This is a genomic window from Limosilactobacillus agrestis, assembly GCF_014145585.1.
Classification (GTDB): domain Bacteria; phylum Bacillota; class Bacilli; order Lactobacillales; family Lactobacillaceae; genus Limosilactobacillus; species Limosilactobacillus agrestis.
The window spans coordinates 1-57,671 of sequence record NZ_JACIVF010000060.1 but is presented as its reverse complement, the minus strand read 5'-3'; the positions used below and the strand labels follow the sequence as shown (position 1 = coordinate 57,671).

The following is a 57,671-nucleotide window of genomic DNA, read 5'->3' as shown; positions in this document are numbered from 1 at the left end:
AAATAATTACTCCGCTGCCGGAAATCAATATTCGACGGGAGTGTACGCAGTTGTTATGAACCCTAATACTGGTGCAATCTATGCGATGGCCGGAATTGATCGTGATCCAGAAACCGGTAAAGAAACCCCAGATGAAATTGGGGCTATTAACCACCCGATTACGATGGGGTCTGTTGTAAAGCCGGCAATGGTCATGGGGGCATTAATGGATGGTGTAATTACGCCAACAAATAATACCTTAACCGATATGCCAATTAAGCTTGCTGGAACTTCATCTAAGGGATCATGGTTTAACCATGGTGGCTCAGCCAATATGGCAATTAATGCAGCAACGGCGCTCGAAGTTTCTTCCAACTCTTACATGATGCAACTACTCATGAAAGAAGCAGGAATGAAGTATTCACCAGACGAGCAAATTACAATGAAACCAAGTATTTTTGCTAAAGCACGGGGGTATTTCAACATGTTTGGCCTCGGTGTCAAAACTGGAATCGACTTACCTGGAGAAACAAGCGGTTATACTGGACCGGCTGACCAAAAGCATATTGGTTCAGCGCTAGATTTGTCATATGGTAACTATGATGGTTATACCTTGATTCAATTGGCTCAATACATGTCAACGATTGCTAACGGTGGTAACCGGATGCGACCATATGTTGTTAAAGAAATTCGTGGTACAAAGTCTAATGGTGAATTAGGACCAGTTGAATATACGACTAAACCACAAGTCCAGTTAACAATTCCTGCATCTAAAGCCGACTTTGACGTTGTTAAACAAGGACTTTATCAAGTGGTTCATGGTTCTAACCGTTATGTTACTGGTAAAGCGTTAGCATCTGTTAAGCCATCCGTATCTGGTAAGACAGGAACTGCGGAAACCTACTACAAGTCTCACTCGACAACTACTTTAAGTTTTGCTGGATATGCTCCATCTGATAACCCACAAGTTGTAGTTGCTTTGGCTATTCCGGGAGCTTCAAATTCCGATGGTGAAGCTAACCTTACAATGGCTAAACAAATTTTTGAAGCTTACTGGAAGACCGTTCAGAGTCCAAAGGGTTTTGGTGATTAACTAAACTGTCAAGGAAATTTCCTTAACAAACTTTGATAAATTACTAGCCAAATAGAAAAATAAATGATATAGTTGTACGAGTTAGGGTTACGATAAATAACCACGTTAAATAAAAGAAATAGTTTGGAGGTCAAAATAATGCGTGTCAACATTACACTTGAATGTACTTCATGCCACGAACGGACTTACTTAACTAGCAAGAACCGTCGTCACAACCCAGATCGTCTTGAATTAAACAAGTACTGTCCACGGGAACAAAAGGTTACATTACATCGGGAAACCAAGTAATGACCAAATAAGGGAGCTGGGAGACCGGCTCTTTTTATTTATTTTTATAAAAAAACGCTTGCATAAATTCCCTCAAGCGGTGATAATAAAACCTGATACCGTTTGTTACTTCACTATAAAGGAGCGGTCATAGCATAATGACTTATTCAAAGAAAGAGTTACGACAAGCATATATTGCGCGCCTTCAACAATTAGATTTAAATACTCGTCTTTACGAAGAGCGAAAATTAGCATCATTGCTATACGATCAACCCGAATGGACAGGTGCTGAGACAATTGCTATTACTTTAAGTCAATCTTTTGAAATTGATACTGCGCCTATTATTCTTCATGCGCGTCATAAGGGTCAACAGATTGTTGTTCCACGTACGTTACCACATCGGCAAATGGAATTTGTTGAATTAAATGAGGATACTGATTTTGATGAGTCATCTTTTGGCATCTTGGAACCTCATGATGGTAAAGTTTATTCTCCAGATGAAATCGATTTGATGGTTGTTCCTGGAGTGGCCTTTACCGCATCGGGTAATAGGTTGGGCTTTGGTGGCGGTTACTATGATCGTTACTTAAAAAACTATAAGGGACCTAAAATTTCAATGGCATTGACAACGCAACTGGCTGAAGAAAACGAATGGGAACCAGAAGCATTTGATCAGCGGATAGATAAAGTGTTGTATTTACCGGAGATCTAAAAGGTGCGGACACAGGGGCTAAAATTAGCGCCCGTGACCTCATCTTAATAATTTTTTAGGTACTAGTTTATGCAGGTAGCTCAACTTTGTTATTGGTGCCCCAATGTTGGAAAACGTTGACTACCTGAAATGTTTTAAGTGGAGCTGTCTTAACGGTAAGTTTGGTAATTTTAACTCTAGAATTGAAGTGATAATTTATGGCAATCGCCTCAAGAAACTACCGCACATTATACGATGTTCAGCAATTATTAAAAGAATTCAATGTGTTTGTATATGTTGGTAAGCGACTTTATGATATTGAGTTAATGGCAATTGAACTTGATAACCTCTATCAATCAGGAGTTGTAGATAATTTAACTTATGCAAAAGCAAAGATTGTTTTGCGTAAAGAGCATCGTGAAGAACAAACGAGAATTAAAAGGGGTAAACTCTATTAACCTTACCCAGGAAAGGAATCATTATGGCTAAGAAATTAATTGGTGTTGACCTTGGTGGTACTACTATCAAGTTTGCAATTTTAACGGAGAACGGTGAGATTCAACAAAAGTGGTCTTTACGAACTAACATTTTGGATGATGGTTCACACATTGTGCCCGACATCATTAACTCAATTAATCACCACCTTGATTTATACAAAATGTCTCGAGACCAGTTTATTGGAATTGGAATGGGAACTCCCGGAACAATTGACCGTGAAAAGGGAACTGTTATTGGTGCCTACAACTTAAACTGGAAGACAACTCAAAACGTTAAAGAAGAGATTGAACAAGGTACTGGGATGCAATTTGCTCTTGATAACGATGCTAATGTTGCCGCACTTGGTGAACGTTGGAAGGGTGCTGGGAATGAAGGTGACGATGTTGCATTTATTACTTTAGGTACCGGTGTTGGTGGTGGACTTATCTCCAATGGTAAGCTTATCCATGGTATTGTTGGTGCCGGTGGTGAAGTTGGTCACATGATTGTTAAGCCTGATGGATACCTTTGTACTTGTGGAAATCATGGATGTTTAGAACAATATGCATCTGCTACAGGAATTGTTCATATCGCTCAAGATAAGGCTGAAGAATATGAAGGTAATAGTCGTTTGAAGGCGATGATCGATAACGGTGACGAAATCACAGCTAAAATTGTCTTTGACCTTGCTAAGGAAAACGACTTTCTTGCTAATACTGTTGTTGATGAGGTTTGTTTCTACCTTGGTTTAGCAACTGCCAACTTAAGTAACGCATTAAACCCTGAATATCTTGTTATTGGTGGTGGAGTTTCTGCAGCTGGTGAATTCCTTTTGAAGCGTGTAAAGCAAAACTTCGAAAAATTTGCCTTCCCAACAGTTCGGACTTCAACTCAATTGAAGTTAGCTGAATTGGGTAATGATGCTGGTGTTATCGGTGCTGCGTCATTAGCTCGGCAGTTTGTAAATGAAGATTAATTTATAAGGGGAAATGATCGTGGTACTTGGAGTTAGCTCTGGCTTGATGATTCTTAATGCTGTCATTATAATCATCTTGTTAGTATGGATTTTTAGCTGGGCATTTCAGACTTACCGTCGAAAGAGATATGCAACTGTCCTTAGTCAAGATGACTTTAAGCAAGGAATGCGAAAAGCACAGGTAATTGACTTGCGACAAGAAAATGACTTTAAACAGGGGCATATTCTTGGTGCACGTAACTTGCCTTACCCATACCTTCGTCAACAATATGGCGAATTGCGAAAGGACATGCCAGTTTACTTATATGATGAAGGAATGACATTAAGTACTCAGGCCGCTGCATTTTTAGGTAAGCATGCGTATAATCACCTTTATATCTTAAAAGACGGTTATCGTGCGTGGGACGGTAAGACTAAAAAGTCCAAGTATTAAGAAAAATATCTTACATGCTTTTTGTCAGGATGGTTGAGAGCTCTAAACAATCATTTGTTAATGTTTGGAATTTAGCCTCTTGTAAAATTTAACCAATAAAAAAAGAGGCTGGGAGAAAAATTCTCTCAGCCTTATTTTTGGATCTTAAATAAAATTAAAGTTGGTGTGCTGAGCGGCCCTTACGGATAGCAGCTCGACGGTTTTGGTCAAACTTTTCTTCTTCTTCTTCCGCTGGCTTAATGACAGTTTTATGGAAAGTAAGAACCCCGCTAGCAATAGCAGCAACTGTTGCCAAGCTACCAACTAAAATACCTTTTGCTAATTGTTTCATAACATAAAACCTCCTCGAATTCTAGGTTACTTCCATTATGCAAGAATTAATGGCGTTTTACCAGTAAGAAGGACAAGTTTTAGCATAAAATTTATAAAAATTGGAGAATTTAGATGAATAAAGTAATTGCAATTGTTGGCCCAACTGCTGTAGGCAAGACCGCGTTGTCAATAAAACTGGCACGTGAATTTGATGGTGAAGTGATTTCTGGTGATTCCATGCAAGTTTATCGTCACCTTGATGTTGGGACGGCAAAGGTTACTCCCAAAGAAATGGGGGAAGTACCACACCATCTCATTGACATTTGTAATATTGAGGAACGCTTTTCCGCGGCCCGTTTTAAGGAACTCGCTGACCGAAAAATAGAGGAAATAGCTCAACGTAATCATTTACCGATTATTGCGGGGGGAACGGGTTTTTATCTTCAAACTCTAACAGATAATCTGGCATTGGGAAGTGATCACTTTGACCAACAAACGCTTGAAATTCGTAACCATTGGAAAAAAGTGGCGGAAGAAAAAGGGGCCAAGTATGTCTGGGAGCAATTAAATGCCCTTGATCCGGTAGCTAGTGCTCAGATCCCAGTATCTAATACTCGCCGGGTAATCCGTGCTTTAGAGGTAATTAAAAAAACAGGCCAACTATTTTCTAATCAGCCACAATTCAAGGCAATTAATGATTTCTTTGTAATTGGCTTAACTACTGATCGTCCGGTTTTATATGAACGAATTAACCAACGAGTCGATTTGATGATTCAAAATGGCTTATTAAAAGAAGCTAAGTGGTTGTTTGACCAAGGAGGAGAAGGTCTTCCCGCGGGAAAGGGAATTGGTTACCATGAGCTATTTCCTTATTTTCGCGGTGAGATTAGTCTTGACGAGGCAGTCGCAAAGATTAAACAGGATTCTCGCCATTATGCTAAGCGCCAGTTAACGTGGTTTAGAAACAAGGCTGATACTCACTGGTTTGATATTTTGCGTCATCCTGATGACATTAATCAAATTAAGCAATTTATAAATGACTGGTTAAAAAAATAAAGCGCAGTGGGGAACATTTTTTTAATTAATATAAAGCACCTAAATAGAATTGACTTATGGGCTGTCTATTGTTATTCTAAGTCACAGTGTTAAGGAGAGAAACAGATGTTAGATGGATTGGTATAGTCATCTATTTCTGTGGATATTGTATGAAAGGGAATGAAATTTTATGGGTAAACACGTATTTACAAAAGATGAAGTTCGCCAAATGGTAAAGGATGAAGATATTCATTTCTTAAGAGTTATGTTTACTGATTTATTGGGAACGATTAAGAGTGTTGATTTACCAGTCAGTCAGCTAGATAAACTAATGGATAACAAAATTATGTTTGATGGTTCTTCAATTGATGGATTTGTTCGAATTGAAGAAAGTGACATGTATCTTTACCCAGACATGTCCACTTGGCTTGCATTCCCTTGGGGTGCTGAACACGGTAAGGTTGCGCGGGTAATCTGCAGTGTTCATAATATTGATGGTACCCCATTTGAAGGTGATCCACGTAATAACTTAAAGCGGGTTCTTGAAGGTATGCGGAAGATGGGCTTTAAAGACTTTAACATTGGTCCTGAACCAGAATTCTTCCTCTTTAAGACTGATGAAAAGGGAAATCCAACTACCAATCTTAATGACAAAGAAAATTACTTTGATATGGAACCATCCGATCCTGGCGAGGATTGTCGTCGTGATATCGTCTTAGCTCTTGAAAAGATGGGCTTTGATGTTGAAGCGGCTCACCATGAAGTTGCTCCTGGTCAGCATGAAGTTGACTTCAAATATTCAGATGCTTTAGAAGCGGCCGATAACATTCAAACATTTAAGTTCGTTGTTAAAACAATTGCTAAAAAGTATGGTTTCCATGCAACCTTTATGCCGAAGCCACTTTCTGGGATTAATGGTTCTGGAATGCACCTCAATATGTCCTTGTTTAATCAAAATGGTAGCAATGCCTTTTATGATGAAAATGATAAAGATAAGCTTTCAGCAACAGCCTACCATTTCTTAGGTGGTTTAATGAAGCACGCTCGGAGCTATACTGCAATTTGTAACCCAATCGTTAATTCATATAAGCGTTTAGTTCCAGGCTTTGAAGCACCCGTTTATGTTGCTTGGTCAACCTCTAACCGTTCACCACTTGTCCGGATTCCAAGTGATCGTGGAATGGGAACACGGCTTGAGTTGCGGTCGGCTGATCCATCAGCTAACCCATACCTTGCAATCGCTGCTGTTCTTGAAGCTGGTTTAGATGGTTTACGTAATAATTTACCACCAATTCATAATGTTGACGAAAATATTTATACTATGACTGAGGCAGAACGAGCTGAAAAAGATATTCATGACTTGCCAGACACTCTACATAATGCATTAAAGTCCTTGGCTAACGATGAGGTTGTCAAAAATTCAATGGGTGAACACCTCTATAATAGCTTTATGGAAGCTAAAACCCGTGAATATGCTTCATATCGTCAACATGTTTCTGACTGGGAACGGCAACACTATATGGAACAATATTAAATTAATAAGTAATGAAAAACACTTGTGCAGGGATTACTTGCTAAGTGTTTTTCATGTGAAATTAACTAGTCAATTGACAAATATGTTGTTTAATATACAATTATATTTGTTGTAATAAAAGCGTATTGTTATAATATAAGGCAGTACGTTTTTAAGGACTGCTAGTTGATCTAGCAATCAATTTTAAATCGAAATATATATTTCGATTAGTTACTAAAGGAGAGTCTTAGATAATGGATCAAAAGGTCAGAGTTCGATATGCACCAAGCCCAACAGGTTTTTTACATATTGGAAATGCTCAATCAGCATTATTTAATTATTTATTTGCACGTCACTTCGACGGAACAATGGTATTACGGATTGAAGATACTGATACCAAGCGGAACGTTGAAGATGGTGAAGCAAGCCAACGTGAAAATCTTCACTGGTTAGGAATTGACTGGGATGAAGGTCCAAATAAGCCAAATCCAAAGTATGCTCCGTACCGTCAAAGTGAACGGAATAAAGAAGGTATTTACCACAAATACATTCAAGAATTGTTGGACAAGGGTATTGCATACAAGGATTACTCAACAGAAGAAGAATTAGCTGAGATGCGTGAACGGCAAAAGGCTAATAATGAACCACCTCATTATGATGGTCGTTGGTATGGTAAAAGTGAAGAAGAACAAAAGGCGGCCGAGGCAAAGGGCTTAAAGCCAACGATTCGTTTCCACTTCCCTAAGGATCATGATTACGAATGGGATGATATTGCCCGTGGTCATGTTTCGTTTAACTCTGATAATCTTGGTGGCGACTTCATCATTGAAAAGAGTGATGGAATGCCAACATATAACTTTGCTGTAGTTGTTGATGATCACACCATGGACATTACTCATGTTTTACGGGGTGCTGATCACATTTCAAACACACCCAAGCAAATTGCCATTTATGAAGCATTAGGCTGGGATCATCCAACTTTCTGTCACATTCCATTGATCTTTAATCCAAAGACTCGTAAAAAGTTAAGTAAGCGTGATAAAGACACCCTTCAATTCATTAGTGAATACAAGAAGCACGGTTACCTTCACGAAGCAATCTTTAACTTTATCGCATTCTTGGGCTGGTCTCCAGTTGGTGAACGTGAAATCTATTCTAAAGAAGAATTAATTAAGGTTTACGATCCAAAGCGGATGTCAAAGGCACCAGCATACTTCGATCAAAAGAAACTTGATTGGATGAATGCTCAATATATTAAGAGTATGTCGGTCGATGAATTAACTGATCGGACAATGGAGTTAATTAAGGAAGGCGAAACTGAAGAAGCTAAGCGCCTTCAAAGTATTCCAGAAGATCAGTTGACTGAATTGCTTAAGAAGACAATTAAAGTTCACCAACGAGATGTTAATAAGCTTCTTGAAGTTATTCAATATGCATGGTCATACTATACAGTTCTTGACCAATCATTCAACTATGATTTGCTTAAGGATAATGAAGACTTCGCTAATGAAGACGTTTTGGCTGTTCTCAAGGGCTTAAAGGCTAAACTTGAAAACGGTGGCGATGACCTTGATTATAGTCAAGCTATTAAGGAAGTAGGTAAGGACACTGGCATTAAGGGTCGCGGTTTATACTTCCCATTAAACCTTGCCTTTACTGGTTCAACTTCTGCACCACAAATCTATGAGATCATGGATATCTATTCTCGTGATACAGATATTGAATTGCTTGATCGGATGATTAAAGCATTCGAAAACTAATTTTATAAAGTTGAGCATAGGACAACAGTTAATCGATGTTGTTCTATGCTTTTTCTTTTAAACTGTCATATAATAAAATATGTAGTTAGTAAAAAAGGGGATCTTAAGTAAAATGGTTGAAATGAGTGAACATATGCGGAAGATCTTAAATGATGTTCCAACGTTGAAAGTATTTGATTTTTCCCAATACGTTTCAAAAATTCCAGGAATTATTAAGTTTACAATTGGTGAACCGGATTTTGATACCCCAGCATATATAAAAAAAGCTGGAATTGAGAGTATTGAAAACAATCGGACTCACTATGCTCCTCAACGTGGAACGGAGGGATTGCGTCAGGCAATTGCTAATACATTAGCTAATAAATATAGTCTTCAGTATGATCCTACAACAGAGATTCTTGTTACCAATGGTGTAACCGAAGGGATCTCAGTTGCAATTACTGCAATTACTAATCCTGGTGATGTAATCCTGGTTCCAACACCTACTTTTTCAATCTACACGCCTGATGTAATGATTGCTGGAGGGACGCCAGTAGAAGTAGATACATCGAAGACTGGTTTTAAACTAACGCCCGCCCTTCTTAAATATTATCTAGATAAATATGGTGATCGAGTAAAGGGAGTTGTTTTCGTTAATCCTTCTAACCCGACTGGAATTGCCTATACTCAAGCGGAAATGAATGAGTTGGCAGCCTTAATTAAGGACAAGCCGATCTTTGCAATCTGTGATGAAATTTATAGTGAACTAAACTATGACGGTGAATACTCAAGCATGGCTAAAATCATGCCAGATCAGACAATCTTAGCAAATGGATTTTCGAAGTCCTATGCAATGACTGGTTGGCGAATTGGTTACCTTTGTGCACCAGCTAAAGTGACCGATCTGCTGTTCAAGGTGCATGCATTTGCCGTAACGGATATCGCGACATTTGTTCAGGACGCTGCAGAGGCCGCTCTAAAGGCTGGGGATGAAGCAACAAAGAAAATGGACGCCCAATATATCAAACGGCGTAACTATATGTATAAGCGGCTTACAGAGATGGGTTTTGAATGCAGTCAGCCAATGGGGGCATTTTATATTTTTGCCAAGATTCCGCCATTCCTCGATCAGGATGACAATAAGCTAATTTATCAACTTGCCAATGAGGCCAAAGTTGCTGTAACGGCTGGATCAAATTTTGGTAAGGGTGGTGAAGGATACTTACGTTTTAGTTATGCAACTGAGATGGACCAAATTAAAGTAGGAATGGATCGCCTCGCAAAATTCTGTAAGCAAGCCCCAAATAATGCATAAAAGAAAAGAGACAGGGATGTTAACAACATCCTGTCTCTTTAAATATATAAGTGAATTGCTTCAAAAGAGTTATTCGCTCAGTTTCTTGGCGTCAGCATCAAGCTTTGCAAAACCAGAACCATCTGGCTTCTTGCTGCTACGCTTTTCCATAGCTTTACGAGCCATTTCCTTACGTTCTTGCTTACTAAGTGCCATAATAACTTCGCCTCTTTTTCTGAAACGCTTCAACAATAACAGTTATCAACATAAGTAAAATAACTGTTACTAATATTATAGTTCAGTCTATCAAAAATGCAATTATCATAATTGTGTCTTATAAAAAGGGAGAATAAGTTGACTTTTGTCTTGAATTTCATTATAATGATTAAAAATAAATTAGAATATTGTTAGAAAAGATGAGTAGTTATATTACGTCCAATACAGAGAGCCATAGGAGCTGAGAGATGGTAGGAAACGAAGTAACGAAGATGGTCTTTAGTTAATTGAGGGAATGAGCCTAATTTAAGAGTAAATTCTCTACGGGGCAGCAGCCGTTATCCATGCTTCTAATTTCAAGCCGAGATTGGAGTTAAGGGTACTTTTTGTACTGAAGACAGGGTGGTAACACGTTATTAACGTCCCTAGGAGCACGATGTTTGTGTTCCTAGGGACGTTTTTGTTTTTCTTTTCTGGCACAAAGGAGGATAAATAAAATGCGACGAAAGGGAAGAACTGGGTTAATTATTTCAATTATTTTAGCAATTATTGTGGTAGTTGGGATTAGTGGTATGGTTCATCAGCGCTTTGGTAAAACTTCAACCGCGACGGTTCGTTTAGGCTTAGTGGGAACGGATTCAGAACCGGTTTGGGATAATGTTCGCAAAAGGTTGAAAAAACAGGGAATTAATATTGAGTATGTGGTTTTCAATGATTATGTTCAACCAGACGTTGCTTTAAAGGAAGGTAAAATCGATATGCACGCATGTCTGACGCGTTATTATTTTGAATCATATAATAAAGAACAAAATGCGCATTTAACTTCAATTGGAAATACTGTAATTTCTCCATTAGGGATCTATTCCAAAAAGTATCAAAAAATTCAGGATCTTCCTGACGGGGCCACCATCGCAATTCCTAATGAACCAACAACACTTGGGCGAGGATTAAATGTCTTACAGGAAGCGGGCTTGATTAAAGTAAAAAAGGGTAGTGGAATTAAGCCATCCTTAAAAGATATTGTAAGTAATCCGAAAAATTTGCAATTTAAGGAAGTTGATCCTGCAACCGCTGCACGAGCATTAAATTCAGTTGATGCCTCAATTATAAATGGAAATTATGCAGTAGCAGCTAAGTTAAATCCAAAGAAGGATTCGATCTATCTTGAACCGATTAATAAAGCTGCCAAACCCTATGTCAATATTATTGCGGTTCAAGAGAAGAACAAGGATAATAAAGTATATAAGAAGATTGTAGCAGCATATCAGACGGAACAAACTGCGGAAGTTATTAACAAGACCTATAAAGGTGCGCAAGAAGCAGCATGGCCAATCTATGGTCGTAATTAAGAAAGGATGGGATTAATATGAGTTTAGACACAGCGATTTTTGCCGGCGGGTGTTTTTGGTGCATGGTTCAGCCGTTTGATACTTATCCGGGAATTGAAAAAGTTGAATCAGGTTACACCGGTGGCAATGTTGTAAACCCAACTTATGAGCAGGTATGTTCTGGGACAACAGGTCATACAGAAGCAGTAAAGATTACATTTGACCCTGATAAAATTTCTTATAAAGACTTGGTAGAGATTTATTGGCACCAAACTGATCCGACTGATGCAAGTGGTCAATTCCAAGATCGAGGAGATAATTATCGTCCTGTAATTTTTGTAAAAAATGATGAGCAACGCAAAACTGCAGCAGAATCGAAAAAGGCTTTACAGGAAAGTGGCCGTTTTGGTGATGCAAAGATTGTAACAACGATTGAGGATGCGCAACCTTTCTATCCAGCAGAAGACTATCATCAGGATTTTTATAAAAAAGATCCACAACGTTTTGCCTTAGAAGAGGCTGGTGGCCGGCAACAATTTGTTAATAAGTATTGGAAAAATAATTAATTACTGATGATATTGTCCAGCGATTAGCGGCAGTCACTAATCCTGAACTTCATATTGATGTTGTTAGATTGGGCTTTGTTCATACAATTGACCGCTAGAGTCGTTTTGCTAAATTATCACTCAGGGCCTTTTAATCTTTGAATGTTATAGGTAAGCCTTTCGATTTTGAAAGGCTTTTTTCTTTTAAGTGAGAAAAGATATCTTAAATGTATAAAATTTTTAAAAAAGTTTAAAAATAGTGGAAAAAGAGTAGTGAAATTATTTATTATAATAGGTAGTTATTTAGACAAGGAGCATACTTATGGCGAGTGTAGAAACTAATAGTGATGCGCTTGATGTTACTCAAGCCATCAATCAACAAATTATTACAAAGATAAAGTATTTACGACGCTTTAACGACGCAATTTCAAATCATCATGATCGTGAAATCTATCAATTATTAGATAATCAACGCTATGCTAAAGAAATTGAACATCGTGAACAGCAGCCAAATGATAAAGGCGTCATGAACTTAGTGGATGACTTAGCTGATCAATTAAGTAATTATCTCAGTGAAAACCTCATTAAGTATCTTGGTAAGACCTATCCATTCTTCTATTATGAAGAATATCAAACCGGTCATTACCGGATTTATTTTGGTAACTGGTGGGATCGCCGCCAATTTGGAGAATTAGATGTTTTGAATGTTCGTTTTTCTTTTGACCAAACTGAATATGATAAATTACGGACAGCCTTTGAGTTGGCACGTGACAACAAACGTTACAATAGTGAGCGCATTAGTAAAATTTCGAGTGAAAATGACCATTTACAAGAGTTGATCGATCATCAACGAGAACGTGAAGAACGAAAGGAAGCTCTTCAAGAACAATTGAAAGAAATTAGTTCACGGTCTGGAATTTGGGAATCAAGCCGTAACAAGGAGAGTCGCCAGGAACTAGTTGAACAATTACAAAAGTTAGAGGACCAAGAAGAAGAGTCTCGCAATGCGGCCCAAACTATTAAGGATAACGAGCGGGTTGTGTTATCCTTATCAAAAGAAAATACAATTTTGAGCTATGAGCAAAAGAGCATTATTGATACTTTTGGTAGTTTTGAGGACTTCGAATTAGCTAATCGTAATTTATATGCTAATTATTTGGCTAGTTTAAATGCATCTGAAGGAAAGCAGGTGGACGACGATGAGCAATAATCGAATCGTGACTTCTCCTAGTGAACGTGTCCAAGCCCTTTCTGATTCGTTTAAGGATGTCTTAAACCTTGGACAAAAGTATGTGGAGCTTTTAGACCGCTTAGCTCAGACTAAGGATGCTAAGAATTTGTTATCAGCCACTAATAAACTAGCAAAAATGGACTTGGCGAATGCATTTATTGATTTCCCACCACATTATAAGGCGGCTGATTATTATCTGATTTTTATGGATCGCTTATTAAAAATGCATGGTGATACGGCAGTTAATGTTGTAGAAAATGAATTAAATCATGAATTTGAAGCGACAGTTGCTGCTATTGGTAATGAAGCGGTTTTTAAATTTGAAGTTGATAGTCGAGGAGAAGCCGCCTTTACCGAGCAAGATCAACATGAGCCGCTTTTTCACCTTAGTTTAGAAGATAAATTAATGCAATTTAATAATCGTGCATTGGTTAATTACTTTATTGTTTATGCCCTTAAACAACATACTGACCTTGAGCTACGTGATGCGGTTAAGCCTTTGATTGATTTTGCTAAATACTTACAAAAAGATCTTGATTTTACGATTGATCTAGGCATTCTAGCAACTGCTAATGATCGTCGCTTTATGTTGGATAAGCCTGAACTCCCATTAACAGTAATTGACCGATTATTTGTTGCTACTGCCGATAAAGATTACATGTTGATGAACTTGCCACAGAACAATGGGGCTGAGTTACTATTAGATCAGGGGACAAAACTCGATATTGCCTTTGATCCAGATGATTATAGTCAGGAATGGTTCTTCTTAGTCAAGGATTCTGATGAGCAAATTTCGTTCTTTGATGTATTGCTTCATTACGACCTAGTTCGTGATTGGTATTTATCAAACCGTTCCTCACTAGCAGTACGAACAGACCACATGGAGATTGCTGATGAACAATCACAAGTAACGACAGTTGTAGTAGAAGATGAACCTTTAGATGAGGGAGGATCTTCTGAAACAGCTTCAGAGGAGCCAGCTCCTGCTGATGAAAGATAAGTAAGAGCAAATTTTATTGTGGAGGCGCATAGGATGTTAGATATTACTAAAATGCTTCACCAAATTATTGATTTAGAGTTAAAGGTTGATGATGAAAAGGAACTGATGATTGGGCCGGAAACCAGAAAGCAAACAATTTTTGTTGACCTTGATATTTCTTTGTCAAATATGGCTGAAGCAGCAGGGTGGTATAAGGTAGTTGATCCTCATGAAGTAGACAAAGAAAATTTGCTAAAATCGTATGTTGAATCAGTAGCGCTACTCTTATTATATAGTGCAAAGGTGCAATGGACGCACCTAGTTGTACTTGATGATCAAGCTTGGCAACGGATTACGGATGCCAAAAGATCTACAAAGTTAGCAGACCTTAATAAATCATATTTAGCAATTAAACACTTTTTGGGTGATGCCTACTTTAATCATCAACAAGAAAGCTTTCGGCATGCTTGGCATCTTTTGTTAAAAATGGGAATTAGCGATTGGCAATTGACACCTGAGCAGATTTCTAGTGCTTACCAAGCAATGATTGATCAATATTAGAATAAAAAAGCGAGGGGGATGTGGCATAAGTCGGGTTCCTTTCATAAAAGACAAATAGCGCAGTACAACAATAGGCCTCCAACGCTCGGTAAAACCGAACATTGGAGGCCTATTGTTGCTTGTGGGGGCTCCCAGAGGCTAGCTTCGCGTCGAAAAACGAAGCCACGAATGATTTCTGTCTCGCTCCCTTTCGTGTTGAACGGAATATAAGATTAAGCTTTTCGATCTCGTAAGCGATTGGTAGTTGCACTATGTTTTCCAGTTTCTTGGTTACTAAGACTGCCAAACATAAATTCACCAATTACCGACGCAACCAAAATTAAAACAATAATAAGAAATGGTAGCATAATAATCACCTCAAAAAGCAATCTCTACATTCATTATTATTAAAAATGTTTATTTTTGCAACGAAAGTGTAATATATAAGGGCGTGTTTAAGAAATACTTAAAAAATAAAAGCAAAATATTAGAAAATTATCCGTAAGTTTGGATTGGAGTAACAGAAAAAGGGGATATGAAACAAAAATGTTTCTCTATCCCCTTTTTTGTAAACGACGTTTACTTTATATGGAGCGAGCGAGACTTGAACTCGCAACCCTCGGTTTAGAAGACCGATGCTCTATCCAGTTGAGCTACCGCTCCAAACAGATTTAAGTATATAATTTTTAATACAAAGTTGTCAATGGTAATAATCTAATATAATTATTTTATTAAGATAAAGCCTGCACTTTCGTTGACAAACCGCTTTCATAACAACTATACTATTACAATAGTAGAAATACGAAAGTAGAAAGGCCTTAAGCTGTATGCGTATGATGGAAGGATGATGATTAAATGGCTGCTAATAAGACAGACCCACGTGTAATTAAAACACGTAATAGTCTGCGTAAAGCTCTTGTATATCTGATGAGGCGTGAAAAGCTTAAAGATATTAGCGTCCAAAAGATTACTGAAACTGCCAACATCACCCGGGGAACTTTCTATCTTCACTATAAGGATAAACAAGATTTTATTCAGTCAGCAATTCAAGAGATTATTGACGATTTCTTCAACCAAGTAATGATCGATAGTAATTTTTCGAAAGAACTGACGGTAAAGGTATTTTCACTTCGTAAAGCGTTTCAGTATGTCGAAAATAATGCCGATATTTTTGATGTCCTATTAAATAATGAAAAGAATAACTTCTTTTATGGACAACTTTACAATCGGTTAGCAAATGAGATGACATACTTTAATGAGCAAGTAAACAAGAACCAACAGTTAAAGGTTCCACTTAATTTGCAGATTTCCTTTATTGATTCGGCATTTCTTGGTTTAGTAAGTCGATGGCTAGAGGATGGCATGATTTATACTCCACGTTACATGACACAAAGCATGGCAAAAATGTTGGACCAGTTTAATCGTGAGAATGTTTCTTTGATTAATTTTTTTGATAATGAATTAGAAGAAAATTTAGAAAAGATTTAATAGCTACTATAAGGTAAAGAGGAGAATAGAAAATAACCTCCTCTTTTTTTATGGTAAAAGTGAGGATTACAGTTGACGAAGAGAATAATATTTGATATTATACAAACGTTGTATTTGTGAACCAACAACTACAACCGCACGTTATTAAGTCTAAAGCTTATTTAGCTGCTTAGTACGGCGAGTCTGAGATATTAAGGAGGTGCACAAAGTATGTACGCAATTATCGTTACTGGTGGTAAGCAATACAAGGTAGAAGAAGGCGCTTCTATCTATGTTGAAAAGCTTGATGCTAAAGAAGGTGACAAGGTAACTTTCGATCAAGTTATCTTTGTTGGTGGAGACGACACTAAGATCGGTACTCCTGTAGTTGACGGTGCTTCTGTTGAAGGTACTGTTGATAAGCAAGGTAAGGAAAAGAAGGTTGTTACCTTTAAGTACAAGCCTAAGAAACACACTCACACTAAGCAAGGTCACCGTCAACCTTACACTAAGGTTACTATCAACAAGATCAATGCCTAATGTGGAGGTGAGATCATGATTCGAGCACAGTTTACTTTAGATTCGAATCAGCGGATCACTTCTTTTAAAATGACTGGACATGCTGATTCTGGTCCATACGGGCAGGATATTGTGTGTGCCGCAGTTTCTGCATTATCTATTTCAATGGTGAATGGGCTTGAACAAGTTGTTCACGCAAAGCCGCACCTTAAACAAGATAATGATAATGGTGGCTTTCTAGAAGTTACAGGATTAGACCTCGGTCATGATAGTCAGATTCTTCTTAAAACTTTGTTAAATGGATTATGTGATATCCAGGAAAGCTATCCACAAAACATTGAAGTAAAAATGTTTGATTAAAGTTCATTGCTGGAGGTGAACAACTATGATTATGGATTTACAATTCTTCTCCCACCACAAGGGGGGTGGTTCCACTGCTAACGGTCGGAACTCAGCTGGTCGTCGTCTTGGTACTAAGGCTGCTGATGGTTCAATCGTAACTGCTGGATCAATCATCTACCGTCAACGTGGTACTCACATCAACCCAGGCGAAAACGTGGGTCGTGGTGGAGACGATACATTATATGCTAAGGTAGCTGGTGTTGTTAAATTTGAACGCATGGGCCGTAGCAAGCGTAAGGTATCTGTTTACCCAATCGCTGAATAATTATAAAAAATTGCAGGTGCTGTTATAGCAGTATTTGTAGCCAATTGATGCCCCTTCTCGTATTGAAAAGGGGCATCAAAGGGAAAAATTTATAACTTATCTAAGTTAGAGTCGAGCAATTACTCGGCTTTTTTATTTTTAAATAATTTTCCCTGACTTTATTGTAAGTTAGTCTATAATATAAGAATATAATTAACTCACCATTGAAGGGAGCATAATATTTAATGATGATTATTGATAAAGCTAAAGAAGTCCAAGAAAAAATTATTGCTGCATGTAAGCGAAGTGGTCGAGATCCCCAAGATGTTCAATTGTTACCAGTTAGTAAAAATCATCCAGCAGAAGACATTGCAAAGCTTTGCAAAGCGGGATGGAATGATTTTGGTGAGAATTATGTTCAAGAATTAGACAAAAAGCATGGTGAATTACCGACAGACATTAATTGGCATATGATCGGCCATCTTCAACGGAATAAGGTTAAATACATTGCTAGTTACGTTACAATGATCCAATCTGTTGACTCCCTTAAGCTAATGAATACGATCGAAAAAGAGGGAAGAAAAAATGATCGGATAATTCCAATTTTAATTGAGGTTAATGTTGGAGAAGAAGAGAGTAAATTTGGGGTTAAGCCAACTTTGCAGGATTGCATGGAATTGGCTAAGAAGAGTCTTCAATTACCACACGTAAAGTTACGAGGATTAATGACAAGTGCTCCTTATTATGATGATCAGGAAAAAACACGGCCGATTTTTCGCCGATTGCGAGAATTGCGTGATGAGATGAATAAACAGAATGATCAATTAAAGTTAGATGTTCTTAGTATGGGGATGACCCATGATTATGAAATCGCGGTAGAAGAAGGTTCAACCTGTGTGCGGGTTGGGACAGCTATCTTTGGCCCTCGTAATTACTCTAACCGTCAATATTAAAGGAATAGTGCCATGTCTAGAATTAAACGTCTACAGAAAAAATTTGCAAAATTATATATCGATGCGTTTTTGGTAACGGATGAAAAAAATATTTATTACCTTACAGGCTTCAATCTGATGGAAGGTGATGGATGTCTCTTAATAACAAAAGATAATGCTATTATGATTACTGATGACCGTTACCAACTGGCATTAGAAGAATTTGAAAACGATGAGGTTGTGGGAATGATTACCCGTGACTATTACGGTTCACTTAATAAAATATGTCAGGGGATGAAAGTGACTGTTCTTGGATATGAAGATACGGTTATTTATGCCCTATTTGATATGCTTGATGAACAGATGACAACAGACCTTGTTCCCTTTCACCAACAAATTGAACAAATGCGAATGATTAAGGATAGTAATGAAGTAAGTTGCTTACGTGCTTCCGCGGATTTGCATTCAGCAGGATACCAGTATCTTTTGGAAAATGTTCATGCTGGGATGACAGAGCGCCATGTTGCAAACTTACTTGATTTTTGGATGAAGGAGCATGGGGCAAGTAGGGCCTCTTTTCCTCCAATTATTGCTAGTGGTAAAAATGCTGCCAAGCCGCATGCTACAGCTTCTGAAAAAGTAATTGCAGACGGCGAGATTGTTACCGTTGATTTTGGCTACTATTTTAATGGGTATACGGCCGATATGACGAGAACCTTTGCCGTTGGTTCAATTGATCCAGAACTACGGGATGTTTATCAAATTGTCAATGAGGCCCGGGCAGCGGTAATTCAAGCCGCCTATGTTGGTCAACGAGGAGACCAACTTGATTTAGCTGGACGACAATTAATCGAGATGGCAGGTTACGGGGATGAATTCAACCATGGAATGGGACATGGGATAGGTCTATCAGTTCATGAATTACCTGCTAGCTATGGCCCTGGTGCGCAAAATGTTAAATTGAAGAATAATGAAGTTATTACTGTTGAGCCGGGGATTTATATTCCCCAAATTGGCGGTGTCCGAATAGAGGATGATATTTTGATTACTCATGGAGGTGTCGAAGTACTGACGAAGGCGCCAACCGACTTAGTAATTGTGGGAGAATAGCATGTAACTAACGGCTTTGTATAATAATGTTAATCAACAAGGAATAGCAACAATTAGAAATCATCATGAACAGATAGATAATTATTTGCATAATCCGGATAAGGATAAGCAGCGAGGACTGACGCGTATTGCTTCCCTTCCTGCTCATGTTAGTCGTAATATTATGTTTTGCCTGCATGAGTTGGCCGCAATTAACCAATCCTTTTATCCTGCATATTACTATTATTGACCTTATTGCTAAAAGAACGATACTCGACAATGTCAGGACATGTGACGGTTGTGCGGTATACTAATCCGATTTAACAAGCAGAACGTTTTTTAATAATGTTAGAAAAATTTAAATCAATTAATTTCGGACAAATTACCACAACTAGCCTCGATTTAGTTATTAATGATTGGTATAATCATAATTCACAGTTGATTTCTAAGTTGCCACTACGCTTCTAATTAACCAAGTTGTTGCAATTTATTCGAACATAGTGCAGAATAGAAATGATTACTATAATAAGAGAAAAAATAAATTGGAGGGCTAACGATGGCTGAAGAATCAAAGATTGTTTTAAGTAGTGAAGATAAGTCACTCGGGACAATTCAAATTTCGCCACGAGTTTTAGAAATTATTGCGGGGATTGCCGCAAGTGAAATCGATGGTGTTTCAAAGATGTATGGTTCATTTGCGAATAGTGTAAGTGAACTTTTGGGACGCTCAGATCGTCGGCGTGGGGTAAAGCTTTCCAGCAATGATGAAAAATTATCACTTGATGTGGATGTTTATGTTGAATATGGTGTCTCTGTTCCTAAAGTAGCGGCAATGATTCAAGATAAGGTTAAACAACAAATCACGTTAATGACGGACCTAAAAGTAAAAGAAGTTAATGTTCATGTTAAGGGGATCGTAACATCTAAAGAAGACCAACAAGTAGATCCTAATGACTTGTTTGGCGAACATCTTAATGACGAGGCTGGTGAATAGAATGAGTTTGAACCGACACATGATTCGTGAGGAGGCTTTCCAAGTTCTCTTTGCTTTGCAATCAGATCCTGAGGCTGATATCCAGACTGTGTATGAGGCCATTCCTCATCATGATGAAAAGCAAATTCCCCCTTATTTGCTGACACTGGTAAATGGGGTGCGGGAACAGCAAGACCAGCTTGATGAACAAATTAATGACTTGCTGGCAAGCGGATGGACAATTAATCGGTTAGCAAAGGCAGATTTGGTGATTTTGCGGCTTGCGTTATTTGAAATTCAATACGCTGAAAATGTTCCAACGGTGGTCGCAATTAATGAAGCATTAGAGCTGGCAAAAACATTCAGTAGTGATAAGTCACGTAAATTTATCAACGGAGCCCTTGGTAAATTTGAAAAACAAGTAAACGAGAACAACTAATATTACTGTTAAAAATAATTATGGGGTGGAAAGATGAAGCGATAAACTTCTGATTCCACTCCTTTTTTGCTTAAGCTTGATATTATTATGGTAGAATATAGAATGAAAATTTAACGAGGAGGAATCACTGTGACGACAATTATTGATGGCAAGGCCCTTGCAAAAAAAATTAATGCCCAGACCCAAGAATTGGTGGCTCAGTTAAAAGAAAAACAAAATATAATCCCGGGAATTGCGGTCGTGATTGCTGGTGATGATGCAGCGAGCTTGATTTATACTCGCAATAAGCATAAAAAGGCTACTAAATTAGGAATCAATTCAATTTTAAAAAAGTTTCCTGCTGATGTTAGTCAAGATGAACTTCTTGCCGAAATTGAAAATCTAAATAACGATGACACAATTGATGCCATCCTTGTTCAACAACCTCTTCCTCCTCAATTGGATCCAGAAGTAATTACTAATGCTATCGTACCAGCGAAGGATGTTGATGGTCTTAATCCCTTAAACTTAGGAAAATTATTTGCTAATCAGCATGGTAATTATCCAGTGGCTTGTACACCTCGCGGAATCATGCGGATGTTAGCAGAATATAATATTGATTTACAAGGGAAAAATGCGGTCATTGTCGGTCGGAGTATTTTAGTTGGCAAGCCTCTTTTAGCTCTTTTAAATAATGCTAACGCAACTGTGACGATGGCTGGCAGAAATACTCGTGATCTTTCTGCTTTAACGAAAACAGCAGATATTTTAATTGTGGCTACTGGTGTACCTCACCTTATCAAGGCAGCAGATGTAAAATCTGGCGCAGTAGTAATCGATGTGGGGATTAATCGTTTAAGTGATGGTAAATTGACGGGGGATGTTGACTTTGAAGCGGTAAAGGCAAAAGCTCAGGCAATCACTCCTGTTCCAGGTGGCGTAGGACCGATGACAATTGCAACGTTGATGGAGCAAACAGTTGATTTAGCGCAGTGGAGGCATCATGGATAGAAGCCAGTATTTAACAGTTAGTGAATTAACTAAGTATTTGAAAATGAAATTTGACCGGGATCCCTACTTACATACGGTCTATTTAACCGGTGAGCTTTCTAATTTTCGTTTACGGCAAAAACATCAGTATTTTAGTTTAAAAGACGATAATGCGGTGATTGATGCAGTAATGTTTGAACATCAATTCCGGAAAATTAAATTTACTCCCGAACAGGGGATGAAAGTTTGCGTAGTCGGTCATGTGAGTTTATATGAAAAAAGTGGACGCTATCAGATTTATATTGATCGGATGGAGCCAGATGGCCTGGGATCTTTATACTTGGCTTTTGAGCAACTTAAAAAGAAATTGAGTGCTGAAGGTCTATTTAGTTTACTTAAAAAACAGATTCCAATGTTTCCTAAACGAATTGCGGTCGTTACTAGTATTGATGGGGCAGTTATTCGGGACATTAATACGACTGTTCGACGACGTTATCCAATTGCCCAAGTTGTTTTATACCCCACGGTTGTTCAAGGGGATAAGGCAGCAGCGGATATTGCTAGGCAAATTAACCGTGCCAATGACCGCGGGGATTTTGACACCCTTATTATCGGTCGTGGTGGGGGATCAATGGAAGACTTATGGCCTTTTAATGAAGAAGTAGTAGCTCGAGCAATTGCCAATAGCAAAATTCCGGTAATTTCATCTGTTGGTCACGAGACAGATACAACAATTGCCGACCTTGTAGCCGATCAACGCGCTGCCACCCCCACTGCCGCTGCTGAATTAGCAACTCCGGTAAAATTAAATGATATACTATTGACGATTAAAGATGATCAGAATCGTTTATTAAATACGATGCGAACCAAAATTAATTTTGACCGCCAACAATTGAATAAGCAGTTGCAAAGCTATATTTTTCAGCAACCGACAAGACTATATGAAAACTATGCACAAAAGGTTGACCAACTAACTCAACAGCTTGGTCAAACAGCGCAAAATAAAATGCAAGAAATGCGGATGAATGTAGAAAGGTTAAGCGGGCGTTTAACGGCGGCTTCTCCACTGCACCGGGTTCAACAACAAGAACAGTTAGTTAAGCAGTTACAAAAACAATTAGTTACAGCCTCACTTGCTAACCAAAATGAAAAGCGACAGCAAGTGACGAGCCTTATTAAACAATTAGATTCGCTGAGCCCCCTTAAAATTATGAGTCGGGGATATACGTATGTAACAAGTGATGAAAAAGTTGTTAATCATGCCAGTCAATTAACAGTTGGGCAAAATGTTCACTTGCATTTTGATGACGGGGAAGTTCAAGCAGAGATAAAAAAGGTAAAGGAGCACTAAGATGGCAACAGAAAAACTAACATTTGAAGAACAACTAGCGCAATTACAACAGATCGTTAACCGCCTTGAACAAGGGAATGTTCCACTAGAAGAAGCCCTTCAACAATTTCAAGAAGGGATCAAGCTTTCTAAGGAATTACAAACGAAACTAACAAATGCCGAAAAGACACTTGGTCATCTAATTGACGATAATGGTGACGAAAAAGTCTACGAAAAACAAACTGATGACCCAAGTAACAACGGTGGCGGTAACCGTGGATTTGGCAGCGCTGACGAACAATAAGCAACGGAGTAAAAAAGATGAGTACACCACTGCCAATTTTGAAAGAACGGATTGAAGATTATCTTAGCCAGTCATTGGCTACAGATGTTGATCAAGCAACATTAAAAAATTCAATGACTTATTCCCTAATGGCCGGCGGTAAGCGACTGCGTCCGGCATTGACGCTTGCAACGATTGAGATGTTAGGTGGTACCATTAATGATGATATGTTGCGCGCAGCTTCTGCGTTGGAATTGCTTCATACCTATTCATTAATTCACGATGACCTTCCAGCAATGGATAATGATGATTTACGTCGTGGAAAACCAACTAATCACCGTAAATTTGGGGCGGGAATAGCAACTTTAGCAGGCGATGGACTATTGACATTAGCCTTTCAGTGGGTTACTGATAACCATCTTCCAACTGATATTCGGAGTCAATTAACTCTTGAACTTGCAAAAGCAGCGGGACCCTCTGGAATGGTTGCCGGCCAAGCACGGGATATTGAAGGTGAACATCAACATTTAAGTTTAAACCAGTTGCGATATCTGCACCGTCAAAAAACTGGGGCCTTGATCCGCTATGCTGTTCTGGCAGGGGGGATTATGATGAATCAATCCACTGAAGTTAAACAAGAGCTAGCAGCATTTGGCGAAAACTATGGCTTAGCCTTTCAGATCTATGATGACTTAATGGATGTTCTCAGTACTGCTGAAGAGATGGGAAAAGCTGTCCATAAAGATGCTGGTGAGCAAAAAAATACTTATCCGGGGTTGCTAGGTGTAGATGGTGCGAAGGAGCAGTTACAGGTCGCTTTAACTGCTGCTAGGCAAAATCAACAGAATCTTGAAAAGCTTACTGGGAAGTCATTTACTAGTTATGATGACTTTTTAGCATATTTTAAATAAGGAAAGGGATTATGAAAAAAGAACGTGTAGATGTATTATTAGTCCAACAGGGGCTGTTTGACTCTCGCGAACAAGCAAAGCGGGCAGTGATGGCCGGAGAAATTCTTGGTAAAAATAATGAACGATTAGATAAACCGGGACAAAAAATTCCAATTACAACCACCCTTCACATGAAAGGTCATAAAATGCCATATGTTAGTCGGGGGGGCTTAAAGTTAGCTAAGGCATTAAAGGTTTTTGACATTTCAGTTAAGGATAAAACGGTTTTAGATATTGGCTCATCTACTGGGGGATTTACTGATGTAATGTTACAAAATGGAGCGAGGTTAAGTTACGCGCTCGATGTGGGAACCAATCAGTTAGTTTGGCAATTGCGGGAGGATCCCCGGGTAGTTGTTATGGAGCAAACTAATTTCCGCTATAGTAAGTTAGCAGATTTTTCCAGTGGCCAGCCAGAATTTGCTTCGATTGATGTTTCGTTTATTTCCCTTCGCTTGATCTTGCCACCATTGGCGCAGATACTGAAAATGGGTGGCGAAGTAGTAGCCCTAATTAAACCACAATTCGAAGCTGGAAAAGAACATGTTGGTAAAAATGGAATAATTCATGACCACAAAATTCACCGGGCAGTTTTGGAAGAAGTACTAACTTTTGCCAGTGAAGATTATTTCGACATCCTCGGATTAGACTACTCACCAATTAAAGGGGGGCAAGGGAATATGGAATTCTTGGTTCACCTGCGTCTAAGTGAAAATCCTGGTATCCTTGCTAAAGAAGTAAACATCGATAGGGTGATTGCAGCTGCTGATGATGATTTAAATCATAAGGAATAAATAAAGGTGACTTAATCCATGAAAAAAGCAGAACGACAACAAAAAATTCGAGAAATCATTACTAATGAGAGCATTGAGCGACAGGAAGATCTTGTTGAGCGCCTGTGTGAAATGGGGTTGACAGTTACACAAGCGACTATTTCGCGAGATATTAAAGAAATGCAATTAATAAAGATCCCAGCTGATGATGGGGGATATCGTTATGGCTTGCCGGCATATCATCGTCAAGGACATGAAAACCAATTATCCCAGACCCTTCAAGATAGCTTGGAACAATTAAAGCGTAATGATTGTTTCTTGGCATTAACGGTTCATCCGGGCAATGGTCCTGTAGTAGCTACCTTAATTCGTAAGATGGATTTTCCAACGGTCTTCACAACAATTGGTGATGATGGAAATGTCCTGGTAGTTTGTATATCTCCAGAAGCGGCAATTAACTTAGAAGAAAAGCTTAATGGGATGCTAGACTAGGCGAGGTGAAAATTTTTGTTACAAGAATTGACGATTGATAATTTAGCAATTATTAAGCACTTAACCTTAACATTTGCTGACCAAATGACTGTTTTAACGGGGGAAACTGGTGCCGGAAAGTCAATTATTATTGATGCAGTTGGCTTGTTAGCCGGGGGTCGAGGATCTCAGGAATTTATTCGTCGTGGAGAAGAAAAGCTAAACCTTCAAGGGCAATTTGCGATTCCCAATGATCTTGAATTTGATAAACTACTTGAATCATTGGGAATTGATCATGAAGATGGGATTTTAATTGTCTCTCGGGAAATTCATCGTAATGGTCGCAATATTATCCGTGTTAATGGTCAACTGATTAATACTGCGACTCTTCGTAAAATTGGCGTGGGATTAGTTGATATTCAAGGACAAAATGAACACCAGCAATTAATGCAGGCGGAGACCCACTTGGGAATGCTCGACCAATTTGCGGCAAAGGAGGTCCAGCCATTACTTCAAAAATATCAGGAAGAATACCAAGCCTATTCTAAATTAAAGGCGGCTGTAAATAAGAAACAAGCAAATGAGCAACAATGGGCTCAACGGTTGGATATGCTTCGGTACCAAGTTAATGAGATTGCAGAAGCTAATTTAAAAGAAAATGAAGAAGATGAATTAATTAGTGAACGTGATCGATTGGAACACTTTCAACAAATTAATAATGCCCTTCAACTAGCCGTGACGACCTTTAATGAAAGTGATCAGACACCGGTTTTAGACCAAGTTGCCACGGTGATGGACTCTATTAATGCTATTGCTGAATTTGATGATGCTTATGATAACCTAAGTAAGGCGCTTAATGATGCTTATTATGCTCTTCAAGATGTAGCAAATGAGGCAAGTCAGCAATTAGATATGCTAGAATTTGATGATGAACGATTAGCTCAAATTGAACAACGGTTAACCACTATCGGCGATCTCGAACACAAGTATGGTGATACGTTGACAGATGTTTTGAAATATTATGATAAGATCAAAAAAGAACTTGATTCGATGGAAGCTGCGGCTGATTCTAGCAGCGATCTAGAGCAACGGTTGTCAGAAGCGGAAAATAAGCTTCGCGAGACCGGTCGTAAATTAAGCCAGGTACGGCAAAAAGCTGCTCATGAACTCGGTAAAAAAGTTCACCAGCAGCTTAAAGAGCTTTATATGGAAAAGGCGGAATTTGAAGTTCACTTTGTCAATCAAAGTCGGGAACAGTTTACACCGACGGGAATTGACCAGGTAGAATTTTATATTCGAACTAACCCGGGAGAGTCGATGGGACCATTAGCAAAGATTGCTTCTGGGGGTGAATTATCACGGGTAATGTTAGCTTTAAAGACTATTTTTGCGCAAAAAGAAGGTGTTACTAGTATCATTTTTGATGAAGTTGATACTGGAGTAAGTGGACGGGTTGCCCAAGCGATTGCTGATAAAATTCGTTTGATTGCTCAACATTCGCAGGTCTTATGTATCACGCACCTACCACAAGTCGCAGCGGTTGCTCAACATCATTTTCTTATTAAAAAATCTGTCCATGATGATCGAACAACTACGAAAGTTACACCATTAAAAGAAAATGATCGGGTTGAAGAACTGGCAAGAATGCTATCGGGTGAAAAGATTACCCAATTAACAAAAGAACACGCACAAGAATTACTTAAGATGGCAAAATAAAGAGGAAGAATAAGAAGCAATCTGAGGTAAGAAGAGTGTTTTCCACGTTATCTTGCTATTGCTTGTTAAAACATACAGGGGTTGTGACATAAGTCAGGTTCCCTTCATAAAAGACAAACAGCGCAGTACAACAATGGCCTCCAACGCTCGGTAAAACCGAACATTGGAGGCCATTGTTGCTTGCTAGGAACTCCCAGAGGCTAGCTTCGCGTCGAAAAACGAAGTCACCGGTAACTTCTGTCTCGCTCCCTTTACTAGGTTAAATATAATATTATAAGTTCGCAATGTACCGAATTTGGTCAAAATTAACAACATAACTCACGTTTTGATTTGTGATAAGATACCGATTACTATTTGCTAATTGAGCAATGTTACCAGTAACGTTTACGGGGTAACCATCATTGTTGATTGGCATTAACTGAAAGGTTGCTCTAATCTTATCCTTGATGGCTCGTTTTAAAAATAATTGTCGTTGTTTAGCAGGTTGGGGAGTCAGCAATTCTGCTTGCTCATCAGTAGTAGGCGTTTCTTCAAAAATGTGGCGAAGTTTATCACTAATAATTTGTGGCGTAAATTTAAAAATAGACTTTTGTTCAATTTGCATAATCGCGCCTCCGAACATTCGTTTGATTATAGTATACGAACATACATTCAGAAATGCAAGTAAAAAGCTCAATATTTTTGTTATTCAGGTGCTTGATTTCAGTACTAATCTAGTGCATTATAGTATTAATACATTTAAATAAATAGGAGCGTTATAATGGTAAATCGTGGAATGTTAATTGTTCTTTCAGGTCCTTCCGGAGTTGGAAAGGGAACTGTTCGAAAAGCTATCTTTGATTCAAATGATAATGATTTTCAATATTCAATTTCGATGACAACTCGAAAACCACGTCCTGGCGAGGTTGATGGTGTTGATTATTTCTTTGTAAGCAAAGAAGAGTTTGAACATCAAATTCAAACTGGTGGGATGTTGGAATATGCTAAGTATGTTGACAACTATTACGGTACCCCATTAAAATATGTTAATGAGACCTTAGATTCAGGGAAGGATGTTTTCCTTGAGATTGAAGTTAACGGAGCAATGCAAGTACGGTCTAAGTGCCCAGATGGTGTATTTATTTTCTTAACGCCTCCTGATTTGGATGAATTAAAACAACGATTGATTCACCGGGGAACTGACAGTATGGAAGTTATTAACAAACGTATTCATAAGGCATTTGGTGAAATTCAAATGATGCAAAACTATGATTATGCCGTAGTTAATGACGAAGTGCCAAATGCAGTTGAGAAGATTAAAGACATTATTCGTACTGAACGGCTTCGTGTTACCCGCGTAATGCCACGCTATCTAGAAATGTTAGGAGATGCCAAAAAATGATTCTTTTTCCATCGGTTGATGAATTATTAAAACATATTGATTCTCGTTACTCATTGGTTATGCTTGCTAGTAAGCGGGCTAACGAATTAGATGCAGGAGCTGCTCCATTGCTTGAACATTATGATTCAAGTAAGTCTGTTGGGAAGGCCCTGGAAGAGATTTTAGCTGGAAAAGTGACGATTGATCCTGATCACACTGAGGACTTACAGGATTAAAAAGTAAGATAGACAAACAAAAGTAAGGGACTAGGGCAGAATTGTCACTGGCCCCTTTTTTGCTCATAAAGATGCTATAATCAATTAAGAAAAAACAAGTTGAGGTGACATAATGACACGAATTGCAGTGTATCTTACCGGCAGTATCGCTGCTTATAAAGGAATTGAAGTAGTGCGAGGCCTCCAAAAAATGGGACATGAGGTTCGTGTAGGGATGACTGAGGCAGCTACTAAGTTGGTCACTCCTGCTACTCCTTTTGCTTTGACGAAAGCTCCGGTACTTACTGACCTGTGGGACGATCATTCAACACCGATTCCTCATATTGAGCTAGCTGACTGGTCAGAACTGGCAGTTGTAGTACCAGCATCAGCCAATATTATCGCTAAAATGGCAATAGGATTGGCTGATGATGCTGTTTCTACCACCTTATTAGCAACGAATGCTCCCAAAATCGTCGTTCCAGCAATGAACAGTCATATGTGGTTGGCACCAACAACTCAGCGAAATATTACCCGACTTAAACAAGACGGAGTCAATATTATGCCGCCAGTTAGTGGAAGATTGGCTGAAGGTTATGTTGGTCGTGGACGATTACCAGAACCGGCAGCAATTTGTCAATATATCGAAGACTTTTTAGCTCGCGGTCGAGTTTTAAAGGGAAAACACGTGATTGTTACTGCAGGTGGAACCCGTGAAAATATCGATCCCGTTCGTTTCATTGGTAACCGGTCTTCTGGTAAAATGGGGATTGCACTTGCAAACGCCGCAACCCAAGCAGGCGCCAAGGTAACTCTGATTGCTGGTCAAGTTACTGTTCCTCTTCCGCAATCCCCGGCGATTGAAGTTGTGCGAGTAACTACGACTGAAGATTTATATACAAATTTAAAAGAGCGTTTTTTGCAAACTGATATTTTAATTATGGCGGCCGCGGTTGCCGACTATCGACCGGTCGAGATGGTTGATCATAAAATTAAGAAAAAAGATGGTGATCCACGGCTTACGATTGCACTCACTGAAACTGTTGATATTTTAAAGAATATTGCGAAAATGAAACAAAATGATCAATGCGTTGTTGGCTTTGCAGCAGAGACCAATAACCTCATGGAAAATGCTAACCGTAAGCTTGCTAGTAAAAATGTGGATATGATTATTGCAAACAGTGTGGCAGGGAAGACGGGCGCATTTGGAAGTGATCAAAATCAAGTAACTATCTTGCAGAAAGATAAGTCTCCAATTAAATTAGAGCGGCAATCTAAAGCTAAAATTGCAAACAAAATTATCGAACTAGTTAGTGCAAAATTAAAGTCAGGTGATTAAATGCCAGAGTTGGCACAGGTAGTTGTTGATGTTCCAACAATGCAAACAAATCAACCATATACTTATCAGATTCCTCCCAAACTCGAAAAACAAATTCAAGTCGGAGTAAGGGTGATTGTACCCTTTGGAAAGGGCAAACGAACTGTTCAAGGATTCGTTGTTGCTCTCGATGAAGCGTCTCAATATGAGGGAGAGCTCAAACCGATTCAAGCCATAATGGATCTTCAACCGGTAATTAATCCTGAATTAATGAAGCTTAGCAAATGGTTAGCTGATACTACTTATTCTTTTTGGATTTCTTGCTTGTATACGATGCTGCCTAACTTATTGAAGGCTAAAACTACCAGAATTATTCGAATTGTGGATGAAGTGGATGAGCATGTTGCCTTTGATATTTTTCATGGTCGAGACGAATTGGAAATGGCGGAGGTACAAGATAAACCTGCAATCTTAAGTGAATTGTTCAAACTGCAAAGGGAAGGAAAGATAACGATTGAATACCAAGTAAAAGATCGGGCAAAAGTTAAAACCGTGACTGGTATTCGTGCTTTACTTAATTTTGAACAACTAGAAGATGAGCGTACTTCCCTTCATTCCAATGCTCATGCTCAAAATCGTCTTCTTTCATATCTACAATCAATTGGTAGTCAAGTTGTTAAGCAAAAAACAGCCGAACACCAAACCGGCTTAAAACCGGCCACCTTCAATCAAGGACAGCAGAAGGGATGGCTCGAAAAAATACCAGTTGAAGTATATCGACAACCTTTAGCGATGCAGGATGCTCCTGATAATGATCATTTAGCGGTCCCGCTTCACCTTAACCCGGATCAACAAAATGCCGTTAACCAGATTAATCAAGCAATCGACAATCATGATCCTAAAGATTTTCTCTTGCAAGGAGTTACTGGAAGTGGGAAGACAGAAGTATATCTACAATCGATTGCTAATGCCCTTCAACAGGGAAAAACGGCATTAATGCTTGTCCCTGAGATTTCGTTAACCCCTCAGATAGTTAACCGTGTTCGGCGCCGCTTTGGGTCCAAGGTTGCTGTTTTACATAGTAGTTTATCAAACGGGGAACGGTATGATGAATGGCGTCGGATCGAACGGGGAGAGGCGCAAGTGGTTGTTGGTGCCCGTTCAGCAGTCTTTGCACCGTTGACTAATTTAGGCGTAATTATTCTTGATGAAGAGCATGAATCTAGTTATAAACAAGATGAAGCTCCTCGTTATCAGGCGCGTGAAGTAGCTAAATGGCGGGGAAAATATAATCAAGCACCTGTAGTTCTCGGATCAGCTACTCCCAGTCTGGAAAGTCGTGCGCGGGCGGTTAAAAATGTTTATCACTTGTTGCGACTTCCACACCGGGTAAACAAGCAGGAACTGCCACCGATTGAGGTAGTTGATATGCGGGACGAAATTAAGAAGTACGGTGAAAGCAACTTTTCTCAGAAGCTAGTGGGCGAGTTAAATGATCGCCTGCAAAAGCATGAACAAAGTATTTTAATGCTAAATCGACGGGGATTTTCGTCATTTATGATGTGCCGTGATTGTGGGAATGTTTTAAAATGTCCTAATTGTGATATTTCTTTAACGCTTCATATGGATACACGGACAATGAAATGTCACTATTGCGGTCATGAAGAACCCATCCCCCGTGAATGTCCAAATTGCCATAGTCACCAGATTCGCTATTATGGAACTGGAACAGAGAAAGTTGAGCAAGAATTGCATCAGTTATTGCCTCAGGCACGGATCATTCGAATGGATGTTGATACAACCCGGCGTAAGGGAATGCATGCAAAGCTATTACGGCAATTTGGTCAACATCAAGCGGATATCTTACTGGGAACCCAGATGATTGCTAAAGGACTTGATTTCCCTAATGTTACGTTAGTAGGGGTCTTAAATGCAGATACTGGTCTTGGGTTACCAGATTTTCGTGCTAGTGAACGAACTTTTGATTTGCTAAGTCAAGTAAGTGGTCGGGCTGGTCGGGCAAATAAGCAGGGGAAGGTTATTATTCAGACATATAATCCCGATCATTACGCTATTCAAGATGCCAAAGCGCATGATTATGAAAAATTCTTTAACCAGGAAATGATGCTGCGCAGACAAGCGAGTTATCCACCTTACTATTACACTGTTCGTCTAATGGCTAGTCACCCTGAAGAAGCTAAAGCAGCCCGGGCGATGGCTGATATCTATGGGCGCCTAAAACAGGGATTAGCATCTTCGACAGTTATTCTAGGGCCAACTCCCCGAGCGATTGCGCGGATGAAACGACGCTACTATTACCAGATTGTAATCAAATATAAGCAGGATCCGTATTTACATCAGTTATTATTTGACATTCTTCAAGATACACAAAGTCGTGGTTTTAAGGATGTCCAAGTAAGCATTGATCCTGATCCACAGTATTTTATGTAAAAGAAAGGATGTTATTAATGTCAACATCAATCGTTTTTATGGGAACACCGGAATTTGCTGTTCCAATTTTACAAAGTTTAATTGATAATCCAGAATATGATGTTCAAGCAGTGCTTACTCAACCGGACCACCATATCGGTCGGAAACGTACCCTTCATAAATCACCGGTTAAAGAATTAGCTGAGCAATACAACATTGAAGTCTTACAACCAGCTAAACTAAGTAAAAGTCCTGAAATGGAGAAAATCATTAGTTTGCAACCCGACTTAATGATTACCGCTGCCTATGGGCAATTTCTGCCAACAAAGTTATTAGATGCTGCTAAAATTGCGGCAATCAATGTTCATGGGTCCTTACTACCAAGGTATCGGGGAGGCGCCCCAATTCAATATTCTATTATTAATGGTGATAAAGAAACTGGGGTCTCCATTATGTACATGGTTAAGAAGATGGATGCGGGAGATATTATTTCGCAAACATCTATTCCAATTGAAGACACTGACGATAGTGGCACGATGTTTAAAAAGCTTAGTTTATTGGGAAGAGACTTGCTGTTAGAAACATTACCTAAACTTATTAGCGGAGATATTAACCCCGTTGCCCAAGATCCCGAAAAAGTAGTCTTTTCACCCAATATCACTAGTGAACAAGAACAGATTGATTTCCGTCTTCCAGCACACTTGATTGATGCGAAAGTTCGGGGATTGCGGCCGGCTCCTCTTGGCAACATGATTATTGATGGATTACGTACGAAAATTTATGATGTGACTCCCCTCGAGGAAAAGACGGACCTTGAACCGGGAAAAGTAGTTCGGGTCACTAAGCATCAGTTGGTAATTGCGGCTGGGGATGGAACAACATACCAAATCAATAAGTTAAAGCCAGCGGGTAAAAAGGCAATGGACATTACTTCCTACCTGAATGGACATAAAAATATTACAGAGGGAGGACAGGTCGTAAGTGAAGACTAAATTTCAACCACAAAATGCACGTGAATTAGCCTTAGTGGCGCTAGAAGGGGTTGTCGAAAATGGGGCATACTCAAACTTGCAAGTTGACCAGTTGCTGAAGAGATACCCCTTAGTAGATAAAGATCGGCGGTTAGCTACTAATATTATTTATGGGGTTTTGCAGCATAAACTTACCCTTGAATATTGGCTAAATGCGTTTGTGAAAGGGAAACGGCTTGATCCATGGGTAAAAACGCTTCTCCTGTCTGCACTTTACCAGTACCATTATTTAGAACGCGTTCCGGATTGGGCGGTAACTGACGAAAGTATTGAAATAGCTAAACGCCGCGGAAATCCGGGTATTCGAAAGTTTGTTACTGGCGTTTTACATGCGGTTTTGCGGAAGGGATTACCTGACCTGCGTCAAATTAAAGAGCGTGATTTACGATTAAGTATTGAAAATAGTGTCCCGCGGTGGCTAGTTAATGAGTTGACCACCGAATATGGGGAAGAAGATACGGAAAAAATACTTCAATCAATTAACGAGCCTGCTCATCAGGTGATTCGGGTTAACACTGTTAAAACTGACCTTACAACCGTAAAGCAGACTTTAGATGCTGCTGGGATTGAGTATCAAGAAAGTCAAGTTGCTCAAAATGCCCTCGTAATTACTAAAGGTGAAATTATTAGTTCTGATCTTTTTAAACGTGGTGAAATCACTATTCAAGATGAAAGTGCCATGTTGGCCGTGGAAAGCATGGATGTTAAGCCAGATGATAAAGTACTTGACGCCTGTGCCGCGCCCGGCGGTAAGACTGTTCAAATAGCAGAAGCCCTTACTAATGAAGATGGCCACGTTGATGCCCTTGATATTCATCAACATAAGGTTAAATTGATTGAAAAAAATGCTCGGCGGTTAGGGGTGGGAAAGCGCGTTACTGCTCATTCCCTTGACGCCCGTGAAGTTGATCAACTTTTTGCTGATGAAAGTTTTGATAAGATCTTAGTTGACGCACCCTGTAGTGGGATCGGACTTTTACGACGAAAGCCAGAAATCCGTTATACAAAGACGCTAAATGATAGTCAACAATTACATAAGATTCAGTTAGCAATTTTAAATGCAGTTGCCGCAAAGGTTAAAAAGGGCGGTATAATCACATACAGCACGTGCACAATTTTACGACAAGAAAATGAAACAACTGTTCAAGCATTTTTAGCGGAACATCCTGAATTTGAGTTAGTAAAAACAGCAACTACACGAAAAGTTAAGGATAATCGACAATCGCCTACCTTAACCATTTTACCGAGTGACTTTAATTCTGATGGCTTCTTTATCAGCAGCCTTAAGAAGGGAATATAATAAACTAATGAAAATTGCTTATCAAACAGATATTGGCCACCAACGAAAGCAAAATCAAGATCGGGTTGCTGTTTTTACTAATAAGCTAGGCAACCAATTAATGATTATTGCTGATGGAATTGGTGGTAATCGTTGTGGAGATGTTGCTGCAGAGCAAACAGTCGCTACTTTGGGGGCCCAATTTAAAAAACGTCCCCCACGAACTTCGCTGGAAGGAATTCGCTGGTTTGCTCGTGAAACCCAATTAATTAACGACAAAATCTTGGCACAATCCAAGCGTAGTATTTGCTTGCAGGGGATGGGAACAACGATGGTCGCCGCAATTACATTTAAGGATACGGTTGTGGTGGCTAATATTGGTGATAGTCGAGGATATATCCTTCACCAGAACCTGTTAACGCAGATTACAGTAGACCATTCATTAGTTAATGAGTTGGTAAAAACGGGTGATATATCAGAAGATGAAGCAATTAAATTGCCTCAGAGCAATATAATTACCAGGGCAATTGGAATCTCTTCCGATGCACAAGTTGATGTAAATCGTTTTGAACTAAACGAGGGTGATCAACTGTTAATGTGTTCTGATGGCTTGTTTAAGACTGTTTCTAAGGAGCAGATCATCAAAGTGCTTGAATTGTCGATTCCGCTAGAAGAAAAATGTGCTTACCTTATAAAGATGGCAAATGATGCGGGTGGACCAGATAATGTTACCGTTTTAATTGGGATTAATAATAACCAGGAGGGATAGGAAATGAATCCTGGATATGAAATTGGTCACCGATATCGGATAATTCGGTCGCTAGGTGAAGGTGGAATGGCCAATGTATACTTGGCCCATGATATAGTTCTTGATCGGGACGTCTCTGTTAAGTTACTACGTCTTGATTTGCGGGATGACCCCGGCACCAAGCGACGATTTCACCGTGAAGCAATGGCCGCAACGCAGTTAAATGATCCCCATATTGTTGGCATTTATGATGTTGGTGAGGATCATGGTCTGCAGTACATGGTAATGCAATATGTAAAGGGGACAGACCTTAAAGCATATATCAAAAAGCACTACCCAATTTCACTTCCCCAAGTGATTGATATTATGGAACAGGTGCTTTCGGCAGTCACTGCTGCCCATGCTCATGGAATTATCCACCGGGACTTAAAACCACAAAACATCTTAATTGATGAAAATAAAAATGTTAAAATTACTGACTTTGGAATCGCGGTTGCCGTATCGCAAGATTCATTAACGCAGACTAATACCTTGATGGGATCCGTCCACTATCTATCTCCCGAACAAGCGCGGGGAAGCATTGCTACTAAACAATCAGACATTTATTCATTGGGAATCATCTTGTTTGAACTTTTAACAGGTAAGGTTCCATTTGAAGGAGAGACGGCTGTTTCAATTGCCTTGAAGCATTTCCGTGAAGAAATTCCTTCTGTCCGTGAACAGAACAAAAAAATTCCTCAAGCACTCGAAAATGTAATTATTAAGGCAACGGCTAAGGAACCGGCTGAACGGTATGATTCAGTTAAAGAGATGGCAGCTGATTTAAAAACTGTACTTGATCCACAAAGAGCTAATGAATCACGATTAAAACTTCAACAAGATGATAATGGCGAAACTAAGGTGTTAGATATTAACCCCCTAAAAGCTGCTGATTACCAACCAAAGAAGTCAACCGATTCTCAAATGGTTGATCCACCAGCCAAACCGCAAAAGTGGAAGAAATATGGGATCATCAGTGGGACAATTGTTGTGGTAATTCTAATTGTAGTCTGTAACTGGTGGTTCATGCTCCGTCAAGTAATTATTCCTGATGTAGAAGGAATGACGGTGTTGAAGGCAGAACAACAACTGCACCAACAAAATTTACGGATCGGTAAGATTACTCGAGTAAATAGTCAGGCGGTGGATAAAAACCGAATTATTTCCACCAGTCCTGACGTTAGCCATAAGACCCGTGTTAGTACTCCAATTAATTTAACGGTTAGTACAGGAGTTAAGCAATTGCAAATGGCTAATTACGTTGGGGAAGACTATTCTTCAGTAGCTGCTGACCTTCGTCGCAAGGGCTTTCAAGTTCATCAAGAACAAGTTTATTCGGATGATATTGCTAAGGGACAGATTATCAAGCAAAACTACAAAAAAGGTACGATTGTTAAGCCCACTTCTAATACAATTATCTTTCGGGTAAGTGAAGGTAAAGAACCAATCAAGATTCCAAACTTTAAAAATCAAGATATTAGTGCTGTTCAACAATTTGCTAATAAAAACAATTTACAATTGACAACTCAAGAGAAAAAATCAAAAACAATTGCGACTAACCATGTGATTAATCAGACACCACGAGCCGGCTCGACATTAAATCATGGTGATACATTAACGGTTTCAATTGCTAATTCTGGTAACCAAACAAAGACGACAAATATTCAGATTAACATTCCATTTGATGGGAATGGTGGGCAACGTGAAAACCGGGTACAGGTATATATCAGGGATGCCAACCATAATTTAACAATGGAATACCAAGACATTACAATTAACCAAGAAACAACAATTAATGTGCCATTTACCCTTAAACAGGGTCAAACGGGTGCATATCGTGTCGTTCGAAATGGACGAACGATTATGAGTGCAACAAATATTACTGGATAATGGAGGTGCAGTTTGAAAACAGGAATAATCCAACAATCATTAAGTGGCTTTTATGATGTGATTGCAGATGAAAAAATTTATCGGACAAGAGCGCGTGGAAACTTCCGTCAACGAAAGATCAAGCCAGTAGTTGGTGATCACGTTGAATTTAGTGCTGAAAATCAACTGGAAGGATATTTATTAAAGATCTTGCCCCGACGCAATCAGTTGGTGCGGCCACCTGTTGCTAATGTTGACATGGCGGTTGTAGTAACATCGGCTAAAGAACCAGCATTTTCCGCTAACCTTTTAGATCGTCAGTTGATTGCTTTAGAGGCCCAGGATGTTACTCCTTTAATTTATTTTTCAAAGACTGACTTACTGACAGATGAGGAATACCAACAACTGTTACCAACGATCAACGGTTATCGACAAATCGGCTACCAAGTTTATGCAGCTCGAAAACCTTTTGCCTCCGACCAATTAGCAAAATTGATGGGGGAATTAAAGGGGAATATTGTAACGATGATGGGTCAGACAGGAGCAGGAAAGTCAACTTTGCTTAACCATTTGGCTCCGCAATTAAAATTGGCGACTGGAGAAATTTCTCAAGCGCTTCAACGGGGACGGCATACAACGCGAAAAGTAAGTTTATTAGATGTTAACGGTGCTCTGATAGCCGACACCCCTGGCTTTTCGTCGTATGAAACATTTGATATGACGGTGAATGATTTGCCACATTTATTCCCTGAAATGACTAAAATTTCGGCTGATTGTAAGTTTCGCGGGTGCCTTCACATAAAAGAGCCACAATGTGCTGTGAAGGAAGCAGTAAACAATGGTATAATCATGAAGAGTCGGTATGATGATTATCTTCAGTTCCATGAATTGATTGCTAATCAAAAACCAAATTATAAGAAATGAGGGAATCAGGATGATTAAAGTTGCACCATCAATTTTAAGTGCAGATTACGTGAATTTACAAAAAGATATTGAAAAGGTAGAAAAGGCTGGTGCACCATACTTACACATTGATGTTATGGATGGTACGTTTGTTCCAAGTATTTCTTATGGCCCAGGCTTTGTTAAGGCTATTCGCCCAATTACAAACATGGTATTGGATGTGCACTTAATGGTTGAAAAACCCGAACATATTTTGCCAATGTTCATTGATGCTGGCGCTGATATTATTGGTGTTCAAGTGGAAGCTACGCAACACATTCACCGAGCTCTTCAAATTATTAAAAACGGTGGAGTAAAAGCTGAAGTTGTTATTAACCCAGGTACACCAGTAGCAATGATCGAACCAGTATTACACATGGTTGACCAAGTCTTAGTAATGACTGTTAACCCTGGATTTGGTGGTCAAAAGTTCTTACCAGAAACTGTTGACAAGATTGCCCAATTAAATGCAATTAAGGAAGAAAAGGGCTACGATTTTGATATTGAAGTGGACGGCGGAGTTAATGACAAGACAGTTGTAGATTGCTACAAAGCAGGCGCTACTGTAGCAGTGGCTGGTTCATATGTCTTTAACGCTGAAGATCCTGCTGAACGAATTAAAGCTCTTGAAAATGCTACTAAGTAATTAGTCACTTTAAGTAAAAAACAAAAATGGATCTTCTAGTTCGGATTTGTCTGAATATTGAAGGTCCATTTTTTTAGGAGTTAAAAATGAGAGTGAATGTACTAGTTGGCGGTCCACTTGAAATGGTCCCAACCGAGTTGATTTTGCAACGTAAAAATGAAAAATGGATTGGCGTCGACCGGGGTGCTTTAAGATTATTAAGGTGGGGAATTAAGCCTGTCTTAGCAATTGGGGATTTTGATTCTGTTACCGGGAATGAATTGCAAGGTATAGAAGGTAAAATTACTCATATAGAGACTTATCCTCCTGAAAAAGATTATACCGATACGCAATTGGGCGTGAAGTTTGCAATTCAAGAACAGGCTGATGAAATTGAAATCTTTGGTGCAACTGGGGGACGTTTAGATCATTTATTAGCTAACCTTTTTCTTCCACTGCAGAGTGAATTTAAACCATATTTAACGCGGATTAAAATTATTGATTGTCAAAATGTTGTCACATATTATTTGCCAGGAGATCATACTATTGCTCGCCTGCCGCATAAGAAGTACCTGGCCTTTGTCAACCTTACTCCTGTTCGTGGCCTTACATTGAAAGATGAAAAATATCCACTACAAAACTGGAATAGTCAAATACCATTTTCATGGACAAGCAATGAATTTACGGCTGAAGAAAATCATTTTTCATTTGAAAGTGGAATTGTTTCTGTAATTCAGTGTAATGACCAATTAAAATAGGCTTTTGAGAGAAAAATACCCTGTCAAGGAAAATTACTTGAAAGAAAACTATTGCATTGTTGTGATGCCTATGGTAGATTAATTAGGTGAGTTACATCGCAGTTTTGCGTAAACGAAAAAATTATGAAGCAAAGAGGAGGGTATCACCAATGGCTAAAGATTTTATCAACGGTAAACGGACGCAATTTGGTAACAAGCGTTCTCACGCCCTTAACTCAAGTCGGCGTAGCTGGAAGCCTAACTTGCAAAAGGTAACCATTTTGGTTAATGGTAAGCCTAAGAAGGTATACGTTTCAGCACGTACACTGAAGTCAGGTAAAGTGACTCGGGTTTAATTAAAATGATGCCGTCCAGTTTGGGCGGCTTATTTTTTATATTAATTGATTAACCCCATTGATCGATTGAAAAAATATCCATCAGTTACTTTTTTAGTGAAATATGCTATGGTATGATGGTATTGATTTAACTGTAAATTTTAGTATCATAGGATTCTAAAATCAATTGGTAATTTTATAAGGAGGCCATGACGATGGCAGTAAAAATCAAAACTAAGTCAGGTACAATTGACATTGATAATGATGTGATTTCATCAGTTGTTGGTGGGGCTGCTACTGATAACTACGGTGTTGTTGGAATGGCAAGCCGAAACCCCCTTCGTGATGGGGTTAACCAAATTCTTCGTCGTGAAAATTTTGCGCGTGGCGTTGTTGTTCGGCAGCAAGATAATGGTGTAGCTGTTGACGTTAATATTATTGTAGGCTATGGCACAAAGATCTCAGAGGTATCGAAGAGTGTCCAAGCAAAGGTAAAGTATAATCTTGAAACAATGCTCGGTATTACGGCAAATTCAGTTAATGTATGTGTCCAAGGTGTACGGACACTTGAAGATTAAACGAGCATTGGGGAGGAATTTTGAATTGGCTGTAACAAAAATTACAAACCTTGAATTCGGTAAAATGGTCCAGGCGGCCGCCGATAAACTTGGTAAGAACGCTGAATTTATTAATTCATTAAATGTTTTTCCAGTTCCAGATGGAGACACTGGGACAAACATGACTTCTTCAATGGCGAGTGGTGCAAAGTACGAACGTAATGAAGCCAGTAAGAAGGTTGGCGACTTAAGTGCAGCGTTGGCAAAGGGCCTTTTGATGGGAGCACGAGGAAATTCTGGGGTTATTTTATCGCAGATCTTCCGTGGCTTTGCAAAGGCAACAGAAGGCATGGATGTTTTGTCAGCTGCTGACTTTGTTAATGCTTATGCTAATGGTGCGAAAACAGCTTATAAGGCTGTAATGAAGCCTACAGAAGGTACTATTTTAACGGTTGTTCGTGAATCTGCTCAAGAAGGTCTTAATAAGATTAAAGAAACTGATGATCTTATTGAGATTATGCATGCTATTTATGAAGCAGGTGAAGAAGCGCTTAAAAAGACCCCAGAGTTATTACCCGTCCTAAAAGAGGTTGGTGTTGTGGACTCAGGTGGTCAAGGGCTCGTCTTTGTACTTCAAGCTTTTGACGAAGCCTTGAGTGGGCGTGTAGATAAAAGTGATGACTATAAGCCTGATAATGCTGAAATTGATGAGATGGTTCATGCCATGGATCACCAAAGCGTTCAAGGAAAACTTAATCCTGAAGATATCAAGTATACCTACTGTACCCAGATGTTGGTACGGCTTGGTAAAGGTAAGCAAGTGACCCAACAGTTTGACTATGATACATTTTATAATTATCTAGCAGACTTAGGTGATAGTTTACTTGTTCTAAATGATGATCAGGTTGTGCGGGTTCATGTTCACACGGAACACCCTGGTAAAGTATTATCTTGGGGTCAACAATTCGGTGATCTACAGACAATTGAAATTCATAACATGGTTTGGCAACAAGAAGAAATCATGGAAAAGGATGAAGAAGACGCTGACAGTGAGTCGCCAATTGAGAAGGCAAAAGCAGCGGCAGAAGCTAAAAAAGACCTCCAGACAGCTGTTATTGCCGTAGCATCAGGGGAAGGAATTGCAAAATTATTAAAGAGCTTGGGTGTTACCCATATCATTACAGGTGGTCAAACAATGAACCCAAGTACTCAAGATATTCTTGATGCCATTAATAATAGCGGTGCCAAGCAAGCTCTTGTTCTGCCAAATAACGGCAACATCTTTATGACTGCTGATCAAGCTGCTGAAGTCGCTGATATTCCAACAAAGGTTGTTCACAGTAAGACGATTGCCCAAGCGATGAGCGCCTTGCTTGAGTTTAATCCAGAGGCGTCTCTGGACGAAAATTTAGCTAATATGGAGGCTAATACGGACACGGTTGCCAGTGGAGCAGTTACTAATGCTGTCCGTGATACAACAATTGACGGTCGTGAAATAAAGAAAGACGACTACATGGGAATTGTGGATGGTAAAATTGTTACTACTGATCCAGATCTTAAAGAAGCAGCTATTAAGATGGTTAAAGCCATGCTTGATGAAGATAGTGAAATTGTAACGATCTTATTTGGAACTGGTGGTGATCAAAAAACTGCTGAAGAGATTAAAGCGGCAGTTGAAGAAGTAGATGATGAATTAGATATTCAGATTTACAATGGTGGTCAGCCAGTTTATCCATACCTGATTTCGGTTGAATAGAGTTACATTAAATTAATTTCTATAGGGGTGGGTTAATAAAGGACTGCTTTTATTCCCACTCCTCTTTTGGTTACTGGTTGTGTAAAAAGAGGTGAAAGCTTTGCGGAGTTTAACGGATTCAGTCGCCAATTTAAAAGGGGTTGGTCCCAAGCGGGTAGCAGAATTAGCCACGCTTGGAATAGATACTATTGAAGATTTATTGACATATTATCCTACTCGTTATAATGATTTCACGCCTACAGATATTGAAAGCGCCAAGGATAAACAGAAAATCACTCTTCAAGGAGTAGTGGTGTCAGAACCGCTCTTGGTTCGTTATGGTTATCGGCGCAACCGGCTTACCTTTCGAATGCAGGTTGGTAAAGAAGTAGTAATCGCGACTTTTTTTAATCAGCCCTATATAAAAAAACAAATTGAACTAAATCAGGAAATAACTGTAATGGGTAAGTGGGATGCACCCCGCCGTCAAGTAACAGGAAACAAGCTCCTTAAGGAAAAAGCGGATGATCGAAATGAATTTGGTGCAGTCTATGCAGTGAATAAGCATATCCGGCAAAATGTTCTTCAAAGTTTTATTCGTCAAGCTTACGAAGAATATGCCAATATAATTCCAACCTATTTACCAGAAACGATTCGTCAACGGTACCGGTTAATGGATCGTCGACAAATGATTAGGGAAATTCACTTTCCACAAACTCAAGCAACTGCAAAAGCTGCTCGCCGAACAGCAGCTTATGAAGAGTTTTTTCTGTTTCAGTTACGACTGCAGGCAATTCGCCGTGCCCACCGTCAAGAAGATGGTAACCGGATTTTATACCATAATGACGAATTAAAAGAATTTATTGGCGGACTCCCATTTGAATTAACTGATGCACAAAAACGGGTTGTTAATGAAATTTGCCGTGATATGCGTCAACCATACCAGATGAATCGGTTATTGCAGGGAGATGTCGGTTCAGGAAAAACAATTGTTGCAGCCATTGCCATTTACGCAGCTATTACTGCTGGTTACCAAGCAGCTTTAATGGCACCGACAGAAATTTTAGCAGGTCAACATGCTGAAAAATTAGCAAAGGTTTTTGAAGGAACACATGTCCGGGTTGCTCTTTTGACTGGTTCGTTGACTGTTAAACAACACCGTGAACTCCTGGCTGCAATGAAGCGCGGGGATGTCAACCTCATTGTTGGAACTCACGCGCTAATTCAAGATGAAGTTGAATATGCTAATCTTGGCCTGGTGATTACTGATGAACAGCACCGTTTTGGGGTTAACCAGCGTCAGCAGCTTCGTGAAAAAGGTGAACATCCTGACGTATTGGCCATGACGGCGACCCCTATTCCGCGGACGCTAGCGATTACTAATTATGGTGAAATGGACGTTTCGATAATTGATCAACTGCCAGCTGGCCGAAAACCAATTCAAACGAAGTGGTTGCAATCTAACCAACATGCCGCGGCAATCCACTTTTTGCGTGAACAATTAAAGCAGGGGGCACAGGCGTATGTTGTTAGTCCTTTGATTGAGGAATCAGCGGCTTTAGATGTACAAAACGCGACTGATCTTTATAACCAGCTGTCAGCTGATCTTGAACCGGCCTATAAAGTAGGCTTACTTCATGGAAGAATGGGGACGGAAGAAAAAGATGAGGCGATGCGTCAGTTTAACTCTGGTGAGCTTCAAGTTTTAGTTGCTACTACAGTTATTGAAGTTGGAGTTGATAACCCTAATGCAACGGTAATGGTTATATATGATGCTGATCGTTTTGGCCTTGCACAGCTTCACCAATTACGTGGTCGTGTTGGTCGAGGTGAGCGGCAAAGCTATTGTTTGTTGATTGCCGATCCGAAAACTGATGAAGGAAAAGCCCGAATGAAAACGATGGTTGCTACTGATGATGGATTTAAGATAGCTGAGCAAGACTTGAAATTACGGGGATCTGGAGACGTCTTAGGAAAAAAGCAATCGGGGATGCCGGAATTTAAAGTGGGGGATCCGGTTGCCGATTTAAAGATACTGCAAATTGCCCGTGCAGATGCAGGAAACCTGTTAGGAATGCCCAATTGGGATCAGGTCGATGAAAATCAGCCGCTCGTTTTATATTTAAAGCGTCATGAACTGGAGACGCATTTTGACTAATATGACTAATATAAGGAGGATATTTTATGAAAATTGCTGTTGATGCAATGGGTGGAGATAATGCTCCCCAAGTAATCATTGAAGGGGTAGAAGAGGCACGAGATCTATACCCCGACCTAGAATTTGACCTTTATGGAAATCCTGATAAGGTTAAGCCCTTAATAAAAAATAATGAGCGGCTTAATATTGTTGCTACCAGTGAAGAAATTTCAATGGGTGAAGAACCAGTCCGGGCGATTCGACGGAAAAAAGATTCGTCAATTGTTCGCGCAGCAACCGCAGTTAAAGAAGGCAAAGCTGATGCCTTCTTTTCTGCGGGAAATACTGGGGCAATTTTGGCGGCAGGACTCTTCATTGTTGGCCGTATTAAAGGAATTGACCGTCCTGGCCTCACTAGTATTTTGCCAATTGCCAAACCGGGTGCTAGTCGACACAATTTTGTCTACCTTGATACTGGTGCAAATGCGGAAAGTAAAGAGAAAAATTTGGAACAATATGCCTACCTTGGTAAATTCTATGCCGAAAATGTGTTGGGAGTTGCTAATCCCCGGATTGCACTATTAAATAATGGTGCGGAAGAAGATAAGGGTGACAAATTGCATAAAGAAGTGTGGCAAATTCTTAATAGCAAAGCTGATCTGAATTTTGTTGGTAACATTGAATCCGGTGACCTTCTTTTTGGTAAAGCAGATGTTGTTGTAAGTGATGGATGGACGGCAAATGCAGCCTTGAAGGCTACTGAAGGAACCGCCAAGATGATGATGACGTTAATTAAAGATGGAATCTTACATGGTGGTCTCCGTGCTAAGTTAGGCTACCTCATGCTAAAGCCAGTCTTCCATCAAATCGGCCAAAAAATGAATGCTTCAACTTATGGTGGTGCAGTCTTATTAGGACTTAAGGCCCCAGTTGTTAAAACTCATGGAGCTTCTGATGCTTTAGCAGTGAAAAATACAATTAGTCAAATTAGAACGATGCTCAAAACGGGTGTGATTGAAAAAACAGTTGAATTTTTCGATAACACCGAAAATCTAGACAATTCTAAGAAAAACGAATAGAATAAGTAGCGAACTAGTAAAGAGAGGTTAATAATAATGGCTGATAATAAGAAAACAGAAATCTTTAATAAGGTTTCAGAAATTGTTGCTGACCATTTTGATGTTGATCGGGCTAAGATTACTGATGATTTGAACTTAAAGACAGATTTGGATGCTGATTCAATTGATTTTGTTGAATTTGTTCTCGAATTAGAGGATACGTTTGGCGAAGAAATTAATGATGAAGATGCTGAAAAGTTAAGTACGATCGGTGAAGTTGTTGATTATATTGCAGAACATACTGCTAACTAATCGAACTGTTTAATTATTAAGGTAGAAAAGTAAGGGGCTGAGAAAAGGCGAAAGTTTTTTCACGGCCTTTAATTTTTTTGAATATTATTAAATTTACCTGCGGAATAGCGGGTTGTTTAGTATAATAGGCCTTAGACATTTTTTATATTTTTAAGTCAAAAACGAAAGGAATTTTTTATGATCGAAGAATTACAAGACTACCTGGCCAAGGAATTTAATATTCATTTTGATAATCCTGCTTTATTAGCAGAAGCTTTTACTCAAGCTTCATATGTAAATGAACATCCTAACCAAGGATTAAAATATTACGAACGGATTGAATTTCTTGGCGATGCTGTGTTGGAACTGATCGTTTCAGAATATATTTATAAACGTTTCCCTGAATTGCCACAGGGAAAACTTACCCGCTTAAGAGCGGCAATGGTATGCGAGGATAGTTTTTCTAAATTTGCCAAGGAATGTCACTTTGATCAATACATTCGCTTGGGGCATGGTGAGGAAATGGCTGGCGCAAGAGAACGTCCAGGCCTGCTATGTGATATATTTGAGTCATTTATTGGGGCTCTCTATTTAGATCAAGGTCGGCCAGCAGTTGAAAAATTTGTACAACGAGTTATCTTTCCTAAACTTGATATGGGCTGGTTTGATCATGCTGTTGATGCCAAGACTAGTCTTCAAGAATTTCTTCAGCGTGATGGTGACATTGCCATTGAATATCATTTAGTGGAAGAAAGTGGAACAGAAAATGACCCTGAATTTAAGGTGAACGTTACCGCTAACGGTGATATTATCGGTGAAGGAAAGGGTTCATCAAAAAAGCATGCTGAAATGCAAGCAGCACAACAAGCACTTGATAATATGAGAAGTAAAAATAAATAGTAAGTAGGAATAACTGATGCAATTATTGTCTTTAACTTTGGACGGCTTTAAGTCCTTTGCCCAAAAAACAACAATTAAATTTGAACCCGGGATGACAGGAATTGTTGGTCCGAATGGTAGTGGAAAGAGTAATATTATTGAGGCTATTCAATGGGTAATGGGTGAACAGTCGGCTCATCATTTACGGGGTGATCGGATGGCGGACGTTATCTTTAATGGGTCGTCAGATCGCAAACCCTTAAACCGGGCCTTAGTATCGATTACGCTAGATAATAGTGATCATTACTTAGCTAGTGAATTTACTGAACTTACCATTACTCGAAAAATATACCGCAACGGTGATAGTGAGTACTTAATTAATGACCAAAACGTTCGCTTAAAGGACATTACAGACTTGTTTATTGATTCTGGGCTAGGTCGGGAATCCTTTTCCATTATTTCCCAGGGACGAATTGAAGAGATCTTTAACGGTAAACCGATTGATCGACGAGGAATTATTGAGACTGTTGCGGGAGTTGCGAAGTATAAGAAAAATAAAGAAACGGCTGAAAAGCGACTTACTACGACAATGGAAAACCTTAACCGGGTAAATGACATTATTAGTGAGTTAGAAAAGCAAATTGAACCCCTAGAAGAACAAAGTGCGATTGCTCAAGATTACTTGGAACAAAAGAAACAATTTGATGTGCTTGATCGGACACAAACAGTTCGTCGTTATGATGAATACTATGAAAAGTTAACCAAGTTAGGTGCCAAACTAGATCAAGCAGAAGCAATGGTAAGGGACTACCAAGGACAAGCGGGTCATGATCGTCAGCAGCTTGATGATTTGAAACGAAAGCGCCAACAACTAAACGCAACCAAGGATCGGCTCCAAGCAAGCATTTTAAAACAAACGGAGGCAATTGCTAAGTATGAGAATCAGCAATCAGTTTCTAGTGTTCGCCGCGAGCAGCGTGAAAATGAGCAGCGGCGGTTAACTGCCCAACAGGCTGAACTCAATGCACGTTTAAAAGAGGTTAAGGAAAACCAACGGACAAATGACGAGCAATTATCTGAACAAAAAGCGCTGATTAATGATCAGCAGGCTGAGTTCAAAGCAGCCCAAAAAATGAGTAGTACTGAGCGAATCGCTCTCCTGAAACAGCAAGTAGAGGATTTGCGTAACAAACAAGTTAGCCTAATGCAAGAAAGAACGACAATTCACAATCAGCAATCTTTCCTGTCACGTAATCATGAACAGGCAATGAGTCTTCAACGACAAAATGTCGAGGAACTTGATGCCACTAAGAATCGACTTGCAGAAATTAATCAAGCATTTGCCCGTTATCAACAAGAAGCTGCCATTACTAAGGAAAGTCTGCAGGATGTCAGCAAAAAATTAAAAGCGGCTCAAGATCATCATGAAAAACTTAATTACGCATACCAAACAAAACAACGTGATTGGTATGAAGCATTAGGAGATGTGCGGTCACTTAAGTCACGGATTAACACTTACCAATCAATGGCCGATGAATATAGCGGTTATTACCGGGGCGTTCAAGAGGTTCTTCGTCAACGACAGCAATTCCCTGGATTAGCTGGAGCAGTTAGCGAATTATTTGATGTTCCTGCCAAGTACACGCAAGCGATTGAAACAGTCTTAGGAAGTCAGCTTCAGCAATTGGTTGTCGATCGGCAGGCTACTGCCAAGGTAATTATTAACTTCTTGATTAAGACACGTGCTGGCCGGGTAACTATTTTGCCTCTTGATACACTTAGTCACCGGCGTCCATTAAGTATTTGGCCGCAACTAACAGGTCTTCCTGGTTTTTTAGGTCGGGCAACGGAACTTATTGGGTTTGATCAAAAGTTTCAAATCATTGCTGACCACTTACTAGGAACAACAGTTATTGCTGATAATCTTGATCATGCGACTGAGATTGCCCGCGCAGGCCGTCATATGGTACGGGTAGTAACTCTTGACGGTCAGTTGATCAATGCTAGTGGAGCGATGACTGGTGGAGCTACCCGTAATCAACGAACAGGACTCTTAAGTCAAAAGCAAATGGCTAAGCAACTAGAAGGCGACCTAAAAAACCAGGAACAGCGTGCAGCAAACTTAGAGCAAGAAATTGCTAAACTACAACAAGCGCAAAAGGCTAATGAACAAGTAGTAGCTGATTATCAGCAACAAATTCAGACTTTACAAGATAAGTTTCATGAGCAAGAAAGTAATTGTCAGTTAATCTCAAGTAAGCATGAGACGCTTACTAATCAGGTACAGATTTTAGAGACGCAAAATAAACAGCAAGATACTCAACATCAGGATTACGAATCACGAGTTCAACAAAATAATGAACAAGCTGATAAAGTAAACCAGGAATTGACGCAGGTTGTTGCAAAGATTAAGCAAATTCTCACTCAAATCGATGAATTACAGAATGATGAGTCAACTCAGGCAAGACAATTAGCACAAATGCAACAGAAAATTGCAGTGGCTGAAGAACGACTTCAACAATATCAACGCCAAAGTCAAGATTATAACCGGCAACGGCAAGAAGTTGAGAAAAGTTTAGAGAAGGTTACGATTGCGATTACTGAGTTAACAACTCAATCGGCTAGTCAATCAACAAGTGAGGAATCGATAGAGACAGCCCTAAAAGTTGCTAAAAAAGAGCAGGCAGAAGCTAAAGTGCAACTGGAAGATAATGCAGCTGTTCTTGCAGAACTTGAGCAAAAGCTATCACAAGCCGAAGCACATTATAACCGTCTGCAGGAACTTCAGCGTGCGGCCCTTGATGATCGCAATAACCTAAATGAAGAGCGCGTGAAGTATGAATCAATGGTTGATCAGGCTCTTAATCGATTATCTGAGCAATATTCCATGACCATTGATGAGGCCCGCCAACAGATGAGTGACTTGGACGAGGAGACCTTGGCGACCCGGTTAAAGCTATTAAAGCGGGGATTGGATGATCTTGGTCAAGTTAATGTGGGAGCAATTGATGAATATGAGCATGTTCGTGAACGATACGATTTTTTAAAGGGCCAACAAGACGACTTACTTGCCTCTCGGGCTCAACTTAATCAAACGATGGGTGAGATGGATACTCAAGTAAAGAAACGGTTTATTACGACATTTAATCAGGTTTCACAGAAGTTTGATGAGACGTTCCAACAAATTTTCTCTGGTGGTCATGCTAAACTCATCTTAACTGATCCCCATGACTTATTAACAACTGGGGTCGATATTATGGCCCAGCCACCAGGAAAGAAAAATCAGCGTCTTTCATTATTATCAGGTGGGGAACGAGCATTAACGGCGATCACCTTACTATTCGCTATTTTAAAAGTCCGCCCAGTTCCATTTGCGATTCTTGATGAACCAGAAGCAGCCTTGGATGAGGTCAATGTACAGCGTTTTGCGCACTACCTCAGCAAATTTGGTGCTGAAGGTCCACAATTTATCGTTATTACCCACCGAAAGGGAACGATGATGGATGCTGATGTGTTGTACGGGGTAACAATGCAAGAATCAGGGGTTTCAAAGATGGTATCGGTGGACGTTGTTGATACTTTACAAGAGAGTGATAATTAACTAATTTAGGAGGCTTCAAGTATGGGATTATTTGACATTTTCCGCCATCATAAGAAAAAAGAAGAGGAAAAAACGCCTGATAGTTCAAGTGCGGCTGTTCAATCTGAAACAGCTCATAAAAATGAATCAGCAGATGTGGCGAGTGCGGCACCAGCTTCTGCACCAGTTCATTCGGAACCGGTAAATATTCCTCCTGCCGATAGTTATGAGGACAATATTAATCCGAATGAAATCCGCGAAACACTCCGGAACGGGGTTGAGGAAGAAAAAGAAGAGGAGACTAGTGAGGAAAGTCGCTCAGAAGAATTAGCAGACTCGAATGTTTCTGAAGTACCATCATCTAGTACTCCTGATGAAACTGTTTCCGCAGAAGGACCATCTTCTTCCAATATGGTTGAGACTGAAACGGCCAGTGAATCGACTGAAGAAATAACTGCACCTGTCACAGAAGAAAAAACAGTTGAAGAATCAGTAATACCAACTAAGGAGAAAGCAACAGAAGATTCCTCGGCTGCTGAAGAATCAAATACGGCTGACGATTCTGAAAAAAATGATGTTGATGAGGAACAACAACCTTCTTCTGAAGCAGAAGCGGATCAAGAAGCTGAAACGGTTAAGAAATACGATCGGGGGCTTGAGAAGTCCCGAACAGGCTTTGGAGCACGATTAAATAAGTTCTTGGCTAATTTCCGACATGTCGATGAAGATTTCTTTGATGATCTTGAAGATATGCTGATTGAATCTGATGTTGGCTATGATATGGCAATGAAACTTAGTGATGAATTACGGGAAGAAGTAAAACTGCAAAATGCTAAGAGCAAGCAGGATGTTTCAAACGTCATCATTGAAAAAATGGTCGAACTTTATGATGAAGCTGGTCAAGATGAAAATCCTGACTTAATAATGGCAAAGGAAGGCCCGACTGTTATTATGTTTGTCGGTGTTAACGGCGCCGGAAAGACAACAACGATTGGTAAGATGGCGGCTTTATTTAAAAAGCAGGGTAAGAAGGTCCTCTTGGCTGCTGCTGATACATTTCGAGCTGGGGCCACTGAGCAATTAGATGTGTGGGCAAAACGTGACGGTGTTGACATCGTTACAGGACCGGAAAACGGTGATCCGGCTGCCGTTGTCTTTGATGCAGTAAAACGGGCAAAAGATGAAAATTATGACGTCTTGTTCGTTGATACTGCAGGCCGTCTCCAAAACAAGGTTAACTTGATGAATGAATTAGCTAAGATGAAGCGAATCCTTACTCGTGAAATCCCAGATGCGCCTCATGAAGTACTGTTGGTCTTGGATGCAACAACTGGGCAAAATGCTCTTAACCAGGCTAAACTATTCAAAGAAAGTACCGATGTAACGGGGATTGTCTTAACAAAACTAGATGGAACTGCTCGGGGAGGAATTGTCCTTGCCATCCGTAATGAACTCCACTTACCTGTTAAGTATGTGGGACTCGGTGAGAAGGTAGACGACCTCCAGAAATTTGACGCTGGTGACTTTGTTTATGGCCTGTTTAAGGGGTTAGTCGAAGTTGACTAGGCAGGTGTGACGAAATGGAAATTGAAAAGAATTATCGGATAAATTCATTATTTGAGTTTTACCAACCCTTATTAACCAAAAAACAAAACGATTATTTAGAGCTTTATTACGGGGATGACTACTCATTAGGCGAAATTGCCGAGAATTTCCATGTTAGTCGTCAAGCTGTATATGATAATATAAAGCGCACAGAAAGTATATTGGAAGATTACGAGGCCAAATTGCATTTGTATGCTGAATTTCAAGTTCGTAATCAACAGGCGGATCGAATTCAACGATACGTCCGAGAAAACTATCCAGACGATGCAACGCTCAATCACTTAGTAAATCATCTGGAAAGCTTGGAGGAAGAATAAAATGGCATTTGAAGGTTTAACAGATCGTCTGCAAAAGGCGATGGAAAAATTACGACGCAAGCCCAAAGTTACGGAAGCCGATCTTCGCGAAACGATGCGTGAGATTCGGCTCGCCCTTTTAGAAGCCGATGTTAACTTTAAAGTTGTAAAAGACTTTGTAAAGACCGTGCGGGAAAAAGCGGCCGGGGCGGAAGTATTGAAGGGGTTAAATCCAGCCCAACAAATCGTTAAAATCGTTAATGATGAATTGACAAAATTAATGGGAGAAGAAGCGGTTCCTCTTAACAAAGCATCGCATATTCCAACTATTATTATGATGGTTGGTCTTCAAGGGGCAGGTAAAACGACGACTGCCGGTAAATTGGCATTACGGTTAAAGAATGAAAATCACGCACGGCCAATGTTTATTGCTGCCGACGTTTACCGTCCCGCCGCTATTACTCAATTACAACAAGTTGCTGATCAGATCGATGTTCCCGTTTTTGAAAAGGGGACGGACGTTGATCCAGTTGAAATTGTTCGTGAAGGGATGGAAGTAGCTAAGAAAAATCATAATGATTATGTCATTATTGATACTGCTGGTCGGCTCCAGATTGATGAACAATTAATGGATGAGCTTGCAAACATTAAAGAGCTAGTAAATCCGAATGAAATTTTGCTTGTTATTGATTCGATGACTGGTCAAAACGCAGTAAATACGGCTCAAGGGTTCGATGACAAGCTTGATATCACTGGGGTTATCTTAACTAAGTTAGATGGTGATACTCGTGGTGGTGCTGCCATGTCAATCCGGGCAGTTACGGGTAAGCCGATTAAATTTGTTGGTGAGGGTGAAAAAATGGAGGATCTTGATGTCTTCCACCCTGACCGAATGGCTTCACGGATTTTGGGTATGGGGGATATGATGACCCTGATTGAAAAGGCCCAAAAGAATTTTGATGAAGAACAAGCCCAAGAAACAATGGATAAAATGCGTGAAAACACATTTGACTATAATGATTTCTTGGCCCAAATGGATCAGGTTACCAAGATGGGGCCGTTGGAAAACATTATTAAGATGATGCCGGGAATGGCTAACAATCCGGCCTTAAAGAATCTTAATCTGGACCCTAAGCAATTTGCTCATATCCGGGCCATTGTTCTTTCAATGACACTAGAAGAACGTGAAAACCCTGATTTAATGAATCCTAGTCGTCGTCGTCGTTTAGCTGCCGGTGCAGGACGGCCAATTGTTGAAGTTAACAGGATGATTAAGCAATTTAATCAAATGCGTAAGATGATGAAGCAGGTTACAAATGGTAACTTCAATGGAATGCAAAATATGTTTGGTGGACAAATGCCAGGTGGGAAGATGGGACAAATGGCAATGAACCGCATGGCACGAAAGATGAAAAAAGACAAGCAAAAGCGAATTAAGAAGCTTCGTAAATTACGAAAGAAAAAATAATTTCAAAAAATTTAAGCCTGTCAAGAAAAAATACTTTACATTCTATTTGAACACTGGTATATTATTACCTGTTAAAAGAAATCAGGGAGGTGCAAAGAATGTCTGTTAAAATTCGTTTAAAGCGCATGGGTTCAAAGAAGCGTCCATTTTACCGGATCGTTGTAGCTGACTCACGTGCCCCACGTGATGGTCGTTTTATTACTTCAGTAGGTACTTACAACCCATTGACTACTCCTAAGGAAGTCAAGTTTGATGAAGACGCTGTTATGGAATGGTTACAAAAGGGTGCTCAACCTTCAGATACTGTTCGTAACATGCTTCAAGCAGCTGGCGTTATGAAGAAGTACCACGAAGCAAAGTACGCTAAGAAGTAGTGATAATCAGTCATGGCTGAGACAGATATTGAGTCGTTAATTCGTAGTTTAGTTATTCCGCTATTGAAGCAGCCACAGGCATTGTCAATTACCCAAAAGGACGATGGACGTTATCATCGTTATATAATTGACGTTGCTCCCAAGGATGTTGGCCGTCTAATTGGTCGACAGGGACACGTTGCCGCAGCATTGCGAACAATAGTCGAGGGTACTCAATCTCGACGGGCTAACTCTAAGCGAGTCCGGTTATTGATTAATGACCATCGTCACTAAATTTAAAACTCCCACACTAATCTGTGGGAGTTTTTGTCTTTTCAGGAGGAATTTATGGAATATTATAATGTTGGTAAAATTGTAAATACTCATGGTGTTCGCGGAGAAGTGCGCGTATTAGCAACTACTGATTTTATTGATGAACGATTTGCCAAGGGAAATACCTTATACCTACAACAATCAGGAGAACCTTTACCCTTGACAATCGAAAGTACTCGGCAACATAAGGGCTTTGTTCTTGTTAAGTTTGTTGGCTACGATAATATCAATGATGTTGAACAATTCCGTGACCACGAATTAATGGTCAGTGCTGATGATCAACAGCCCTTAGACGATGGTCAATATTACTACCACCAGATTATTGGATTAGACGTTGAAACAACAGATGGTCATTATCTAGGTAAAATTAAGGAAATTTTATCCCCTGGTGCGAATGATGTTTGGGTAGTTGAACGTCCAGAAAAACGAGATTTGTTATTACCGGTGATTGATGATGTCGTCAAAAACGTTGATCTTGATAAGAATCTTGTAACAGTCGAATTAATGGAAGGACTTGAATAATGAGGATTGATATTTTAAGTTTATTTCCCAACATGTTTCAAGCAACAATGGGGGAATCCATTATCGGTAAGGCACAAGATAATGGCTTTATCGATATTAATGTGACCGATTTTCGTCAATACACTACCGATAAGCATAATCATGTTGACGATGCCCCATTTGGTGGGGGAGCGGGGATGCTTCTTCAAGCGCAACCAATCTTTGATGCAATGGATGCAATTCATGAACAAACAAAGGATCAATATTCAAAGGGGCGAGTTATCTTAATGGATCCCGCAGGTCGAAAATTTGATCAAGCCTACGCCAAAGAGTTAGCCCAAGAAGATCACTTAACATTTATCTGCGGTCATTATGAAGGATACGATGAGCGAATTCGTAATTTAGTCACTGATGAAGCATCCCTTGGTGATTATGTATTAACAGGTGGGGAATTAGCAGCGATGGTTATGATTGATGCTACTGTCCGCTTTGTTCCGGGTGTCCTAGGAAATATGTCTTCACCAATGGGAGATTCATTTAGTAACGGTTTATTAGAATATCCGCAATATACACGTCCAGCAGATTTTCGGGGGATGAAGGTACCAGAAGTTCTTACAAGTGGAAATCATCAAAAAATTAAGGAATGGCGGATGCGTGAATCGCTACGACGGACTCTTCACCGCCGACCAGATCTTTTAAAAACCGCTAAACTCAGTCGGGAACAACAATTAATGTTAGAAGATATTAAACTGGATGAAGATCCAACAGTTCCAGACTAAGGTGACGTGAATGAAAAAATTAATTAAACGATTATTTCTTAAGCAAAATCCACGTGTTTATGAAGAAAAGGATGCGCAATTAACTCCTAGTTTACGAACCAAGGATTTAATTGGCTTAGGGACAGGGATGGTAGTCGGAACAGCTATCTTTACCTTACCGGGAATTGTTGCAGCTGAACATACCGGTCCCGCAGTTCCATTAGCCTTCATTGTAGCGGCAATTGGTGCGGGACTGTCGGCATTGGCCTATGCAGAAACGTCTTCAGTATTGCCTTTTGCTGGTTCCGCTTTTTCTTGGATTAATGTTTTATTTGGTGAATTCTTTGGCTGGATTGCTGGCTGGGCCCTTTTAGCTGAGTATTTTATTTCAGTCGCCTTTGTTGCGTCCGGGTGGTCAGCCTATATGCAAGGCTTTCTCGGCAGCTTTGGGATTAATTTGCCACATGCTTTAACTGGTGGCTTTGATCCACATACAGGGTCTTATATTGATATTCTGGCAGCCTTTGCAATTTTAATTGTTGGGATTTTAATATCTCGAGGAGTCCATCAGGTTAGTCGAATTGAAAATACTATTGTTAGTGTAAAGCTATTGGTCATTTTAATGTTTATTGTTGTAGGCGCAACGGCAATTCATCCCCAAAACTATGTTCCATTTCTTCCGGCCCATCAACCAGGTACCACTTTTGGGGGCTGGCAGGGAATCTTGGCCGGGACTGCACAAATCTTTATTGCTTATGTCGGCTTTGATGCGATTGCGGCTAATACAGCCGAAACAATTAACCCGCAAAAAACAATGCCGCGAGGACTAGTCGGGACGTTACTCCTGGGAACGGGCTTCTTTATCGCAGTTTCGCTCGTATTAGTGGGGATGTTTAAATATAGCCGTTATGCAAATAATGCGGAACCGGCAGCTTGGGCGTTAAGACAGTCTGGACACTATATTACGGCTAACTTGCTTTCCGTGGTTGCGATTGTTGGTATTTTCTCCGCATTAATTGCCATCCTCTTAGCTTCCTCTCGATTGATCTATGCCTTTGGACGAGATGGATTATTACCAGAGTTGCTGGGACAAATCGATGATAAACATGTTCCTAATCATGCATTATGGATGATTACTTTCTTGGCCATGATTTTGGGTTCTGTCTTCCCATTTACGTTCTTAGCAACCCTTGTTTCTGCGGGAACCTTGGTCGCATTTATCTTTGTTTCCCTGGGAATTTATGCCTTGCGTCCGCGAGAAGGGGTAGACTTACCCGAAGCCCAGTTTAAGATGCCATTATACCCCGTACTTCCAGCAATTTCGGCAATCTTTTCGGCCGTAATCTTCTGGGGGCTAAATACTGATGCGAAAATTTTAATGGTTGGTTGGTTTGTGTTCGGCTTGTTAATTTACTTTATCTATGGGATTCGTCACTCGATCATTAATAAAGAAACTCACTAATTTATCCTTGAAAGACGGCCGAAAACAATGTATAGTAGTTATTGGCTGTTTAGCTGTGAATAACGGTATTCCGCTGCCCGTCATAAAGGACATGAATGTCGGCGAAAGGAAAGAAATATATTATGCGTCAAAACAAGTTAATCGAAAAGATTACTGCTAGTCAATTACGGGATGATATTCCAGAATTCCGTGCCGGTGATACTGTTCGTGTTCACGCTCGGATCGTTGAAGGTTCACGTGAACGTATTCAAATGTTCGAAGGTGTTGTTATCAAGCGTCATGGTTCTGGTATCAGTGCTACTTACACTGTACGTAAGATTAGTAACGGTGTAGGTGTTGAACGTACTTTCCCAGTTCACTCACCACGTGTTGACAAGATTGATGTTCTTCGTTACGGTCGTGTACGCCGTGCTAAGCTTTACTACTTACGTGAACGTACTGGTAAGGCTACTCGTATCGCTGAACGTCGTCGCGACAACTAGTAGTGCAGAACCCTTGTGTATCAAGGGTTCTTTTTTTGTTTT

Annotated in this window: 63 protein-coding genes, 1 tRNA gene and 1 other annotated feature (1 of these 65 running past the window's edge); of the genes, 59 read left to right on the top strand and 5 right to left on the bottom strand. The window is 39.7% G+C overall.

Annotated features, from left to right (window positions below):
- The 6 genes from H5R88_RS06570 to H5R88_RS06545 form a co-directional block, all read left to right on the top strand.
- Window positions 1-1,072, top strand: the 3' portion of a protein-coding gene (locus H5R88_RS06570; RefSeq protein WP_182600571.1) for a peptidoglycan D,D-transpeptidase FtsI family protein. It extends 1,028 nt beyond the left edge of the window; only the last 1,072 of its 2,100 coding nucleotides appear in the window; its start codon lies off the left edge, out of view; its stop codon occupies window positions 1,070-1,072.
- 138 nt (window positions 1,073-1,210) lie between these two features.
- Complete coding sequence (rpmG, locus tag H5R88_RS06565) at window positions 1,211-1,360, top strand: 50S ribosomal protein L33 (RefSeq protein WP_003664049.1); 150 nt, start codon at window positions 1,211-1,213, stop codon at window positions 1,358-1,360.
- 137 nt (window positions 1,361-1,497) lie between these two features.
- A complete protein-coding gene (locus tag H5R88_RS06560; protein WP_182577811.1) occupies window positions 1,498-2,052 on the top strand; it encodes a 5-formyltetrahydrofolate cyclo-ligase in 555 nt (184 codons plus the stop codon).
- Window positions 2,053-2,249: 197 nt separating this feature from the next.
- On the top strand, window positions 2,250-2,489 hold the full coding sequence (locus tag H5R88_RS06555; protein WP_182577812.1) for a YqgQ family protein: 240 nt from the start codon (window positions 2,250-2,252) through the stop codon (window positions 2,487-2,489).
- A gap of 23 nt (window positions 2,490-2,512) precedes the next feature.
- Entirely contained in the window at window positions 2,513-3,484 is a 972-nt protein-coding gene (locus H5R88_RS06550; protein WP_182577813.1) for an ROK family glucokinase, read from the top strand.
- Between the two features lie 13 nt (window positions 3,485-3,497).
- Window positions 3,498-3,917, top strand: coding sequence for a rhodanese-like domain-containing protein (locus tag H5R88_RS06545; protein ID WP_182600570.1), 420 nt, complete (start codon window positions 3,498-3,500; stop codon window positions 3,915-3,917).
- Between the two features lie 154 nt (window positions 3,918-4,071).
- Here the strand turns inward: H5R88_RS06545 and H5R88_RS06540 are convergent, their stop codons facing one another.
- The gene (locus tag H5R88_RS06540) at window positions 4,072-4,248 is read right to left on the bottom strand and encodes a DUF3042 family protein (protein WP_003664039.1); all 177 of its coding nucleotides are present in this window, start codon (window positions 4,246-4,248) and stop codon (window positions 4,072-4,074) included.
- A 113-nt stretch (window positions 4,249-4,361) separates the two neighbouring features.
- Here H5R88_RS06540 and miaA point away from each other — a divergent pair, with 113 nt between their 5' ends.
- The 4 genes from miaA to H5R88_RS06520 all read left to right on the top strand — a co-directional run bounded on the left by miaA (window position 4,362) and on the right by H5R88_RS06520 (window position 9,831).
- Complete coding sequence (miaA, locus tag H5R88_RS06535) at window positions 4,362-5,285, top strand: tRNA (adenosine(37)-N6)-dimethylallyltransferase MiaA (RefSeq protein ID WP_182600569.1); 924 nt, start codon at window positions 4,362-4,364, stop codon at window positions 5,283-5,285.
- A 169-nt stretch (window positions 5,286-5,454) separates the two neighbouring features.
- The gene (gene glnA / locus H5R88_RS06530) at window positions 5,455-6,798 is read left to right on the top strand and encodes a type I glutamate--ammonia ligase (protein ID WP_182600568.1); all 1,344 of its coding nucleotides are present in this window, start codon (window positions 5,455-5,457) and stop codon (window positions 6,796-6,798) included.
- 233 nt (window positions 6,799-7,031) lie between these two features.
- Window positions 7,032-8,537, top strand: a complete 1,506-nt coding sequence (gltX, locus tag H5R88_RS06525) for a glutamate--tRNA ligase (protein ID WP_182577817.1) — start codon at window positions 7,032-7,034, stop codon at window positions 8,535-8,537.
- A gap of 112 nt (window positions 8,538-8,649) precedes the next feature.
- Window positions 8,650-9,831, top strand: a complete 1,182-nt coding sequence (locus H5R88_RS06520; protein WP_182600567.1) for an aminotransferase class I/II-fold pyridoxal phosphate-dependent enzyme — start codon at window positions 8,650-8,652, stop codon at window positions 9,829-9,831.
- A gap of 69 nt (window positions 9,832-9,900) precedes the next feature.
- Here the strand turns inward: H5R88_RS06520 and H5R88_RS09700 are convergent, their stop codons facing one another.
- Window positions 9,901-10,026 (bottom strand): hypothetical protein, encoded by a 126-nt coding sequence (locus H5R88_RS09700; RefSeq protein WP_259393976.1) that lies wholly within the window; start codon window positions 10,024-10,026, stop codon window positions 9,901-9,903.
- Window positions 10,027-10,523: 497 nt separating this feature from the next.
- Between H5R88_RS09700 and H5R88_RS06515 the strand changes: the two genes are divergently transcribed.
- From H5R88_RS06515 to H5R88_RS06495, 5 genes are all read left to right on the top strand, one after another.
- Window positions 10,524-11,375, top strand: a complete 852-nt coding sequence (locus tag H5R88_RS06515; protein ID WP_182600566.1) for a MetQ/NlpA family ABC transporter substrate-binding protein — start codon at window positions 10,524-10,526, stop codon at window positions 11,373-11,375.
- 17 nt (window positions 11,376-11,392) lie between these two features.
- The gene (gene msrA, locus H5R88_RS06510; RefSeq protein WP_182600565.1) at window positions 11,393-11,920 is read left to right on the top strand and encodes a peptide-methionine (S)-S-oxide reductase MsrA; all 528 of its coding nucleotides are present in this window, start codon (window positions 11,393-11,395) and stop codon (window positions 11,918-11,920) included.
- Between the two features lie 301 nt (window positions 11,921-12,221).
- The gene (locus H5R88_RS06505; RefSeq protein ID WP_182577915.1) at window positions 12,222-13,109 is read left to right on the top strand and encodes an exonuclease SbcC; all 888 of its coding nucleotides are present in this window, start codon (window positions 12,222-12,224) and stop codon (window positions 13,107-13,109) included.
- Window positions 13,099-14,130, top strand: coding sequence for a hypothetical protein (locus H5R88_RS06500; protein WP_182600564.1), 1,032 nt, complete (start codon window positions 13,099-13,101; stop codon window positions 14,128-14,130). Before H5R88_RS06505 ends, H5R88_RS06500 begins: the two co-directional genes overlap by 11 nt.
- A gap of 33 nt (window positions 14,131-14,163) precedes the next feature.
- Window positions 14,164-14,670, top strand: coding sequence for a hypothetical protein (locus tag H5R88_RS06495; RefSeq protein ID WP_182600563.1), 507 nt, complete (start codon window positions 14,164-14,166; stop codon window positions 14,668-14,670).
- 212 nt (window positions 14,671-14,882) lie between these two features.
- Here H5R88_RS06495 and H5R88_RS09695 read toward each other — a convergent pair whose 3' ends face one another.
- Window positions 14,883-15,017: a hypothetical protein gene (locus H5R88_RS09695; protein WP_003664012.1), complete on the bottom strand. Its 135-nt coding sequence runs from the start codon at window positions 15,015-15,017 to the stop codon at window positions 14,883-14,885.
- A 221-nt stretch (window positions 15,018-15,238) separates the two neighbouring features.
- A tRNA-Arg gene (locus H5R88_RS06490) sits at window positions 15,239-15,312 on the bottom strand.
- 192 nt (window positions 15,313-15,504) lie between these two features.
- On the opposite strand from H5R88_RS06490, the gene H5R88_RS06485 reads away from it, so the two are divergent.
- From H5R88_RS06485 to recN, 16 genes are all read left to right on the top strand, one after another.
- On the top strand, window positions 15,505-16,137 hold the full coding sequence (locus H5R88_RS06485) for a TetR/AcrR family transcriptional regulator (protein ID WP_182577912.1): 633 nt from the start codon (window positions 15,505-15,507) through the stop codon (window positions 16,135-16,137).
- A gap of 122 nt (window positions 16,138-16,259) precedes the next feature.
- Window positions 16,260-16,332: a sequence feature (ribosomal protein L21 leader region), on the top strand.
- Between the two features lie 15 nt (window positions 16,333-16,347).
- Window positions 16,348-16,656 (top strand): 50S ribosomal protein L21, encoded by a 309-nt coding sequence (rplU, locus tag H5R88_RS06480; protein ID WP_003664009.1) that lies wholly within the window; start codon window positions 16,348-16,350, stop codon window positions 16,654-16,656.
- A gap of 15 nt (window positions 16,657-16,671) precedes the next feature.
- Entirely contained in the window at window positions 16,672-16,995 is a 324-nt protein-coding gene (locus H5R88_RS06475) for a ribosomal-processing cysteine protease Prp (RefSeq protein ID WP_182577911.1), read from the top strand.
- 25 nt (window positions 16,996-17,020) lie between these two features.
- On the top strand, window positions 17,021-17,302 hold the full coding sequence (rpmA, locus tag H5R88_RS06470; RefSeq protein ID WP_019252495.1) for a 50S ribosomal protein L27: 282 nt from the start codon (window positions 17,021-17,023) through the stop codon (window positions 17,300-17,302).
- Window positions 17,303-17,526: 224 nt separating this feature from the next.
- Window positions 17,527-18,234 carry a YggS family pyridoxal phosphate-dependent enzyme gene (locus H5R88_RS06465; protein ID WP_182600562.1) on the top strand — a complete coding sequence of 236 codons (708 nt, stop codon included), beginning with the start codon at window positions 17,527-17,529 and terminating at the stop codon, window positions 18,232-18,234.
- A 12-nt stretch (window positions 18,235-18,246) separates the two neighbouring features.
- Window positions 18,247-19,323 carry a M24 family metallopeptidase gene (locus H5R88_RS06460; protein ID WP_182577909.1) on the top strand — a complete coding sequence of 359 codons (1,077 nt, stop codon included), beginning with the start codon at window positions 18,247-18,249 and terminating at the stop codon, window positions 19,321-19,323.
- 16 nt (window positions 19,324-19,339) lie between these two features.
- A complete protein-coding gene (locus tag H5R88_RS09690) occupies window positions 19,340-19,552 on the top strand; it encodes a hypothetical protein (protein ID WP_231795181.1) in 213 nt (70 codons plus the stop codon).
- Between the two features lie 306 nt (window positions 19,553-19,858).
- Window positions 19,859-20,296: an Asp23/Gls24 family envelope stress response protein gene (locus H5R88_RS06450; RefSeq protein ID WP_182577908.1), complete on the top strand. Its 438-nt coding sequence runs from the start codon at window positions 19,859-19,861 to the stop codon at window positions 20,294-20,296.
- Window position 20,297: 1 nt separating this feature from the next.
- Window positions 20,298-20,714 carry a transcription antitermination factor NusB gene (nusB, locus tag H5R88_RS06445; protein ID WP_182577907.1) on the top strand — a complete coding sequence of 139 codons (417 nt, stop codon included), beginning with the start codon at window positions 20,298-20,300 and terminating at the stop codon, window positions 20,712-20,714.
- Window positions 20,715-20,843: 129 nt separating this feature from the next.
- Window positions 20,844-21,704, top strand: coding sequence for a bifunctional 5,10-methylenetetrahydrofolate dehydrogenase/5,10-methenyltetrahydrofolate cyclohydrolase (locus H5R88_RS06440; RefSeq protein WP_182600561.1), 861 nt, complete (start codon window positions 20,844-20,846; stop codon window positions 21,702-21,704).
- Window positions 21,697-23,034, top strand: a complete 1,338-nt coding sequence (gene xseA / locus H5R88_RS06435; protein ID WP_182600560.1) for an exodeoxyribonuclease VII large subunit — start codon at window positions 21,697-21,699, stop codon at window positions 23,032-23,034. Before H5R88_RS06440 ends, xseA begins: the two co-directional genes overlap by 8 nt.
- Window position 23,035: 1 nt before the next feature.
- A complete protein-coding gene (locus H5R88_RS06430; RefSeq protein WP_182577904.1) occupies window positions 23,036-23,317 on the top strand; it encodes an exodeoxyribonuclease VII small subunit in 282 nt (93 codons plus the stop codon).
- A gap of 17 nt (window positions 23,318-23,334) precedes the next feature.
- A complete protein-coding gene (locus H5R88_RS06425) occupies window positions 23,335-24,207 on the top strand; it encodes a polyprenyl synthetase family protein (protein ID WP_182577903.1) in 873 nt (290 codons plus the stop codon).
- 11 nt (window positions 24,208-24,218) lie between these two features.
- A complete protein-coding gene (locus H5R88_RS06420) occupies window positions 24,219-25,040 on the top strand; it encodes a TlyA family RNA methyltransferase (protein ID WP_182600559.1) in 822 nt (273 codons plus the stop codon).
- A gap of 18 nt (window positions 25,041-25,058) precedes the next feature.
- Window positions 25,059-25,511, top strand: coding sequence for an arginine repressor (locus H5R88_RS06415; RefSeq protein WP_182577901.1), 453 nt, complete (start codon window positions 25,059-25,061; stop codon window positions 25,509-25,511).
- Between the two features lie 15 nt (window positions 25,512-25,526).
- Window positions 25,527-27,206 (top strand): DNA repair protein RecN, encoded by a 1,680-nt coding sequence (gene recN, locus H5R88_RS06410; RefSeq protein WP_182600558.1) that lies wholly within the window; start codon window positions 25,527-25,529, stop codon window positions 27,204-27,206.
- A 271-nt stretch (window positions 27,207-27,477) separates the two neighbouring features.
- Here the strand turns inward: recN and H5R88_RS06405 are convergent, their stop codons facing one another.
- Window positions 27,478-27,828 carry a hypothetical protein gene (locus tag H5R88_RS06405; protein ID WP_182577899.1) on the bottom strand — a complete coding sequence of 117 codons (351 nt, stop codon included), beginning with the start codon at window positions 27,826-27,828 and terminating at the stop codon, window positions 27,478-27,480.
- Between the two features lie 138 nt (window positions 27,829-27,966).
- On the opposite strand from H5R88_RS06405, the gene gmk reads away from it, so the two are divergent.
- From gmk to rplS, 28 genes are all read left to right on the top strand, one after another.
- Window positions 27,967-28,587 carry a guanylate kinase gene (gene gmk, locus H5R88_RS06400; RefSeq protein WP_182577898.1) on the top strand — a complete coding sequence of 207 codons (621 nt, stop codon included), beginning with the start codon at window positions 27,967-27,969 and terminating at the stop codon, window positions 28,585-28,587.
- Entirely contained in the window at window positions 28,584-28,802 is a 219-nt protein-coding gene (rpoZ, locus tag H5R88_RS06395; RefSeq protein WP_003663855.1) for a DNA-directed RNA polymerase subunit omega, read from the top strand. Before gmk ends, rpoZ begins: the two co-directional genes overlap by 4 nt.
- Window positions 28,803-28,914: 112 nt before the next feature.
- Window positions 28,915-30,120, top strand: a complete 1,206-nt coding sequence (coaBC, locus tag H5R88_RS06390) for a bifunctional phosphopantothenoylcysteine decarboxylase/phosphopantothenate--cysteine ligase CoaBC (RefSeq protein ID WP_182600557.1) — start codon at window positions 28,915-28,917, stop codon at window positions 30,118-30,120.
- Window positions 30,121-32,550: a primosomal protein N' gene (gene priA / locus H5R88_RS06385; RefSeq protein WP_182600556.1), complete on the top strand. Its 2,430-nt coding sequence runs from the start codon at window positions 30,121-30,123 to the stop codon at window positions 32,548-32,550. It begins immediately after the preceding gene.
- 17 nt (window positions 32,551-32,567) lie between these two features.
- Window positions 32,568-33,521 carry a methionyl-tRNA formyltransferase gene (gene fmt, locus H5R88_RS06380; RefSeq protein ID WP_182577895.1) on the top strand — a complete coding sequence of 318 codons (954 nt, stop codon included), beginning with the start codon at window positions 32,568-32,570 and terminating at the stop codon, window positions 33,519-33,521.
- Window positions 33,511-34,860 carry a 16S rRNA (cytosine(967)-C(5))-methyltransferase RsmB gene (gene rsmB / locus H5R88_RS06375; protein ID WP_182600555.1) on the top strand — a complete coding sequence of 450 codons (1,350 nt, stop codon included), beginning with the start codon at window positions 33,511-33,513 and terminating at the stop codon, window positions 34,858-34,860. Before fmt ends, rsmB begins: the two co-directional genes overlap by 11 nt.
- 7 nt (window positions 34,861-34,867) lie before the next feature.
- Window positions 34,868-35,608, top strand: coding sequence for a Stp1/IreP family PP2C-type Ser/Thr phosphatase (locus H5R88_RS06370; RefSeq protein ID WP_182600554.1), 741 nt, complete (start codon window positions 34,868-34,870; stop codon window positions 35,606-35,608).
- A 3-nt stretch (window positions 35,609-35,611) separates the two neighbouring features.
- Window positions 35,612-37,516 (top strand): Stk1 family PASTA domain-containing Ser/Thr kinase, encoded by a 1,905-nt coding sequence (gene pknB / locus H5R88_RS06365; RefSeq protein ID WP_182577892.1) that lies wholly within the window; start codon window positions 35,612-35,614, stop codon window positions 37,514-37,516.
- Window positions 37,517-37,528: 12 nt separating this feature from the next.
- Window positions 37,529-38,419, top strand: a complete 891-nt coding sequence (rsgA, locus tag H5R88_RS06360) for a ribosome small subunit-dependent GTPase A (RefSeq protein ID WP_182577891.1) — start codon at window positions 37,529-37,531, stop codon at window positions 38,417-38,419.
- A gap of 10 nt (window positions 38,420-38,429) precedes the next feature.
- Window positions 38,430-39,083, top strand: a complete 654-nt coding sequence (rpe, locus tag H5R88_RS06355; protein ID WP_182577890.1) for a ribulose-phosphate 3-epimerase — start codon at window positions 38,430-38,432, stop codon at window positions 39,081-39,083.
- A gap of 86 nt (window positions 39,084-39,169) precedes the next feature.
- Window positions 39,170-39,820 (top strand): thiamine diphosphokinase, encoded by a 651-nt coding sequence (locus H5R88_RS06350; protein WP_182577889.1) that lies wholly within the window; start codon window positions 39,170-39,172, stop codon window positions 39,818-39,820.
- A gap of 149 nt (window positions 39,821-39,969) precedes the next feature.
- Window positions 39,970-40,155, top strand: a complete 186-nt coding sequence (gene rpmB / locus H5R88_RS06345) for a 50S ribosomal protein L28 (RefSeq protein ID WP_003663833.1) — start codon at window positions 39,970-39,972, stop codon at window positions 40,153-40,155.
- Between the two features lie 194 nt (window positions 40,156-40,349).
- The gene (locus H5R88_RS06340) at window positions 40,350-40,712 is read left to right on the top strand and encodes an Asp23/Gls24 family envelope stress response protein (protein WP_003663831.1); all 363 of its coding nucleotides are present in this window, start codon (window positions 40,350-40,352) and stop codon (window positions 40,710-40,712) included.
- A 25-nt stretch (window positions 40,713-40,737) separates the two neighbouring features.
- Window positions 40,738-42,447: a fatty acid kinase ATP-binding subunit FakA gene (fakA, locus tag H5R88_RS06335; RefSeq protein ID WP_182600553.1), complete on the top strand. Its 1,710-nt coding sequence runs from the start codon at window positions 40,738-40,740 to the stop codon at window positions 42,445-42,447.
- 100 nt (window positions 42,448-42,547) lie between these two features.
- Complete coding sequence (gene recG, locus H5R88_RS06330) at window positions 42,548-44,584, top strand: ATP-dependent DNA helicase RecG (RefSeq protein ID WP_182577887.1); 2,037 nt, start codon at window positions 42,548-42,550, stop codon at window positions 44,582-44,584.
- A gap of 26 nt (window positions 44,585-44,610) precedes the next feature.
- Window positions 44,611-45,642, top strand: coding sequence for a phosphate acyltransferase PlsX (gene plsX / locus H5R88_RS06325; RefSeq protein WP_182577886.1), 1,032 nt, complete (start codon window positions 44,611-44,613; stop codon window positions 45,640-45,642).
- 36 nt (window positions 45,643-45,678) lie between these two features.
- Window positions 45,679-45,933: an acyl carrier protein gene (gene acpP, locus H5R88_RS06320; protein ID WP_003663823.1), complete on the top strand. Its 255-nt coding sequence runs from the start codon at window positions 45,679-45,681 to the stop codon at window positions 45,931-45,933.
- Between the two features lie 177 nt (window positions 45,934-46,110).
- Window positions 46,111-46,812, top strand: a complete 702-nt coding sequence (rnc, locus tag H5R88_RS06315) for a ribonuclease III (protein WP_182577885.1) — start codon at window positions 46,111-46,113, stop codon at window positions 46,810-46,812.
- 16 nt (window positions 46,813-46,828) lie between these two features.
- Entirely contained in the window at window positions 46,829-50,392 is a 3,564-nt protein-coding gene (gene smc, locus H5R88_RS06310) for a chromosome segregation protein SMC (RefSeq protein ID WP_182600552.1), read from the top strand.
- 21 nt (window positions 50,393-50,413) lie between these two features.
- Complete coding sequence (ftsY, locus tag H5R88_RS06305; RefSeq protein ID WP_182600551.1) at window positions 50,414-51,937, top strand: signal recognition particle-docking protein FtsY; 1,524 nt, start codon at window positions 50,414-50,416, stop codon at window positions 51,935-51,937.
- Between the two features lie 14 nt (window positions 51,938-51,951).
- The gene (locus H5R88_RS06300; protein WP_003663818.1) at window positions 51,952-52,293 is read left to right on the top strand and encodes a putative DNA-binding protein; all 342 of its coding nucleotides are present in this window, start codon (window positions 51,952-51,954) and stop codon (window positions 52,291-52,293) included.
- Between the two features lies 1 nt (window position 52,294).
- On the top strand, window positions 52,295-53,740 hold the full coding sequence (gene ffh / locus H5R88_RS06295) for a signal recognition particle protein (RefSeq protein WP_182600550.1): 1,446 nt from the start codon (window positions 52,295-52,297) through the stop codon (window positions 53,738-53,740).
- Between the two features lie 98 nt (window positions 53,741-53,838).
- The gene (gene rpsP, locus H5R88_RS06290) at window positions 53,839-54,114 is read left to right on the top strand and encodes a 30S ribosomal protein S16 (RefSeq protein WP_003663816.1); all 276 of its coding nucleotides are present in this window, start codon (window positions 53,839-53,841) and stop codon (window positions 54,112-54,114) included.
- A gap of 12 nt (window positions 54,115-54,126) precedes the next feature.
- Window positions 54,127-54,387 (top strand): KH domain-containing protein, encoded by a 261-nt coding sequence (locus tag H5R88_RS06285; protein WP_182600549.1) that lies wholly within the window; start codon window positions 54,127-54,129, stop codon window positions 54,385-54,387.
- A 54-nt stretch (window positions 54,388-54,441) separates the two neighbouring features.
- Window positions 54,442-54,948 (top strand): ribosome maturation factor RimM, encoded by a 507-nt coding sequence (gene rimM / locus H5R88_RS06280; protein WP_182600548.1) that lies wholly within the window; start codon window positions 54,442-54,444, stop codon window positions 54,946-54,948.
- Window positions 54,948-55,706: a tRNA (guanosine(37)-N1)-methyltransferase TrmD gene (gene trmD / locus H5R88_RS06275; RefSeq protein ID WP_003663813.1), complete on the top strand. Its 759-nt coding sequence runs from the start codon at window positions 54,948-54,950 to the stop codon at window positions 55,704-55,706. Before rimM ends, trmD begins: the two co-directional genes overlap by 1 nt.
- Before the next feature lie 10 nt (window positions 55,707-55,716).
- Window positions 55,717-57,147 (top strand): APC family permease, encoded by a 1,431-nt coding sequence (locus tag H5R88_RS06270; RefSeq protein WP_182600547.1) that lies wholly within the window; start codon window positions 55,717-55,719, stop codon window positions 57,145-57,147.
- A 122-nt stretch (window positions 57,148-57,269) separates the two neighbouring features.
- A complete protein-coding gene (gene rplS, locus H5R88_RS06265; protein WP_182577879.1) occupies window positions 57,270-57,629 on the top strand; it encodes a 50S ribosomal protein L19 in 360 nt (119 codons plus the stop codon).
- Window positions 57,630-57,671 lie beyond the last annotated feature (42 nt).

Excerpts from the sequence above, each read along its gene's own strand:
- rpmB (WP_003663833.1), top strand. The coding sequence starts at position 39,970 with ATGGCTAAAGATTTTATCAACGGTAAACGGACGCAATTTGGTAACAAG.
- H5R88_RS06475 (WP_182577911.1), top strand. The coding sequence starts at position 16,672 with ATGATTCGAGCACAGTTTACTTTAGATTCGAATCAGCGGATCACTTCT.
- rplU (WP_003664009.1), top strand. The coding sequence starts at position 16,348 with ATGTACGCAATTATCGTTACTGGTGGTAAGCAATACAAGGTAGAAGAA.
- H5R88_RS06520 (WP_182600567.1), top strand. The coding sequence starts at position 8,650 with ATGGTTGAAATGAGTGAACATATGCGGAAGATCTTAAATGATGTTCCA.
- msrA (WP_182600565.1), top strand. The coding sequence starts at position 11,393 with ATGAGTTTAGACACAGCGATTTTTGCCGGCGGGTGTTTTTGGTGCATG.
- acpP (WP_003663823.1), top strand. The coding sequence starts at position 45,679 with ATGGCTGATAATAAGAAAACAGAAATCTTTAATAAGGTTTCAGAAATT.
- H5R88_RS06340 (WP_003663831.1), top strand. The coding sequence starts at position 40,350 with ATGGCAGTAAAAATCAAAACTAAGTCAGGTACAATTGACATTGATAAT.
- priA (WP_182600556.1), top strand. The coding sequence starts at position 30,121 with ATGCCAGAGTTGGCACAGGTAGTTGTTGATGTTCCAACAATGCAAACA.
- ftsY (WP_182600551.1), top strand. The coding sequence starts at position 50,414 with ATGGGATTATTTGACATTTTCCGCCATCATAAGAAAAAAGAAGAGGAA.
- fmt (WP_182577895.1), top strand. The coding sequence starts at position 32,568 with ATGTCAACATCAATCGTTTTTATGGGAACACCGGAATTTGCTGTTCCA.
- H5R88_RS06405 (WP_182577899.1), bottom strand. The coding sequence starts at position 27,828 with ATGTTCGGAGGCGCGATTATGCAAATTGAACAAAAGTCTATTTTTAAA.
- H5R88_RS06540 (WP_003664039.1), bottom strand. The coding sequence starts at position 4,248 with ATGAAACAATTAGCAAAAGGTATTTTAGTTGGTAGCTTGGCAACAGTT.
- miaA (WP_182600569.1), top strand. The coding sequence starts at position 4,362 with ATGAATAAAGTAATTGCAATTGTTGGCCCAACTGCTGTAGGCAAGACC.
- H5R88_RS06485 (WP_182577912.1), top strand. The coding sequence starts at position 15,505 with ATGGCTGCTAATAAGACAGACCCACGTGTAATTAAAACACGTAATAGT.
- rpe (WP_182577890.1), top strand. The coding sequence starts at position 38,430 with ATGATTAAAGTTGCACCATCAATTTTAAGTGCAGATTACGTGAATTTA.
- H5R88_RS06555 (WP_182577812.1), top strand. The coding sequence starts at position 2,250 with ATGGCAATCGCCTCAAGAAACTACCGCACATTATACGATGTTCAGCAA.
- rpoZ (WP_003663855.1), top strand. The coding sequence starts at position 28,584 with ATGATTCTTTTTCCATCGGTTGATGAATTATTAAAACATATTGATTCT.
- gmk (WP_182577898.1), top strand. The coding sequence starts at position 27,967 with ATGGTAAATCGTGGAATGTTAATTGTTCTTTCAGGTCCTTCCGGAGTT.
- xseA (WP_182600560.1), top strand. The coding sequence starts at position 21,697 with ATGGATAGAAGCCAGTATTTAACAGTTAGTGAATTAACTAAGTATTTG.
- glnA (WP_182600568.1), top strand. The coding sequence starts at position 5,455 with ATGGGTAAACACGTATTTACAAAAGATGAAGTTCGCCAAATGGTAAAG.
- H5R88_RS06505 (WP_182577915.1), top strand. The coding sequence starts at position 12,222 with ATGGCGAGTGTAGAAACTAATAGTGATGCGCTTGATGTTACTCAAGCC.
- H5R88_RS06495 (WP_182600563.1), top strand. The coding sequence starts at position 14,164 with ATGTTAGATATTACTAAAATGCTTCACCAAATTATTGATTTAGAGTTA.
- H5R88_RS06420 (WP_182600559.1), top strand. The coding sequence starts at position 24,219 with ATGAAAAAAGAACGTGTAGATGTATTATTAGTCCAACAGGGGCTGTTT.
- H5R88_RS06500 (WP_182600564.1), top strand. The coding sequence starts at position 13,099 with ATGAGCAATAATCGAATCGTGACTTCTCCTAGTGAACGTGTCCAAGCC.
- H5R88_RS06450 (WP_182577908.1), top strand. The coding sequence starts at position 19,859 with ATGGCTGAAGAATCAAAGATTGTTTTAAGTAGTGAAGATAAGTCACTC.
- rplS (WP_182577879.1), top strand. The coding sequence starts at position 57,270 with ATGCGTCAAAACAAGTTAATCGAAAAGATTACTGCTAGTCAATTACGG.
- H5R88_RS06270 (WP_182600547.1), top strand. The coding sequence starts at position 55,717 with ATGAAAAAATTAATTAAACGATTATTTCTTAAGCAAAATCCACGTGTT.
- H5R88_RS09700 (WP_259393976.1), bottom strand. The coding sequence starts at position 10,026 with ATGGCACTTAGTAAGCAAGAACGTAAGGAAATGGCTCGTAAAGCTATG.
- H5R88_RS06415 (WP_182577901.1), top strand. The coding sequence starts at position 25,059 with ATGAAAAAAGCAGAACGACAACAAAAAATTCGAGAAATCATTACTAAT.
- rpmA (WP_019252495.1), top strand. The coding sequence starts at position 17,021 with ATGATTATGGATTTACAATTCTTCTCCCACCACAAGGGGGGTGGTTCC.
- H5R88_RS06425 (WP_182577903.1), top strand. The coding sequence starts at position 23,335 with ATGAGTACACCACTGCCAATTTTGAAAGAACGGATTGAAGATTATCTT.
- smc (WP_182600552.1), top strand. The coding sequence starts at position 46,829 with ATGCAATTATTGTCTTTAACTTTGGACGGCTTTAAGTCCTTTGCCCAA.
- rpmG (WP_003664049.1), top strand. The coding sequence starts at position 1,211 with ATGCGTGTCAACATTACACTTGAATGTACTTCATGCCACGAACGGACT.
- H5R88_RS06465 (WP_182600562.1), top strand. The coding sequence starts at position 17,527 with ATGATGATTATTGATAAAGCTAAAGAAGTCCAAGAAAAAATTATTGCT.
- H5R88_RS06285 (WP_182600549.1), top strand. The coding sequence starts at position 54,127 with ATGGCTGAGACAGATATTGAGTCGTTAATTCGTAGTTTAGTTATTCCG.
- H5R88_RS06560 (WP_182577811.1), top strand. The coding sequence starts at position 1,498 with ATGACTTATTCAAAGAAAGAGTTACGACAAGCATATATTGCGCGCCTT.
- H5R88_RS06350 (WP_182577889.1), top strand. The coding sequence starts at position 39,170 with ATGAGAGTGAATGTACTAGTTGGCGGTCCACTTGAAATGGTCCCAACC.
- H5R88_RS06545 (WP_182600570.1), top strand. The coding sequence starts at position 3,498 with ATGATCGTGGTACTTGGAGTTAGCTCTGGCTTGATGATTCTTAATGCT.
- ffh (WP_182600550.1), top strand. The coding sequence starts at position 52,295 with ATGGCATTTGAAGGTTTAACAGATCGTCTGCAAAAGGCGATGGAAAAA.
- gltX (WP_182577817.1), top strand. The coding sequence starts at position 7,032 with ATGGATCAAAAGGTCAGAGTTCGATATGCACCAAGCCCAACAGGTTTT.
- coaBC (WP_182600557.1), top strand. The coding sequence starts at position 28,915 with ATGACACGAATTGCAGTGTATCTTACCGGCAGTATCGCTGCTTATAAA.
- plsX (WP_182577886.1), top strand. The coding sequence starts at position 44,611 with ATGAAAATTGCTGTTGATGCAATGGGTGGAGATAATGCTCCCCAAGTA.
- trmD (WP_003663813.1), top strand. The coding sequence starts at position 54,948 with ATGAGGATTGATATTTTAAGTTTATTTCCCAACATGTTTCAAGCAACA.
- nusB (WP_182577907.1), top strand. The coding sequence starts at position 20,298 with ATGAGTTTGAACCGACACATGATTCGTGAGGAGGCTTTCCAAGTTCTC.
- rnc (WP_182577885.1), top strand. The coding sequence starts at position 46,111 with ATGATCGAAGAATTACAAGACTACCTGGCCAAGGAATTTAATATTCAT.
- H5R88_RS06300 (WP_003663818.1), top strand. The coding sequence starts at position 51,952 with ATGGAAATTGAAAAGAATTATCGGATAAATTCATTATTTGAGTTTTAC.
- H5R88_RS06515 (WP_182600566.1), top strand. The coding sequence starts at position 10,524 with ATGCGACGAAAGGGAAGAACTGGGTTAATTATTTCAATTATTTTAGCA.
- H5R88_RS06370 (WP_182600554.1), top strand. The coding sequence starts at position 34,868 with ATGAAAATTGCTTATCAAACAGATATTGGCCACCAACGAAAGCAAAAT.
- pknB (WP_182577892.1), top strand. The coding sequence starts at position 35,612 with ATGAATCCTGGATATGAAATTGGTCACCGATATCGGATAATTCGGTCG.
- rimM (WP_182600548.1), top strand. The coding sequence starts at position 54,442 with ATGGAATATTATAATGTTGGTAAAATTGTAAATACTCATGGTGTTCGC.
- H5R88_RS06430 (WP_182577904.1), top strand. The coding sequence starts at position 23,036 with ATGGCAACAGAAAAACTAACATTTGAAGAACAACTAGCGCAATTACAA.
- H5R88_RS09695 (WP_003664012.1), bottom strand. The coding sequence starts at position 15,017 with ATGCTACCATTTCTTATTATTGTTTTAATTTTGGTTGCGTCGGTAATT.
- rpsP (WP_003663816.1), top strand. The coding sequence starts at position 53,839 with ATGTCTGTTAAAATTCGTTTAAAGCGCATGGGTTCAAAGAAGCGTCCA.
- H5R88_RS06460 (WP_182577909.1), top strand. The coding sequence starts at position 18,247 with ATGTCTAGAATTAAACGTCTACAGAAAAAATTTGCAAAATTATATATC.
- H5R88_RS06550 (WP_182577813.1), top strand. The coding sequence starts at position 2,513 with ATGGCTAAGAAATTAATTGGTGTTGACCTTGGTGGTACTACTATCAAG.